This window comes from Phycobacter azelaicus, assembly GCF_014884385.1.
Taxonomy (GTDB): domain Bacteria; phylum Pseudomonadota; class Alphaproteobacteria; order Rhodobacterales; family Rhodobacteraceae; genus Phycobacter; species Phycobacter azelaicus.
The window spans coordinates 2,625,169-2,681,054 of record NZ_WKFH01000003.1 but is presented as its reverse complement, the minus strand read 5'-3'; the positions used below and the strand labels follow the sequence as shown (position 1 = coordinate 2,681,054).

Below are 55,886 nucleotides of genomic sequence, written 5' to 3'. Positions count from 1 at the left end.
TCCTCAGAAAGCCTGATCCATCTTGCGACCAAACTGGACCGCAGCGGGACACGCGGATAGGCGGGACCATATCCTGATGCCGGTTGGAGAGAGCCGGAAAAATAGTGCGCCCGGCCAACTTTGCAGTTTCCCGCATCAAAGTCCGGCCGGGCGGCTTAGTGAATTGCGGGAGGAGGGATGGGCCCGCTGTTCTCTTCATGAAGCAGAGTACCCGCCAGCCGTTAAGCCCGCGTTACCGGCCCGCCCGTTTCCCCTGCGCCGCCCCTGCCCCGCCTTCCCACTTTCCCTTTGCCGCCCCCTTCTGTAAGGGAGAGAGCGATCCGAAATGACACGCACGCAGGACCAAACCGATGGCGATGGAAAAGACATTCAACGCAGCCGAGGCGGAAAGCCGCCTTTATGACGCCTGGGAAAAGGCCGGTTGCTTCAAGGCCGGCGCAAATGCCAAGCCCGAGGCCTCCACCTATTGCATCATGATCCCGCCGCCCAATGTCACCGGCGTTCTGCACATGGGCCACGCCTTTAACAACACGCTGCAGGACATCCTGATCCGCTGGAAGCGCATGCAGGGCTTCGACACGCTGTGGCAGCCGGGGCAGGACCATGCCGGCATTGCCACCCAGATGGTGGTGGAACGCGAACTCGCCAAGACCCAGCAGCCTTCGCGCGCGGAACTCGGTCGGGAGGCCTTCCTCGAAAAGGTCTGGGAGTGGAAAAGCCAGTCCGGCGGCACCATCGTCAATCAGCTCAAACGCCTTGGCGCCTCCTGTGACTGGTCGCGCAACGCCTTCACCATGTCCGGCGCCCCCGGCGCGCCCGAGGGTGAAGAGGGCAATTTCCACGATGCCGTCATCAAGGTCTTCGTGGATATGTACAACAAGGGTCTGATCTATCGCGGCAAGCGGCTGGTGAACTGGGACCCGCATTTCCAGACCGCGATCTCCGACCTTGAGGTGGAGAATATCGAGGTCGCGGGCCACATGTGGCACTTCAAATACCCGCTCGCAGGCGGTGCGACCTATACCTACGTCGAAAAGGACGAGGACGGGAACGTCACTCTGGAGGAGACCCGCGATTACATCTCCATCGCCACCACCCGGCCCGAAACCATGCTGGGCGATGGCGCGGTTGCGGTGCACCCCGACGATGCGCGCTATGCCCCCATCGTGGGCAAGCTGGTGGAGATCCCAGTGGGCCCCAAGGAACACCGCCGCCTGATCCCGATCATCACCGACGAATACCCCGATCCCGACTTCGGCTCGGGCGCGGTGAAGATCACCGGCGCCCATGATTTCAACGACTACCAGGTCGCGAAACGCGGCGGCATCCCAATGTACCGCCTGATGGACACCAAAGGCGCGATGCGCGCAGACGGCGCCCCCTATGCCGAGGCCGCACCTTCAGCCATGGCCGTCGCCAAGGGCGAGCAGACCCTCTCTGAGGCCGAGGCAGACGCCATCAACCTGGTGCCCGAGGACCTGCGGGGCCTCGACCGGTTCGAGGCGCGCAAGAAGGTGGTGGAGCAGATCACCGCCGAGGGCCTTGCCGTGATGGTCAAGGAGACCACCAAGGACGAGGACGGCAACAAGGTTGAAACCCTGGTGCCGCTGGTCGAGAACAAACCGATCATGCAGCCCTTTGGCGACCGCTCCAAAGTGGTGATCGAGCCGATGCTGACAGACCAGTGGTTCGTGGACGCCGAAAAGGTTGTCGGCCCGGCGCTGGAGGCGGTGAAGGACGGCACCGTCAAGATCCTGCCGGAAAGCGGGGAAAAGACCTATTACCACTGGCTGGAAAACATCGAACCCTGGTGCATCTCACGCCAGCTGTGGTGGGGCCATCAGATTCCGGTCTGGTATGGCTTTGACTTGTCCGGCGAAGGGTTCACCGACGATGAAGGCGACGGCGCCCTTGATCTGGTCGAAAGCCTGCGCCTGATGTGGGAACAGAAGCTGTTGATCGGTGAGGAGCCGCGCCATTGCGCCGCCGATTTCGACAGCGTCAAATCGCAGTTCGACGACATTCTTGTCGGCCTGCCCGCGCCGCTGAACCACGCACAGGTGGTCGAGGTCGAAACTCGCGCCGAGGCGGTCAAAGCCTTTGCCGCCGCGCTGGCCGAATATGAAACCACGCAGGATCCCACCAAGCTGGTCTACCCGGTCTGGCGCGACCCGGATGTGCTCGACACCTGGTTCTCTTCCGGTCTGTGGCCCATCGGTACGCTCGGCTGGCCCGAAGATACTGAGGAGCTGAAGAAATACTTCCCGACGTCGACGCTCGTTACCGGGCAGGACATCCTGTTCTTCTGGGTCGCCCGCATGATGATGATGCAGCTCGCTGTCGTGGATCAGATCCCGTTCGACACAGTTTACCTCCATGGCCTTGTGCGCGATGCCAAGGGCAAGAAGATGTCGAAATCCACCGGCAATGTCATCGACCCGCTGGATATCATTGATGAGTACGGCGCCGATGCGCTGCGGTTCACCAATGCGGCGATGGCCTCGCTTGGCGGGGTGCTGAAGCTGGATATGCAGCGCATCGCTGGCTACCGGAACTTTGGCACCAAACTGTGGAACGCCGTGCGTTTTGCCGAGATGAACGAGGTCTTCACAGATGCTGTGCCGCAGAAATCCGTCGCGGATCTGAACCCCGCGCAGGCTGTCAACGCCTGGATCATCGGCGAGACCGCCCGCGTGCGCGAAGAGGTGGATGCCGCAATGGAGGCCTTCCGCTTCAACGACGCAGCGCAGGCGCTTTATGCCTTTGTCTGGGGCAAGGTCTGCGACTGGTATGTGGAGCTGTCCAAGCCGCTTTTGCAGGGGGATGACGCAGACGCTCAGGCCGAGACCCGCGAGACAATGCGCTGGGTGATGGATCAATGTCTGATCCTGCTGCACCCCATCATGCCCTTCATTACCGAAGAGCTGTGGGGCCAGACCGGCACCCGCGCCAAGATGCTGGTGCACGCCGATTGGCCCGCCTACACCGCCGCCGATCTGGTCAATGCCGAGGCTGACCGGGAAATCAACTGGGTCATTTCGGTGATCGAGAACACCCGCTCCGCCCGCGCGCAGATGCATGTGCCGGCGGGCCTCAAGGTGGCCATGCTGGTGACCGAGATCGACGCCGCCGCCCAAACCGCATGGGACCGCAATGAGGCGCTAATCAAACGCCTTGCGCGCATCGACAGCCTGACCAAGGTCGATGCCCTGCCCAAGGGCTGCGTTTCGATCTCGGCGCCCGGTGCCTCCTTTGGCCTACCGCTCGCCGATATCATCGACATAGACGCGGAAAAGGCGCGTCTGGAGAAGACCCTCGGCAAGCTGGCCAAGGAACTGGGGGGGCTGCGTGGTCGGCTTAACAACCCGAAATTCGTCGCCTCCGCCCCCGAGGAGGTGGTGGAAGAGGCCCGCGAGAACCTGGCCGCGCGGGAAGAGGAAGAGACCAAGATCAAAGAGGCGCTCGCCCGCCTTGCCGAACTTGGATAAGACACAAAGAGCAAAGCCGCCCCGCCCCTGCGCGGGCGGCTTTCTTTGAATTTACTTGCTTTTTCTGACGTATTCTTGAGATTTTGAGATAGGAAACGGGGAAATTCAGCCAAAGCTGGCCATTGTCTTTGCGCGCCACCTGTTTCAGCTTGGCGAAAAGAAGAAAAAGGATTCCGTATGCCAAAAGGATATTGGGTAGCCCATGTCGATGTGGACGACATGGAGCGGTACAAGGACTATGTGGCCGCGAATGCAGCACCTTTTGCGGAATATGGTGCAAAATTCCTGGTCCGAGGTGGCCCCAAGGAAGTGCGTGAAGGCCAGATGCGCGCTCGCACCGTCGTTATCGAGTTCAAGGATTTCGAAACCGCCAAGGCCTGCTATGACTCCGTCGCCTATCAGGATGCCAAGGCCCTGCGCGATCCGGTCTCGACCGGTGACATGGAGATCATCGAAGGCTATGACGGCTGATCGCCGTTGGCCGCCATTCATCTGCAGGATCATCTGACCTCATGCTGAAAAAGTTTTTTCAAGCCTTCCGCCCGCCGCAGCCCCCGGCCCTGCCGGACCCGGATGCAGAGCTGGCGCTCGGCGCGCTTATGGTGCGCGTCGCGCAATCCGATCGCGAATATCAGCTGGAAGAAATCAGCCTGATCGACAGGATCCTGGCACGGCTCTACCAGCACAACGCCATAGAGGCCGCGAAGGTGCGTGCCAACTGCGAAAAGCTGCATGCTGCCGCGCCTGAGACCGATACATTCGGCCGTCTGATCCGCGAGACCACAGGCCTTGAGGAACGTCTGGCAGCGCTGGATGCTCTGTGGGAAGTGGTTCTGGCTGACGGCAACGAACATGAAGGCGAGGTCAAGATCGTCGAGGATGCGCGCAAGGCCATGGGCCTGTCTTATGCCGACAATGAGGCCGCTCGTGACCGCGCCCGCCGCAAGCTGGCTGGGACCACGGAGGATGCCACTTGATGTTCCGAGATCTGCTCAATCGCCTGCTCTCTCCGGTCGACACTCCACTGACTGACAAGGACGCACGCCTCGCTCTCTGCGCGCTTTTGGTGCGGGTGGCGCGGTCTGACCACAATTATTCCGACGTCGAAAAAGATCGGATCGACCGCATCAGCCAGTCCCGCTATGGGCTCGATATGGGCGGTGCGATCATCCTGCGCGAAGAGGCCGAGGCAATGGAGGCCGAAGCCCCCGACACGGTTCGCTTCACCCGGGCGATCAAGGATGCGGTGCGCTATGAAGACCGGATCGGCGTGATTGAAGCCCTATGGCAGGTAGTTCTCGCGGACGGAAAGCGCGATGCCAGCGAGGACAGCCTGCTGCGCCTTTCTGCCAGTCTGCTGGGGGTCAATGACCGGGACAGCGCCTTGGCGCGACAACGAGCGGAGGCTGCGCTATGATCGCCTATCTGGGAATGTACGACCGCCCCGAAACCGCTGCCGCCAACGACCAATTTTGGGCGGCCATTCGTACAGGTCTTATGGGCACCTATGATGACCTCCCTGAGGCGCTGGATCGCAAGACCGACGCCTGGAGCGCATGGGGGGCAAAAGACCTTGTTCTGGGCCAGACCTGTGGCTGCCCCCTGCGCACACGCCTTTACGGCGAGGTCCAACTGGTCGGAACACCCGATTACGGCCATCAAGGTTGCCCGCCCGGGCACTATTACAGTGTGTTTGTTGCACGCAAGGGCAGCGACGTCGGCCTTCACGGGTTTGACGGAAAAGCCTTTGCCTATAACGACAGTCTGTCCCAATCCGGCTGGGCAGGACCGCTCATCCACATGCAGGATGCCGGGCTATTACCAGGACGGCTTGTTGAATCCGGCAGTCACCGGGAATCGGCCCAGGCGGTTGCCGAGGGCAGTGCGGATTTTGCCAGCATCGATATCCTGTCCTGGGAGATGATCCAGAAGTACGACGCCTTTGCTGCGGATCTGGACGTGATTGATCGCACCGCAAGCACACCCGGATTGCCCTTCATCACCGCCCTTGGCAATGATCCTGCACCCTTGTTCGCTGCCATTGAAACTGCCATTGCAACCCTTGATGCAGATGCGGCAGAGACGCTGCATCTGAAAGGTTTGGTCGCGATACCCATGTCAGACTATCTGGCCGTATCGACACCGCCCGGCCCCATTCTGACGGAGCAGAGAATCCGGGGGCGCGCGAACGCCTGAACCGGCGTCCGTTTTGGCGGCACCACTGACCGTTTCGCGCGGATCGGGACAGGATCTGGCGGTTTGCACATTGCATTCCGCCTTTTTTTGGGTCCAATAAGACAGAATTTTATCAATCGGACGATGCACACCTTGACCGCCACCATGACCGACACATCGCAAGCCTCAGAGACCGCACCAGTCCTAGAGATCCGCGGGCTGCACAAATCCTACGGCGATCTGGAGGTCATCAAGGGCGTCGACATCACCGCCCCGCGTGGCTCGGTTGTTTCGCTGATTGGCTCGTCCGGGTCCGGTAAGTCCACCCTTCTTCGCTGCTGCAACCTTTTGGAGGACAGTCAGCAGGGTGAGATCCTCTTCAAGGGCGAACCGATCAAATGGACGGGAACAGGCCAAAGCCGCCGTCCGGCTGACCCCAATCAGGTTCTGCGCATCCGTACCAACCTGTCCATGGTATTTCAGCAGTTCAATCTGTGGTCACATATGACCATCTTGCAGAATGTCATGGAAGCCCCGCTGACGGTTCTGAAACGGGATCGAACCGAGGTCGAGGCCGCGGCGCGCAAGTATCTCGACAAGGTCGGCATCGGCGACAAATGCGATGCTTATCCGGCACAGCTTTCAGGCGGGCAGCAACAACGCGCCGCCATCGCCCGCGCCCTCTGCATGGAACCCGAAGCGCTCCTGTTCGATGAACCGACCTCGGCGCTTGACCCGGAGCTTGAACAGGAAGTCGTAAAGGTTATCAAGGATTTGGCCTCAGAAGGGCGCACCATGATGATCGTGACACATGACATGAACATGGCCGCCGATGTTTCGGACCATGTCGTCTTTCTCCATCAAGGTCTGATCGAAGAACAGGGGGCGCCGGAAGAGGTGTTTGGCGATACCCGATCTGAACGTCTGCGCGGTTTCCTGTCTTCGACCAAACGCTGATAGCAACAACCAACAAACCAACCAAACGGGAGTAAACTCATGAAATCCATTCTTCTCGGCACAGCTGCCCTTGCCCTGACCGCAGGCGTCGCAATGGCTGATACCGTGCGCCTTGGCACCGAGGGCGCCTACCCTCCCTACAACTTCATCAACGACAAAGGTGAAGTGGATGGCTTTGAACGCGAGCTGGGCGACGAGCTGTGCAAACGTGCCGAGCTGACCTGTGAGTGGGTGACCAACGACTGGGATTCGATCATCCCGAACCTGACCTCGGGCAACTACGACGCGATCATCGCGGGCATGTCGATCACCGAAGAACGCGAGGAAGTTGTCGACTTTACGCAAGGTTACACTCCGCCGTCGCCCTCTGCTTATGCAGCGATGTCCGACGGTGTGGATCTGACCGGCGGCATCATCGCCGCGCAGACTGCAACCATCCAGGCCAACCATGTGGTCGACACGGGCGCGACCCTGGTCGAATATCCCACTCCGGATGAAACCATCGCGGCCGTGAAATCCGGAGAAGCCGATGCGGTTCTGGCTGACAAAGATTTCCTTGAGCCGGAAGTTGAAGCCTCCGACCTGATCTTTGTGGGCGACGATGTGCCGCTGGGCGGTGGCATCGGCATGGCTTTCCGTGAAAGCGATGACGAGCTGCGCGCCAAGTTCGACGCCGCCATTACCTCCATGAAGGAAGATGGCAGCTTGAACGCGCTGATCACCAAATGGGAAGTGGGCGGAACCTGGTAAGCCACGCCTGCCCGATCCAACAGACCGGCAAAGGGGGGCGATGCTCCCCTTTGCTGCATTGTTCCCGTTGCGCGCATGATCGGCCCCTGCCGGGACAGATGCGGGTGACATAGACGACGAGGTCAGCCATCTTTTCCTATTGCTCAGACCCGGCCAGCCTGGAGGGGCTCCAGTGGCTGTCATGTTACCTGACCACCGGAAAGCACATGGGCTTTTATGTCGCTTTCGGCACGGTCTTGTTGCTGCTGGCCATCACCGCTCCACTTGCACTGTTGTTCGGCTTTGGCGGCGCCATCGCGGCCCGCGCCCACTTCCTGCCCCTGTCGTGGTTCGGTAAGGGCTATATCGCCATCGTGCGCGGCGTACCTGACATCGCCTTTTTCCTGTTCTTCGTCATCGCGCTGGATCAGGGCATTGAATGGGTGCGCCACAAGATCAAGTGCCCGGACTGGGATCAGCCGATCCGTCAGGGCAGCGACTTTCTCGTCTGTGACATTGCCAAGATGCCTCTTGGCACCTCACCGCAATGGATCCACGAAGTCTACGGCTTCTCATTGGCAGTGGTGACCTTTGCCATTGTCTTCGGCGCCTTTGCGGCAAACGTTCTCTATGGCGCCATGAGCGCGGTCCCGCGGGCGCAGGTCGAAACGGCCGAGGCCTATGGCATGACACGGCGGCAAGCGTTCTGGCGCATCACCGTACCGCAGATGTGGACTTATGCCCTGCCGGGGTTGTCGAACCTCTGGATGGTACTGATCAAGGCGACGCCGCTTCTGTTCCTCCTTGGCGTTGAGGATATCGTCTACTGGGCACGCGAACTGGGGGGCAGCAAGACTGCGAAATTTACCGACTATCCCCATGGCGACTGGCGCATGTGGTATTTCCTGGCTCTGCTGGTCTTCTACCTCGCCTTTACCAAGGTGTCCGAGGTGGTCTTGGCGCGGATCACAACCCGCCTGTCACATGGGCAGGCCACCCTGGGCGGTGAAGCGCAAAGGAAAGCGACATGAGCTGTCTTGAGACCATTCAGGCCTATGCCTTTCGCTCGCTTGGCTACGGGGAACGCCTGCTGCCGCGCAGTGATTTCACGTTATGCGAACATTTCACCCTGATCGGTTCGGGGATGATCTGGAACATCTATTTCGGCACCCTTGCCGTCATCAGCGGGTTCTTCTTTGCAAACCTCCTGGCGGTGGCAAAGAACTCGTCCTCCGCCATGTGGCGAAAACCGGCAGAGTGGTTCATCTTTGTCTTTCGGGGCTCACCGCTCTTCATCCAGTTCTTCTTTGCATACTTCCTTTTCCTTGAACTGAAGGGCTTCTCGCCCATCCTCGACGCCTTCTCGTCGGCCTGGCTGGGCGCTTTGGTGGTTCTGTTCTTCAACACCTCCGCCTATAGCGCCGAGATCTTCTATGGCGCGCTGCGCTCCATTCCCAAGGGCGACATCGAAGCGGCAGATGCCTATGGCCTTTCGGGCTGGCACCGTTTCCGGCGGATCATGTGGCCCACGATGATGCGTCTGGCCTGGCCGTCCTATACGAACGAGGCGATCTTTCTCTTCCATGCGACGACGCTGGTGTTCTTTTCAGGCTTTCCGGCCTGGCGGCAGCAGGGCGATGCGCTGTACTACGCCAACTATTTTGCGGATAAGACCTTCAACCCCTTCGTGCCCTACCCGATTCTGGCGCTCTACTTCATCATGCTGACGCTTTTGATCATAGGTCTGTTTGGACTTGTGAACAAAAGACTGAACCGTCACATCCCGCAGGAGCGCCGGACAAAAATGAGGCTGAGGCCGAACCTGATCCGCTGATTTCGCACCTTGCGCAGCAAAAAAATATGGCTCCTTCGGGGGCCATTTTTTGTGCGCAGATCCGGCTGGAGCAATTTTTGATCAAATTTTGATTGCGTCTTTCATTGGCTCGGGTAGAACTATGAACACCAACAATGGAGCCCCTCATGGACCTCTCAGGCCTCAGAACCGTCCGCATTGCCGCCTGCGACATGAACGGGCAGATGCGCGGAAAGCGTATGCCCGCGAGTCTTGCCTGCAATTTGGAGGACGGCACCGCCCGCATGCCCGTCTCCGTGCTCAACGTGGATATCTGGGGCCGTGATATCGAGGACAGCCCGCTGGTGTTTGAGACCGGCGATGCTGATGGCGTTCTGTTTCCAACCGACCGGGGTGCGATTCCCATGCCCTGGCTCAGCACGCCTTCGGCGCTTATTCCAATGACCATGGTGCTCGAGGACGGCACGCCCTTCCTTGGCGACCCCCGACAGGTTCTGGCAGAGGTTCTGGGCCGATACGCCGCGCGCGGCTGGCATGTGGTCGCTGCCACCGAAATGGAGTTCAATCTTGTCGACGACAGCGGCGCCCAGCCGGGGCCGCCCATCGATCCGCTCACCGGGCGTGAATTGGATCAGCAATCGGTTTTGTCAGTGGCGGAGCTTGACGCCTTCGATGCCTTTTTCTCAGATGTCTACGAGGGCGCCGAGGCGATGGGTATACCGGCAAAGGATGCCATTTCCGAAGCCGGACTAGGCCAGTTCGAGATCAACCTCGACCATCAGGACGCCATGCGCTGCGCCGATGATGCCTGGCTGTTCAAGGCCTTGGTCAAGGGTTTGGCGCGCAAGCACGGCTTCGCCGCCACCTTTATGGCGAAACCCTATGCCGATGAGGCCGGCAATGGCATGCATGTGCATTTTTCTGTGGTCGATGATGAGGGCGACAACGTCTTTGACGATGGCACCGAAAAAGGATCTGACCTGCTGCTGAACGCCGTTGCCGGATGTATCGCGGCGATGCCCGCCAGCACGCTGATCTTTGCGCCCCATGGCAACTCCTACGACAGGCTCATTCCCGGCGCCCATGCGCCCACAAGCGCCGCCTGGGCCTATGAGAACCGCACAGCCGCCATCCGCATTCCCGGCGGCAGCCCCAAAGCACGGCGGATCGAGCACCGCGCGGCGGGCGGCGACATCAACCCCTACCTGATGCTGGCCACCGTTCTGGGTGCGGCCCTTGTCGGGATCGAGGACGCGATGCAGCCCCCTGCCCCCTCCAGCGGCAATGTCTATGACATCGAGGGGCTGCCGCAGCTTGCCCCCACCTGGGCCGAAGCGATTGACCTGTTCGAAAGCGATCCGCTGATTGCCCGGATCCTGCCAAAGATGGCAATCCGCAACCTGGTGATGACAAAACGGCAGGAACTGGCCGAATTCGCAACCCGCCCGAAGGAAGGCCACTGGCTGTCTTGGCTGGAGGCCGTATGATCCCTTGTCCGAGCGCTCCGCATCCGCTACGGTAAATTTGATCAAATTGGTGACCTATGAAAATCGGCATTCTGCAAACCGGCCATGCCCCCGAAGACCTCATCGAAAGCTCGGGCGACTATGATGAAATGTTCCGCAGCCTTTTGGGCGGGAACGGGTTTGACTTTGAAACCTGGGCGGTGGTCGATGGTATCTTCCCGGACGGGCCCGAAGACGCAGACGCCTGGCTGATCACCGGCTCAAAACACGGCGCCTATGAGCCCCATGACTGGATCCCCCCGCTTGAGGATCTGATCCGTCAAATCGATGAGCGCAAACAGCCCATGGCCGGGATTTGCTTTGGCCATCAAATCATCGCGCAGGCTCTTGGCGGTACCGTCGCCAAGTATGAGGGCGGCTGGGCCGTGGGTCACGTGACATACCAGCAAGGCGGCAAAGCGCTGACCCTCAACGCCTGGCATCAGGATCAGGTGATCCAGCGCCCCGAAGGCGCCCGCGTTCTGGCAGGCAATGATTTCTGCGAGAACGGTATCCTGGCCTATGGCGACCACATCTGGACCGTGCAGCCGCACCCAGAGTTTTCGAATGGTTTTGTCCAAGGGCTGATCGAGAAGCGCGGTCGCGGCGTGGTGCCAGATCCTATCCTCGACAGCGCCGCCAAAGATCTGAAAACCCCCGTAGATAACCCTGAAATCGCAAACTTCCTGACCGAGTTTTTCAAGAAAGAGAGAACCTGATGTCCGCCTGGCTCGACGCCCTTCCTGACGCCGCAAAATCCTATCTGGAGGGCCGTCGTCTTGACGAGGTTGAATGCATCATCTCGGACCTGCCGGGCATCGCCCGGGGCAAGGCGGTGCCGGCCAGCAAGTTTGCCAAGCAGGACTATTTCCACCTGCCCGACAGCATCTTTTACCAGACCATCACCGGGGATTGGGGCGAAGCCGCCGATGAGGACGGCTTCATCGAAAAGGACATGACGCTTTATCCCGACATGTCCACCGCCACGGCGGCCCCATGGACGGGCGACTGGACGCTGCAGGTGATCCACGACGCCTTTGACCGTGATGGCAACCCTGTGGCCTGCTCACCGCGCAATGTGTTGAAGCGTGTGGTGCAGCTCTATCGCGACAAGGGCTGGGAGCCGGTCGTCGCCCCCGAGATGGAGTTCTTCCTCGTGGCCCGCAACGTGGACCCCGCCCATGAGATCAAGCCGATGATGGGCCGCTCGGGCCGTCCTGCGGCTGCACGGCAGGCTTATTCTATGACCGCAGTCGATGAGTTCGGCCCGGTCATAGACGACATCTACGACTTTGCCGAGGCGCAAGGTTTCGAGATCGACGGTATTACCCAGGAAGGCGGCGCAGGACAGCTTGAGATCAATCTGCGTCACGGCGATCCGGTGAAACTGGCGGACGAGGTCTTCTATTTCAAACGCCTGATCCGCGAGGCAGCCTTACGCCACGATTGTTTTGCCACCTTCATGGCAAAGCCCATCGCGGATGAACCCGGTTCGGCCATGCATATCCATCACTCCATCATCGACATGGAAACCGGCGAGAACATCTTTTCCGGTCCGCAAGGGGGTGAAACGGACGCCTTTTACCACTTTATCGCGGGCCTTCAGACCCACCTGCCAGCCGGGATTGCAGTGATGGCGCCTTACGTGAACTCCTACCGGCGCTACGTGAAAGACCACGCTGCGCCCATCAATCTGGAATGGGGCCGTGACAACCGAACCACGGGCATCCGCGTACCACTGTCTGGCCCCTCTGCACGCCGCGTGGAGAACCGTCTGGCCGGGATGGACTGCAATCCCTATCTGGGCATCGCCGTGTCCCTGGCCTGCGGATACCTCGGCCTGATCGAAGAGGAACGCCCCCGCCGCCAGTTCAAGGGAGATGCCTATGAAGGCGAAGGCGACATTCCCCAGGTCATGGGACAGGCTTTGGATCTCTTCGACGAAGCAACCAAGCTGCACGAAGTGCTCGGCACCGAGTTTGCCCGCGTTTATGGCATCGTCAAACGCACCGAATACGAGGAATTCCTGCAGGTCATCTCCCCTTGGGAGCGCGAGCACCTGCTGCTGAACGTCTGACCCTCGCCCCAAGCCGCCCGCGCGGCAAAATGCCCAAACACCCGCGCCGCATCTCTCGGCGCGCCCCGTCTGCATGAGGTGACCCCATGGCCTTGAATCTGCTCTATACCAACGACCGCAAGGGTCAATACCCCACCAGCTGGTATGCTGCGACCGCAGCCGAAACGGCCCCCTTCGCCGCGCTGCAAGGCGACACCCGCGCCGACGTCTGCATTGTCGGTGGAGGATACACCGGCCTTTCCGCCGCGCTGCATCTGGCCGAGGCGGGGATGGAGGTGGTCCTGCTGGATGCTCACCGGGTCGGCTTTGGGGCCTCGGGCCGAAATGGCGGCCAGCTCGGCAGTGGCCAGCGGATGGATCAGGAAGACCTCGAAGATCTCATGGGCGAAACCGAGGCGCAAAAACTCTGGCAGCTGGGCGAAGAGGCCAAGGATCTGGTCAAATCCCTGATCACGCGCCATGACATCGACTGCCACCTGAAACCCGGTGTCGCCTGGACAGGGTCTTCGCGCGGGGATGTGAGCCATCTGCATGATTATGCCCACCACCTTCAGGATCGTTATGGCTACGATCAACTAGAGGTGCTGGATCGCGATGCCTGCCACGCCATGTGCCCGTCGCCCGACTACCAGGGCGGTTTCCTGGACCACGGCGCCGCGCATCTGCACCCGCTGAACTACGCCCTGGGCCTGGCCCGCGCCGCGCATCAGCTCGGCGCCAAAATCCACGAGCAAACAGAGGCGCTTGAAATTACCGAAGGCGCCGAGATCAAGGTCCGCACAGCGACGGGGACCGTCACGGCGGACCACCTGATCCTAGCCTGCAACGGCTACCTTGGTGGGCTCAACCGCAAGGTCGCCGCCCGCGTGATGCCGATCAACAACTTCATCGTCGCGACCGAGCCGCTGGGGGACCGCGCCGCCGAAGTTCTGACCCGCGATGTGGCTGTGGCCGACAGCAAATTCGTAGTCAATTATTTCCGCCTCAGTCACGACAAGCGGCTGCTGTTCGGCGGCGGCGAAAGCTACGGTTACCGTTTCCCCGCCGATATTGAGGCCGTGGTCCGTAAGCCGATGCATCAGATTTTCCCCCATCTGCGGGATGTGCGCGTTGACTATGCCTGGGGCGGCACGCTCGGGATCACCATGAAGCGAATGCCCTATCTGGCGCGGCTGTCTGCGAATACCTTGTCCGCCTCGGGATACTCAGGTCATGGCGTTGGCACCGCAACACATGCAGGTCAGCTGATGGCACGGGCAATCAAAGGTCAGGCGGAGGGCTTTGATACCCTGTCCCGCGTTCCCGCCCCTGCTTTCCCAGGTGGGCCGCGGATGCGCTCCCCGCTTTTGGTGTTGGCCATGACTTGGTTCGCCCTGCGGGATCGGCTCGGCTTCTGAGGCCCGTTCCGGCGCGCAAGAGCGCTGGCCCTATCGGAAACACAACAGTTCTGTGAAATTTTGGAGCGTTGACGTCGCAGTCAGCGCATTCAACTTGGCTTTGTGCGATCGTTGTTTTAGAATATTGAAATGGTAAATTTGGGAAATTGAAATATGACGCTGCCCCCCAACGTTCACGACGCCGAACCGATCCCCGCAGCCGCGCGCGAGGCGATAGAAGCCCTGATGCAATCGGGCGACCTCTTCCGCTACACGGCGCCTCAGGATGCACCGGTTGCCCTGCTGGAGCAGGAATTCGCGGATCTGATCGGCTGCAAATATGCGCTTGCGGTGTCGTCCTGTTCTGCAGCTCTGTTTCTGTCCTTGAAGGCGCTCGGCCTGCCCCGCGACGCCCGCGTATTGATCCCCGGTTTCACTTTCGCGGCCGTCCCATCCTCGGTCGTTCATGCCGACTGTGTGCCAGTTCTGTGCGAGGTGGGTGAAAACTACCGCATCGACATGGCGGACTTCGAGGCACGGATAGATCAGGATATCTCTGCTGTCATCATCAGCCACATGCGCGGTCATACCTCCGATATGGATGCAATCATGGCCTTGTGTGACGCACGCGGCATCCCCGTGATCGAGGACGCCGCCCATTCGCTTGGCACGACCTGGAACGGCGAAAACATCGGCACCATTGGTCGCGTCGGCTGCTTCTCCTTCCAGTCCTACAAGATGATAAACGCAGGCGAAGGTGGTATCCTTGTCACCAATGATGCGGATCTCGTGGCGCGCGCAGTGATCATGTCCGGTGCCTATGAACACAACTGGCAAAAGCACAAAGGCCCGCGCGGTGAGAACACTCCGGATCTGGCCGAGGCCTTTGCCAAATGGCAGAATCAGCTGCCGCTCTATAACCTCCGGATGAGCAATCTTTCCGCCGCTGTGATCCGCCCGCAGCTACCGGAACTGGCGCGCCGGGTGCGGGACGGGCTGAAGAACCACGATTACGTGGCGGACCGCCTGAATGCCTCCCCATATTTCGATGTGCCTGCCCCGCTTGCACCTGAACGGCGTGCCCCGGATTCGATCCAGTTCAATCTGGTTGGCATGAGCGAGGAAGAGATCAAAGCCTTCGCCACCTCCGCCGCGGAAAAAGGCGTCAAGGTTCAGGTCTTTGGCCTGTCCACGGACAATGCCCGCGCGTTCTGGAACTGGCAGTTCCTCTCTGATCTGCCCGAATTGCCCCAGACCCGCGCAATGCTGATGAAGGCCTGCGATGTGCGCTTGCCGGTGCGCCTGACCAAAGCAGAGCTGGATGTGATCTGTGAAATCCTACTCGCAGCTGTCAGCGAAACGATGGACAGGGCCGCAGCCTGACCCAAAGCCTGCCGACGTATAGGCAGCAAAACAGGCCACAAAATGGCGTGGTCGCGCCGCGCGAATGGACGGCACCCTGCCCGACGGATCCCAGGCAACCCACAGGGGCTGTTTCGGGGATCGGGCGGGCGCCGATACCTCGCTTCACGCACCGCATAAGATACAAAAAACCCGGCACTGCCGGGTTTCTTTGCGCGGTGAGCGCCAGGTCACAATCACATTGCGTGATTACTTGATCTTGGACAGCTTGTCCTGAAGCTCGCTCAGCTGGCGCTTTATCGCATCCAGATCTTCTTGCTCGCCGTCATCGGCCGCCCCGTTGTCCGGCTCAGGACCGCTGGATCCGCCAGTCCAACTGCCGGACAACCCACCGGTCATTGCCTTGAGGAAAGCTTCCTGCTGCGCCTTCATCGCCTCAAAGCCGGGAATACTCGCCATCGGGTTCATGGCGTTCATATTCTCCATCATCTTTGACTGGCTGTCGCGCAACATATCGAACGAGGCCTGCAGGAATTGCGGCATCACACCGCCCCCCGGCACCATGTAGCTGCGCACAAGATCGTTGAGCACGTTCACGGGCAGAACATTCTCACCACGGCTTTCGTGCTCGGCGATGATCTGCAACAGGTACTGACGCGTTAGATCATCGCCTGTCTTCAAATCAACGATCTGAACCTCGCGGCCATCCCGGATGAACCCGGCAATATCTTCCAGTGTCACGTAATCACTGGTTTCGGTGTTGTACAGGCGCCGACTTGCGTAGCGTTTTATCAACAGGGGCTTGTCCTGTTCCGCCATGTCATACCTCCCCAGACATGATGCACTGCAGAAAACCCTATGCGAGCGCAGAACAAAAGAAAAGCCTCGCGCGTGCTTAGCTTTTGTCAGGCACCAGCCTATCAACGAGCCACCAATAGCCCTTGACCTAAAGCATACTTGAACTTTTACACAGTCCTCCTCGCACTGGGTAGGATAGAGGAAAAGCGCATGCGCGTATTGATTTTGGGCGCAACCGGGTCGATCGGAACCGCAATCACCCGGGAGTTGGTGCGGAATGGGCATACCGCCATCGGCCTTGCTCGTTCTTTCGCAAGCGAGGAAAAGATCAGGGCGCTGGGAGCCGAGCCTCTCGCCGGTGACCTGCGACACCCCCGGGAATGGTCTGCTGCCCTTGCTAAAATGGATGCGGTCATCCACGCCGCGGCGACTTTCGAAGCCGACATGGCGGAAACGGACCGAAAGGTGGTCATGGAAATTCTGAGCCACGCCGCAGGGCGCACTTCACCGCTGCGCTTTCTCTACACAGGCGGCTGTTGGCTGTACGGTGTGACGGGTGCGAAAACTGCTGATGAGACATCGACAAAACGCCCGCTTCAGAGCTTTAAATGGATGCTGGAACAGGGAGCCAGCGTTCTGCAAGCACCCGGAGTTTCCGCGGCCGTCGTACATCCGGCTCTTGTTTATCATGAGGAAGGCGGCGCCTTCGCCCGCTACCTAGCCGCGGCCAAAGCTGGTGAGCCGATTGAGGTTTGGGGCAGCCTGCGAACACGCTGGCCCCTTGTCCACCGGGACGATCTGGCACGGGCTTATCTCACTCTGCTGGAGCGCCCTGAGCTCATTGGAGAGTTTAATGTCTGCGGGCAAACCGGTGTGCCCGTTTCCGAGATCATCGCCGAAGTCGCACGCAGATCTGACCATACGTCTGGCTACGTGGTGCGCACGCTGAAATATGTCCTGTGCAAATACGGGGCGTGGGCCGAGGGACCGACAATGGACCAACAGATCAGCGCCGAGAAGATCCAGAGCCTGAGCGACTGGCAGCCAAAGCACACCTGCTTTCGGTCTTCAGCCTTCTAGCGCCGCACTACGGGGGACCCTCCCCTTGGAACGCAAAAAGGGCAGGCCCCGCGTGGCCTGCCCTTTCTTCACATTCCGGCACCGATTGGGAGGAGAGCGGGTGCCTTCATGTGGACGTTCTTATTTCGCGGCCGCTTTTTTGGCAGCGGTGGTCACCTCTTCGGTGGCCTTTTTGACCGCAGCGGTCGCTTCTTCGCTCATGTCCTTGCCAGCCGCCATCAGCAGCTCAACGGTTTCGGTTTGAGCTTTCTTTGCAATCTCAGCGAAGGCAGCCATGTTTTCAGCGGCAACTTCGGCAGAGGCACTAGCGAAATCGGTCGCGGCCTTGGCGTAATCGGCAGGCTCGGACTGAACTTTGGACATCGCGCCCAGTTTGGACAGGGTGTCTTTGGTCCACTTGGTGGAGATATCCGCAGACTGCTCAGCTGCGCCCAGCGCAACTGCTGCCAGCTTCTCGTTCAGAGCCGCAGAGTTCTTGAATGCGTCTTCCATGGCTTTGGTGTCCATGGGGAATGCGCCCATCATGTCTTTCATCATCGCGGTAAAATCTTGGGTCTTAGCCATTGTACTGGTTCCTTTCGCTGCAGGAGCCGGGACAACCCCGCCTGCCCTTGTCTGCAACCAATATGCTTTCTGCATCGCAGCATTTCAAGAAATTTCTTGCTGCGTTGCAGAAATTTTCCGCAAAGGCTTTATTTTCAAGATCTTGCAACCTTGCGCACATAGTCCCCCGGCGCCGCAGCCAGGGGTGGATGCTGCGAATCGCCGGGTTCGCGGGCCGGAACCTGCTTGCCGGAACGTTTTTTGAGCCAAGCCTCCCAACGGGGCCACCAGGAGCCTTCATTGAACTTGGCCCCCTCCATCCAGGCTTCCGCATCGCCCTTCAGATCATCATTGGTGTAATGCCCGTACTTGTTGCGCGAGGGTGGGTTCACGATGCCCGCGATATGACCCGATTGTGAAACGATGAACGTCTTACTGCGCGATCCCATCTGCTGCACGCCGCGATAACAATCCTTCCAGCGGGCGATGTGATCCGTCTCGCAGGTCACCGCCATCAAAGGTACATCCACATCCCGCACATGCAGCTTGTGGCCGAGGATTTCGAACCCATCATTCACAAAATCATTGCTCTGGCACAGGCCGCGCAAATACTGGATCGCCATCTTGCCAGGCAGGTTGGCGCCATCTCCGTTCCAGTACAGCAGATCAAACGCGGGGGGCGTCTCCCCCATCATGTAGCTGCGGATGGCAGGCCCGTAGACCAGGTCGTTGGCCCGCAGGAACGAGAAGGTCCGCGCCATGATGTAGGAGGGCAGCATTCCATCGTCGCCAATCTGCTCTTCAATGGCATCGACGAAATCATTCTGCAAAAAGGGTGTGAATTCGCCCTGATCGCCGAAATCTGTCAACGCAGTGAAGAAGGTCGCCGATTTCACCGATTTGTCGCCGCGCTGTTTCATCAGCGACAACGTCAGGCTCAGCGTGGTGCCAGCAATGCAATAGCCGACCGCGTTGACCTGCTTCACCTGGCACATCTTCTTGACCTCATCAATGGCGGTCAAAAAACCCTCTTCGATGTAATCCTCAAGCCCCACTTCGGAATAAGAAGCATCCGGATTGACCCAGGACACTACAAACAGCGTATAGCCCTGTTCCGTTACCCATTTGATCAGGCTGTTCTGTGCCTTCAAATCAAGGATGTAGAATTTGTTGATCCACGGCGGGAATAGAACGATCGGTGTTTCATGGACCGTATCCGTGGTCGGTCGGTACTGGATCAACTCCATCATGCGGTTGCGATAGACGACCTCACCGGGGGTTGTGGCAAGGTTGCGCCCGATCTCGAAGGCCGTGTCATCGGCCAGTCGCACGACCAGTTCCCCATCATTGGCCTCAAGATCGGCCACGAGGTTTTCCAGCCCCTGAATAAGCGACTGCCCCTCGGTCTCCAGCGCGCGTTCCAGCGCGTCAGGATTGGTTGGCAGGAAATTCGTAGGCGCCATCATGTGGATGATCTGATCGGCAAAATAGGTCAGTCGCTGCTTGTCGACCGGGTTGAGATCGCCCGCCTCCTCTACAGCATCCCGAATGGCCTCCGCATTCGTCAGGTACTGCTGCTTGATAAACTTGAAATATGGATTCTTTTCCCACATCGGGTTCGAGAAACGGCGATCCCTTGAAGCGTCCTCTTCATCTTCTCCTGCATGCCCGGCAAGCACCTGCTGAGCCTCGGCGAAATTCAGCACGGATTTTCCCCAATACTCGATCTGATGTTCCAGAAGTTTGGCTGGGTTTTCCAGCATCGAGGCCCAGTATGAGGTTGCTGCACGTGCGAACAGTTCGTGATTCGGAGCGTCTAATCCCGGATGATGAGGCTTCTTTGTAGCCATCACCTCAACCAGACGCTTAGAGAGCTGCTCCACTTTCTCCAGATTTTCCTTAAGCCTCTCAAGGTGTTCAGGCGAAGTTTCAGCTTCCAGCACGTCGCTTGTTGTCATCTTAAGGATTCCCCCCTACTCTTTCTGCTGTGCAGAATTCTTACCGTTATAGTCTACGGTAAAGTGACAGGATGTTCGAATCTCTGCGCGCCAACCGCCTATAATTTATGCAACAGGTTGCAGGGCGGACACCGAAAAGGAGCCAATCATGCGCTATATGATGTCCTACGACCTTATGGAAACTACCCGGAACATGAATCAATGGCTGGGGGCGACCGCATTGTCGATGGCATCCTATCCGGCGTTCTCTGCGATCCCGAACCCCGCGCTCAGTTGGCTGGCCGCCTGGGGCGAAGTGACAGAGCGCACTTTTCAGCGTATGGTGGCCCGCCCAGACTGGGGTATCGGCACCTTCACCTGCGAAGATGGCAAGGATCACACGGTCGAAATCGACACCGTGGTGGAAAAACCCTTCGGCGATTTGATCCACTTCCGCGTCGTTGGGCGCGAGGTTCAGCCGCGAAAGGTTCTTTTGGTAGCCCCTATGTCTGGCCACTACGCGACGCTTTTGCGCTCCACCGTGAAGAGCCTTGTTGAGAACTGCGAGGTCTACGTCACAGACTGGCACAATGCCCGCGACATTCCGGTGTCCGCTGGCAAGTTCGACATCGAAGACTACACGCTGTACTTGGTGGACTTCATGCGTGAGCTGGGGCCTGAAACCCATGTGATCGCTGTTTGCCAGCCTGCGCCGCTGACATTGGCGGCCACGGCGTACCTTGCTGAACAGGATCCCGATGCGCAGCCCTCTTCCCTGACGCTTATCGGCGGTCCCGTTGACCCTGACGCCACCCCGACCGAAGTAACCGACTTCGGCCGCCGCGTTACCATGGGCCAGCTGGAAGAAACCATGATCCAGCGCGTCGGCTTCAAATATGCAGGCGTCGGGCGCAAGGTCTATCCCGGCCTTTTGCAGCTGTCCTCCTTCATGTCGATGAACATGGACCGTCACTCCAAGGCGTTCATGGACCAGATCCTGAAGGTCAGCCGCGGCGAGGCCTCAGACCATGACGCGCACAACCGGTTCTACGATGAGTATCTCGCCGTTATGGATATGACGGCCGAGTTTTATCTCTCAACGGTCGAGCGCATCTTCAAAAATGGCGAGATTGCCAAGAACGAATTCATCGTGGATGGCCACAAGGTGGATATCGGCAAGATCACCGATGTGGCCGTGAAAACGGTAGAGGGCGCCAATGACGACATTTCGGCCCCCGGTCAGTGTATCGCCGCTCTGGATCTGTGCACCGGTCTGCCGGAGTCCAAAAAGGCCAGCCATGTAGAGCCCGGTGCAGGTCACTATGGTATCTTTGCCGGCCGCAGCTGGCGAAACAACATCCGCCCGCTGGTCATCGATTTTATGAATGCCAACAGCCGAGCCAGCGCGCCCAAGTCAAAGCGGACCAAGCCCAAGATCGCCGCGGTCTGAAGTCATGCCAGCGGCCCCTGACCCATCCGCCTGCCGGTTTTCCTGCAGCTGCGGGTCGTTGCATGGGCACATTGCCCCTGAGGCGCTGAAGACGGGCACGCACGTGGCCTGCTACTGCGCCGATTGCCGCGCCAATGAGATCTACCACAACCGCCCTGATCCGGCGCCGGGCCCGGTTGACCTGTTCCAGCTCTCTCCGGATACCATCCACATCACCAAGGGCGCCGAACATCTCAAACTCTTGCGACTAAGCCCCAAGGGGCTGTTTCGCTGGTATGCGGGCTGCTGCGGCATGCCATTTGCCAACACACTGATGAAACCGGGTCTGCCTTTTGCCGGGATGCGCACCAACCTGTTCGAAAACCCCGAGATCTTTGGCAAGGTCACCACAAGTGCCTTCATGTCCCGCCCCGGAAAACCGCCAAGAACCAAAGGGGCCTTACCCATGGTCTATGCGCTGTTCACACGGATGATGGCTGCGCGCCTGTCAGGGCGGTGGAAGGAAACCCCGTTCTTTGACATCGCCACGGGCCGTCCGGTGAGCGAGCCTCTGGTGCTCAGCAAGGCAGAGCGGGACGCAGTCACAAAATCCTAAGAAGGGTGCTGCTGTTCGGCAGGAGCCGCAAGCCAGGACATCATGGCGCGTGTAACGAGCTCTGGCTGTTCAAGCGACGGCAGGTGGCCAGCGCCCGAGATGACCTCAAAAGTGGCCTGCGGGATCAGGCTGGCCAAAAGCTCGTGGCGTTTTACGGGGGTCAGACGATCAAATTCGCCGCACAGGATCAGGGCTGGGACATGACAACGGCGCGCCGCCGCCTGCTGATCCATGCGCCGCTGTAGGGCGCGGTTCTGGTTCACGAAGACATCGCTTCCAAAGGCCTGCCCCATCTGTTGCACCTTGTTCAGAATTTCGGCGCGTCCTGCGCCCGGCGCGAGGCATTCTGCAGGGAGCGCCTTTTCCAGCATCTCACCCAAGCGACCGGTCCGCGCACCAATGATCAGTGGTTCCCGCTCGGCGGCCTGCGCCGGTGTTTCTGCCAAAGGCGTCGTCGCCATGAGACACAGCCGCGACACGCGACCCGGAGCACGGCGCAGGATCTCCATCGCAATGATGCCGCCCATCGACAGCCCGGCCAAGGCGAAACGTTCCGGCAACATGTTCAGAATATGCGCGGCAATTGCCTCGATCCGATCTCCGCCCAGGAGTGGGGCAACCGTGATTGGCACATGTGCCGACAAGGCTTCAATCTGGGGGGTAAAGATCCTGGCATCGCACATCATGCCGGGAAGGAGGACCAGCGGCTCGGCTCCAAAGTTCCCATGAGTTTCAACCGCTTTTGAAAATTCCATCTGAAATGCCCCGTCTAATATGCAGCCTGCTGCCCCGCAACTCAGCGGCGAGTCGCCCTATGCCTGAAACAGTGAGGAGAGTCGTCAGGAAGCGCAAGGAGATTGATCTCAGGACGGTACCGGAAAGCCATTCCAGCGGAAGGCACCGTTCTCCGCAAGCGGGGAGAACGGATTGTGAGCGATTTCCCAGACATGACCATCCGGCGCGCGGAAATAGCCAATGTAGCCGCCCCAGAACACATCGCCTGCAGGACGCAGGATCTCCGCGCCCGCGGCCTCTGCCGCGGTTAGCAAGGCGTCCACCTCCTCCGGCGAGCGGGTGTTATGACTTAGTGTCATGGCACCGGTCCCCAGCTCGTCCGGCGGCAGACCAATATCCTCGGCCAGTTTTTCAAGCGGATAAAGCCCGAGTGTCTGCGAAATCAGGTCAAAGGCGATAACACCATCTGGACTTTGGGCGCGTTGCCAGCCCAAAGCCTCGTAAAAGGCTGCGGACCGCTCCATGTCCGGCACGCCAAGAGTGATCAGGCTTACCCGCTGTTCCATCACTGGATCTCCAATTGCCTTAGCCATTTCAAAATATCTTCCACGGCAACATCCGTCTGTCCCGGGGACATGACATCGCCCGCCATAACATGCGCGTAAGGGTCGTCCTCAGGGCCGGGGTTGCGATTGACAATGTGCGTTTGCCCACCCCAGCGTGCCGCAACATCTGCCGTCAGATCCGGGCGCACCACCTTGTCGTGCTTTGAGAACCAGAACAAGGCCGGGAGGCGGACCTCTTCGACCTTGAGCCGCATCACCGCCTTGACCAGCGCCGCCATGGGCAGGACTGCGACCGAGGGGTAGGACGTGGTCCAGTATCTCTCGTGGTCCGCACTACGGACCGGGAAGGACCGCTCTTTGCCTGCAATGAGGGGCAGCCAGACCCTGGCAGCCGGCCAAGTCAGCAGAGGCGCCATCGGATGATTAACCCCGTAATTCGGAGATACCAGGACCAAAGCGGCCACATCGCGCGACAGGTCGTCATCAAGGGCGGCCGCCGTCATCAGGGTCGCCCCGGTCGAGGTCGCAATAACCACCACACGATCGCCGACCGCCCGCGCCGCAGCCAGGGCTTCGGCCAGATCCTGCATCCAATCCTGCACCGTAACTTCGGCCATGGCTGCCCCGGGCCGCCCGTGACCTGCGAGCCGCGTGAAGACAAGGTTTGCGCCCAGAGCCTGCGCGACGCGGTCGGGAACGGGGCGGATTTCCTCGGACGTGGCTGAAAACCCGTGCAAATAAAGGACCGAAACCTTGGTTCGCGTTTCCGATTGCCCAGCCCAGACGATGCGCTTTTCCGTGCCCGGCGTTATGTCGGAATAGGCGCTTTCGACAGTTTCGAAATAGTTGCCTACACCTTTTCCAAAACGGCGCACATCAAAAGAGGCCCTTAAATCCACAGGCTCATTCGGACCAAAGGCCCAAAGGCCCGCTCCGATGGCACCAAGCCCAAGAATGGACCGCCCCAGCCCCGTCAGGAGCTGCCGCATCAGGACATCCCCAAAACCTCCTGCAGCGCCTCTTCGATGAGGCGCAGGCAGGCAGCGTCAGAGAACCTGTGGTCAGCATCCTTGACCAAGGTCAAACGCATATCCACGCAATCCGCATGATCGAGCAGCCTAAGAGCGGTTTCGGTCGAAACAGCCGTATCAGCGGTGCCTTGCAGGCAGCGCACTGGGAACGGCAAGGACAGCGGCGCGCGCAGAACCAGACGCTGGCGCCCATCTTCGATCATGCGCTTGGAGATCCGGTAGGGTTCCATGTAGTCGCTTGGCAGTTCCACATATCCTTGCGCCTCAAGCTCAGCCTTTTGAGCTTCGGAGAAACTGGCCCAGTAGCCGTCCTCGGTGAAATCCGGCGCAGCGGCGATCGTGACCATACCGGCAATCCGTTCGGGCCGGGCCTTTGCCAGAAGCAGAGCCTGCCAGCCCCCCATGGAAGAGCCGACGGGAAGGATCGGACCTTCTGTCAGCGCGTCAACAGCGGCCAACGTGTCCTCCTGCCAATCGCCGATGCAACCCTCCTCAAAGGTACCGGAGCTTTCGCCGTGGCCGGAATAGTCAAACCGCAGGAAAGCGCGCCCCTGCGCCTTGGCCCAGGCCTCCAGATGCACGGCCTTGGTGCCTTCCATGTCAGACTTCAGGCCGCCGAGGAAAACAATTGCGGGGCCCGGTCCCTCCGTTACGTGGTAGGCAATCCGTCGTCCGTTCGCGCATTCCAGATACTGTGTTTGGCCCATATCGTATCCTGCCCTTGTCTCTAGGATAGCGCTGCAGCGCTTTTTTTGCCGTTTGGCTGCACCCTGCCTCAAATGGCCCGCCAAGGTAAAGACCGGAGCGTCTTACTCTGCCTCGGTCAGGCCGTGGGCCAGAACGGCAGCGACAAGCGACAAAGCTCCAAACAGTACAAGCACCGCTTCGGGACCAAGGAAGGACAACACCCCCCCCAAAGCCCCAACAGCAAGCAGTAATACCCCGATCACAGTGTTTGCGACCGCTGTCCAATTGGCCCGCTCAGCCTCAGGTGCAATATCAACAAGGTAGGTTGACCGTCCCTGGCGTACGCCGTAGTAGGCGATCATCACCGAAAGCAGCACCAAAGGCATCGACCAGACGCCTTGTGCGAATCCCGCCGCAGACAGCGCAACCGCGCTCGGCATCGCAAAGGCGCCCATGAGGCCAGAGCGCATCAGAACCTGCCGGGATGATTTATCAGCCGCCCGTCCCCATATCCAGGAGCTGACAAGGGAGGCAAAAGCCGACGCAAGGACCAAGGCGCCGAGCTGGCCAAACTGCCCGTCCTGACCGCTCAGGATCACGAGATACGGCGGTGCCAATGCCAACGATACCAAAAGCCCTCGCACCGCAACGAAGCGTGCCAAGTTGGGGTTACGCCTCAGGATCGACAGATCGACCGCGCGCGTTTCCGCAGAGGGGTCACTGCTGTCTTCCTCTATGGATGTGAAGATTGCAGCCGCGACCATCCACAAAATAGCGGCCAGGGCCACCGCTATGAGAACGATAGGCTGACTGCGTCCGCCGCCAAACATCAGGGTGCCCGCAAAGATCAAAACGCCGATGGCCGCGACCGAGGCAGCCGCACCGGTCACCGCACCGCGTCGGTTCTTGCCGACGGTTTTTCCCAGGATGTCCTTGTAGGACACCGAACAGGCCGAACGCGCCACAGCAAGCAGCGCCACCAAGGCGCAGATCATGACGCCCGCCGTCCAACCAGAAAACCGCAGGGCGACAAGGCAAATCCCTGCCGCAGCCAAGCCCTGCACTGCTGACCCAGCCGCCCAGACCCACTTTCTTTGGGGCAGGCCTGACACCCGCGGCGCCAGAAACACTTGCGGCAGCAAGGCCCCCGCTTCACGGATCGGGACCAGCGCACCAATCAGCACAGCCGGGGCGCCCAAAACGGTCAGCAGCCAGCTGAGTACGAGTTTGGGATCAATCAGCCCATCCGCGACCTTTGTCATGCTGAGGCTCAGCAAATGACGCAGACCATTGCGGGCTTCGCTGGCGGATGGCGCCTTCTCAGCTCCTGTCAGGGTCTGAAAAGCACGTTTTTCCATCAGCTTGTTCCGCTCTTTGCTTGACACATTTTCCATCCCGTTCCACATAGCGCAGACATTTCAACCCGCAACCGGGCGTTCAGTGGGCGCCAAACCGACGAGGAGCTGCCAATATGGCCCAGATTTCTCTCACCCTTCCCGATGGCAATGCGCGCAGCTATGAAGCTGGCGTCACACCTGCTCAGGTGGCTGCCGATATTTCCACCTCGCTGGCCAAAAAGGCGATTTCCGCCACCGTCGATGGACAGCACTGGGATCTGCAATGGCCGATCAATGCGGATGCCTCCATTGCCCTTCACACCATGAAGGACGAAGACCAGGCGAACGAGCTGATCCGCCATGACCTTGCCCATATAATGGCCCGCGCCGTACAGGAGATCTGGCCCGATACCAAGGTCACCATCGGCCCGGTGATTGAGAACGGCTGGTACTACGACTTTGACCGCGCAGAGCCCTTTACTCCCGAGGATCTTGGCGCGATCGAAAAGAAGATGAAGGAAATCATCAACAAGCGCGAGCCCGTGACCACCGAGGTCTGGGACCGGGAACGTGCGGTGAAATTCTATGAGGCCAATAACGAACCTTACAAGGTGGAGCTGATCGACGCCATTCCGGGTGACGAGCCGCTGCGCATGTATTGGCACGGCCATTGGCAGGATCTGTGCCGGGGTCCGCACCTGCAGCACACAGGCCAGGTGCCGGGCGATTCCTTCAAGCTGATGTCCATCGCGGGCGCCTATTGGCGCGGTGACAGCTCGCGCCAGATGCTGCAGCGGATCTATGGCGTTGCCTTCACCGGCAAGGAAAAGCTGAAGGCTCACCTGCACATGCTGGAGGAAGCCGCCAAGCGCGACCACCGCAAGCTGGGCCGCGAGATGAACCTTTTCCACATGCAGGAAGAGGCCCCCGGTCAGGTGTTCTGGCACCCCAATGGCTGGAAAGTCTACACCACCCTGCAGGACTACATGCGCCGCCAGCAGGAACGCGGCGGCTATGTCGAAGTAAACACGCCGCAGGTGGTGGATCGCAAGCTATGGGAGGCCTCCGGCCACTGGGACAAATACCAGGAAAACATGTTCATCGTCGAAGTGGACGAAGAACACGCCCGCGAAAAGGCCGTGAATGCGCTCAAGCCAATGAACTGCCCCTGCCATGTGCAGGTGTTCAATCAGGGTCTCAAATCCTACCGCGACCTGCCCCTGCGCATGGCCGAGTTCGGCTCTTGCGCGCGCTATGAACCCTCGGGCGCCTTGCACGGCATCATGCGGGTGCGGGGCTTTACTCAGGACGATGGCCATATCTTCTGCACCGAAGATCAGATCGAAAGCGAAACCGCGCGGTTCATCGAATTCCTGTCGAAGATCTACGCCGACCTTGGCTTCCACGACTGGACCATCAAGCTGTCGACACGTCCGGAAAAGCGGATTGGATCTGATGAAAGCTGGGATTTTGTGGAAAAGGCGCTGGGGGATGCCTGCAAGGCTGCGGGCTATGACTATGAAATCCTCGAAGGCGAAGGCGCCTTTTATGGTCCCAAGCTTGAGTTCACCCTGACCGACGCCATCGGGCGGAACTGGCAGTGCGGCACCCTGCAGGTGGACCCCAACCTGCCGGAACGGCTTGATGCGACCTATATCGGGCAGGACGGCAACAAGCACCGTCCCTTCATGCTGCACCGGGCAACACTGGGATCCTTCGAACGCTTCATCGGCATCCTGATCGAAGAGCACGCGGGCAAGCTGCCCTTCTGGCTGGCGCCGCGTCAGGTTGTTGTCGCCTCCATCACCTCGGAGGCGGACGATTACGTCAATGAAGTCGTGCAGACCCTGCGCGATGCGGGCGTGCGCGCCGAGGCGGATATCCGCAACGAGAAGATCAACTACAAGGTCCGCGAACACTCAGTCGGCAAGGTTCCGGTGATCTTGGCCGTGGGGCACCGCGAGGTGGAAGAACGCACCGTTTCCGTGCGCCGCCTTGGCGAAAAACAGACCAAAGTGGAAAGCCTTGCGGATGTAACAAACGCCCTTTCGCGCGAAGCAACCCCGCCGGATCTGTTGTAACAATTCCTCCTATCAGGCAGATTTTTCCGGCTCCCTTTTGGGGGCCGGTTTTCGTTTATGCGGCAATTCCCCTTGAAATACTGGCCTTTGCATGAACCCTGACTGTCACGATGTCTGACGCACGCGTGAGGCACAGGCTCGTGAATTCAAAGCCCATCAAAGCTCGTCTAGAGTGATTTTGCACCCAAAGCGGATCACGTAGATCCCACCCAACGTTTTCGAGGAGGACACTTTCATGTCAAAGCACACCAAATCCCTTGCCGTCGCCAGCGCCGTTGCAGCCGCCCTGACGGCAGCTACCACCATGCCCGCCGCCGCTCAGAGCAAAGAGAAATGCTATGGCGTTTCGCTGGCTGGCAAGAACGACTGCGCAGCCGGCCCCGGCACCACTTGCGCAGGCTCTTCGGTCGTTGATTATCAAGGCAACGCCTGGACCCTAGTGGACGCGGGCACCTGCCTTGATATCGAGCTGCCCGCAATGGCCGATGGCACCGAACGCAAGGGCTCGCTTGATCCGCTGGAGCGTGATCTGCCCGCGTAAGCCCACACGTCCGAAGGGGGCCTCGTCCCCCTTCGAACTTTCTCTGCCTTGATTAGATCACACGTCAGGACACGCCATGTTGGACAGCACCAGATTTGACCGGCTGCCTGCCACCCCCGGCGTTGGCTACAAGCCGCAGCATTTCGAAGCCCTGATACGCCCCACGGAGTCGGCCGACGGCCCAGGTCCGGTGCGCTGGCTCGAAATCCATGCGGAAAACTACATGGGCGATGGCGGTCGCCCCCTCGCACAACTGCGCCACCTTTCCGAGCGCTTTGCCATCTCCGTGCACGGCGTGGGCCTTTCCATCGGAGGTGAAGGGCAGCTGGACAAGGATCACCTTGCCCGCCTCAAAAAGCTGATCGGCTGGCTGAACCCTGCAAGCTTTTCCGAACATCTGGCCTGGTCCACCCACGACAGCCATTTCCTCAATGACCTGCTGCCCCTGCCCTACACCGATGGCACGCTGGCGCGCGTATGCGACCACATCGAGCAACTGCAAGACACCATCGCCAGACCCATGCTGCTGGAGAACCCGTCAAGCTATCTCGCCTTTGCAGAAAGCGACTGGTCCGAACCGGAGTTCCTCGCTGAAATCAGCCGTCGCACCGGCTGCGGGTTGCTTCTGGATGTGAACAACGTCTTTGTCTCCGCCACCAACCTTGGCTTTTCACCGACCGGGTATATCGACGCCTTCGCACTGGACAAGGTCGGAGAGATCCATCTTGGCGGCCATGACGAGGATGAGGATGACCACGGCGCGCCACTTTTGATCGACAGTCATGGCCGCGAAGTGGTGGATCCGGTCTGGTCGCTGCTGGACTACACTCTGCGCCAATCCGGGCGTAAACCTGTGCTGATCGAATGGGACACCGATGTTCCCGAGTGGCCTGTCCTGCGGGATGAGGCGGCGCGGGCAGACACTGCACTTGCGAAAGTCGCTCCTGCCCCGGTGGCGCCATGAGCCTGACACAAGCAGACTTCACCCGTGCGCTGCTGGCGCCGGAGGCCCGGATACCCGAAGGCCTGCAAGATGCGGCGGGGCGACCCGCAGGGCGCCGGTTCGCGGTCTATCGCAACAACGTTGCTGCCTCTTTGACCGAAGCCCTGCACGAGGGGTTTCCGGCCGTTGCCAGCCTTGTTGGCAAGGAGAATATGGATGGGCTGGCAGGCATCTATCTGCGGCAGCACCCGCCAGCCTCTCCGCTGATGATGCATTTCGGCGCCGAATTTCCCGCGTTCCTGGCCGACATGAAGCAACTGTCGCACATCGCATATCTACCAGATGTCGCCCGGCTGGAGTTGGCTCTGCGACGATCCTATCATGCAGCGGACGCCCCTGCCCTTGCCGCAGAACGTCTGTCCAACCTTTCGCCATACGACGTGATGGCCGCGCGGTTTGTGCTCGCGCCATCGGTTAAACTGGTCCGATCCGAATGGCCACTTTTTGACATATGGCGCTATGCCACCAAGCCGGGCGCACCCAAACCCCAATCAAGCGCGCAGGACGTGCTGGTGACGCGCCCTGAATTCGATCCGGTTCCACATGTGCTCCCCCCTGGATCTGCTGACTGGATCTCGGCGCTCATGGAGGGGCAGAGCGTCGGCGACGCCTATGACGCCGCCCTCAACGTCACACCCGATTTCGACTTATCCGCACCGCTTGCCCTACTGATTGAGGAGGGCGGTCTGACCGACCTCATGACATAAAGGAAATCCCTATGCGTACCCTTGTTTCGCTTCACAACGCGGTCTTCGAGACGATTGAGACCGCGGGGAACTGGATATTGCCAATAGCCGCGCGCTTTGTCTTTGCCGCAACCCTGCTGATGTACTTCTGGGTTTCAGGCCTGACCAAACTGGGCGAAGGTTTTCTTGGGCTTTTCTCGCCCTCGATCGGGGCCTACTCGCAGATCTTCCCCAAACAGCTTGAGGCGGTCGGCTATGACGTATCCCAGTTCGGCGTCTATCACTGGTTGGTGGTGGTCGCGGGCACCTGGGCAGAGTTCATTCTGCCACTGCTGTTGGTTATCGGGCTTTTCACACGCCTGGCCGCCCTTGGCATGATCGGCTTTGTCGTGGTGCAATCGCTGACGGATATCTACGGCCACAACGGCACCGACCTCAAGACGCTCGGGGCGTGGTTTGACCGCTTTCCCGATGGGGTGATCCTTGATCAGCGTCTGTTCTGGGTCTTTCTTTTGAGCCTTCTGGTGGCAAAAGGCGCAGGTGCCCTGTCCGTCGATGCCCTGCTGCGCAACAGGCAGCCCGTACACGCCCCGGCCTGAAGCCATCTGCCGGTACCGGCCCTCTGGCGCACAGACCAGAGGGCTATTTTTCCAAGTCTCTTCAGGAAACTCCAAGCGCAGCCTGAACGCTTTTGTCCCAACCAAGGAACAACTGGCCATCCTTTTCAATCAAAGGACGCTTCATCAAAACCGGATGAGTGTGCAGCAGTTCAAGCACAGGTGTGGCTCGTTCCTCTTCGCTCAGTCCACGCCAGGTTGTGGACCGCGTATTGACCAGCTTGTCACCAAAGTCAGAGAGCGCACGCTCTAGAACCTCTGTCGGCACGCCGTCAACACGTACATCCACAAGCTGCGCCTCAGGCAATTGTTTTAGGGCCTTACGGCATGTGTCACAGGCCTTCAGTCCATAAAGCTGCATAGTGTGCGTCCCTCCTCTCGGGCTGATTCTCGCAATTTACGGTAGAATTCGCATCAGATCCTTGATTTTCACTCTGTTCATGCAAGAGTTAACATTGCTTAACCTTTGTTAATGCGTGGTGTGTTGCCTTACACCGCGCCATTGATGCGTAGGTCAGGCGCAGATGAGTGCCCCGTCATTTTCGGGGGAGACTTTAAGGTAGAAGGAGACACGGGAAATGCCAAGTGGCACCGTGAAATGGTTCAACACCACAAAGGGTTACGGCTTTATCGAACCCGACACCGGCGGCAAAGACGTCTTTGTTCATATTTCTCAGGTTGAGCGGTCTGGCCTGAAGGGCCTCGCCGACAACATGAAGGTTGGCTATCAGCTCACCGAAGGCCGCGATGGCCGCGAAATGGCCGGAGAACTCGTGGAGCTCTGACTCGCTGCAGAGCTTTTCTAACAGGTACAGGCGACCTCGCACCGGTCAGACGGCGCGGCATTCACATCCGCACGTCACAGTCGGGTCCGGCAAACAGCAACTTGCGCCTCTTCACGTGTTGAGAGACCTCCAACCCCATGGGGTTGGCTGAGAGTGATCGAACATCCTCAATGCACCACTGCGTCACAGCAGTTGCTGAGCTATCTGCGCAGATACTCGATTAGGGTGCATGCTGGCTCTGCGGCGCGCAGAGCTGTTTGGCCGAGACTTTTCCACTCTCGCTCGCTGAACTCTGGGAAAAACGTGTCCGCGCCCGCAACTTCCAGGTCGACCTCGGTGATCAGCAACCGGTCTGCCCGCGCCATCATGGCCTGATAGATCCCTGCGCCCCCAATGCCATAGACGCGCCTGTATCCTTGCGCGTAGGCGAGGCTGACCGCCTCTTCGACAGAGGCGCAAACAGTATCGGCCACGTCTCGCCTCGAAGACACAACTATGTTTAGTCTGTTTTTCAATGGCTTGACCGGCAAGCTATCCCAGGTCAGGCGGCCCATGATGATGGCGCCGCCGAGCGTTTCGCGTTGAAACGACTTGAGATCCTCCGGTGCGTGCCAGGGGATCGTGTTGTCCTTGCCGATGGCTCCGCCATGGGCGCGGGCCGCAATCAAAGTAATCATCGCTGCTCCTGTGCGGTCAGACGGCGACCGGCGCCTTAATGGCAGGATCGGGGTCATAGCCGATGAATTCAAAGTCGTCGTACCGGAAGTCGAAAATCGAAGCGACATCGCGCTTGATCCGCAAGGTTGGCAGGGCCTTGGGCGTGCGCGACAGTTGCTCGTTCACCTGCTCCATATGGTTCGCATAGATGTGGGCATCCCCCATGGTGTGTACAAAATCTCCGACCTCGTAGCCCGTTACATGGGCCAGCATGGCCTGCAGCAGCGCGTATGAAGCGATGTTGAATGGCACGCCAAGGAACATATCGGCCGAGCGCTGGTAGAGCTGCAGATGCAGCTTGCCGCCCAGAATGCGCACTTGCCACAGGGTGTGGCAGGGCGGCAAAGCCATGTCTGGTACGTCGCCAGGGTTCCAGGCAGACACGATCAGACGGCGACTGTCAGGTGAGGTTTCGATCATACGGACAAGCTCTGCAATCTGATCGACGCTGCCCGCGCGGTACAGCGGCTCATCCCCTGTCGTGCCCGGCGCGAGCTCAAGCTTTGGAAAGCGGCGCCACTGATAACCATAGACGGGACCGAGATCGCCATTCTCATCGGCCCATTCGTCCCAGATAGAAACACCGTTTTCCTTGAGATACTTGATGTTGGTATCACCCGACAGGAACCACAAAAGCTCATGCACGATCGACCGCAGATGCAGCCTTTTCGTGGTCACCAGTGGGAATCCATCCGCCAGCGAATACCGCGCCTGCATGCCGAAACAGGACAGCGTCCCCGTCCCGGTGCGGTCACTGCTGCGCACCCCGTTCTCCAGAATGTGGCGCAATGCGTCATGGTACTGCTGCACGATAGCCTCTCCCTGGCTGCTGCCCGCGCGGCGGGCTGTTTCGCCATTGGTCTTATCCGCTCCCGACGGTCCCGCCAAGCCTTCGCGCCCTTCCTGGCGCCAGACAACTATTGCATTCCGGCCAGCCCCGGAATGCAATCTTCACGGCAAGACCCAAATCCGTTGACATTTTGACAACTGGGGCGAATTCTAAACAAAAAACGCCCAGAGTTTCGAGCAGAGGCAGTCACATCATGAACAAGATTACAGGCGCATTCATTGCGGCGCTTGCGCTGTCGGCGTGCGGCAACGGCAATCCTTTTACCGAAGAGACCACCGATACAGGTGCAGATACCGGCACGGATACCGGATCAGGCATCGACGGCGACGGCCGCCCGCCGGGTACGGCTTCTCCTTCTGCAACCGTCGCCATCTTTCGGCGTGAAGGCACCAGCACCGAGGAAGCCTATCGCGGCAATGGCTATGCCACAGATATCAGCTATAACAGCACCAACGACACGTTCTCTGTAGATAACCTGGCATTTGACGGCGATGGCACCTACGCGCGCGGAACGGCCGTCAGCAGCCTTGGCCCCTTTGCCGTATACGAAGCGGACGCACAGTATACGGATATCAACGACAGCGAGCCGATCAACCAGTTCACCCACCGGGCCATCTATGGCGTCAGCACCTCTGGCAACACCCAGTTCGCAATCGTGCGCACAGGCGCCTATGCCGACTACGGGTTTGGTGGCTTCATCTACCAGCGCGACAATGGCGTGACACTGCCCTCTGCCGGGCAGGCCCAGTATAACGGCGCTCTTGCCGGGATTCGTGACTTCAATGGCGCTGGCGGTATCGAATACACAACCGCAGATGTGCAGATTGCCATCGATTTTGACGATTTCAACCCAACCACAGGCGGGCGCGGCGACGCGGTATCAGGCTCTCTAACGAACCGCACCATCTACGATACCAATGGGACGGACATCACCAACGACGTGATAAACCGGATCAATACTGACAACAATCTGACCCTGTCCAGCATTCCGGTGGCTACTTTCAACGTGGGTCCTGGCAATCTGGACGACAACGGTGAAATCATCGGCACGCTTACAAGCAGGTATACCGATGCCAATGGCGAATCGCAGGTCTATGAGTCCGGCAATTACTATGCCATCGTTTCCGGCGACAACGCGGAAGAGATCGTCGGCGTTGTTGTGCTGGAGAATACGATCGATCCAGTAGCCAGCACCGTGCGTGAAACCGGTGGCTTCATCGTCTACAACAACGTTCCCTAATGCAGCGCGCCAAGCGCATAGGACAAAAGGCAAACCGGGGAGCCGCGCTGATGCTTTGCGCGCTGCTCCCTTGCCTTGGTACGGGCACGGCCAGTGCCACCTCCGACGAGAAGGCCGTGCTGACGCCATCACAAATGCGCACGGCCGCCGCAGATCTGCTGCGCCTGCGAAATCCCCAACAGGCAATGGCGCTGGCGGATGCTCTGATCGCACGAGATCCGCACGACCGTTCTGCCCTGTTGATCAGATCACGCGCCGCGCGCGACCTTGGCAACTACACGCTGGCGCGCAAGGCGGCGAAACGCGCTTGGTCCCTTTCGGAAACGGATGAAGAGAAATACGCAGCCGCCCTCATCACGGCTCAGGCGCTTTCCTCGGGCGGTCAGCGTACCCTGGCCCAGTTCTGGCTGCGCCGCGCGGTCGAACATGCGCCGGACGAGCGGCTTGAGCGCCGCGCTGTACGGGATTTTCGCTATCTCAGAGCAACCAGCCCCTGGCTTCACCGGTTTTCGTTTTCCGTGTCACCGGAATCCAATATCAACAACGGATCCTCGGAGCGTTCTTCATTTCTGAACTACCGAATGTCGGAACTTCTGCTCGGCCAACCTGTCGAATATCAACTGGGCGGTACACAACAAGCCCTGTCCGGGATCGAGTACGAATTGGGCATCCGATCCAGATATCGCTTTCACCAAACGGAAACGCGCGCTCATGATCTGGCCTTCTCGCTGACTTCGCGCACCTACACGCTGTCATCTGATGCCAAAGCACAGGCGCCTGGCGCAGAAGGAAACGATTTCGCCTTTACCTCCTACCAGGTCGGCTATGGGCTCAAAGGGATCAACCTGGACCGGCATGGTGAATTCCGCGTTGCAGTGGATCTTGGGCAAAGCTGGTATGGCGGCGAAGAATATGCTCGGTTCCTGCGTCTGTCTGCCGGGCAAAGCTACAAACTGGAACGTGGCCGACGAATAAACGCGCGCCTGTCACACGAAATTCAGGATGGCGTGGCAACCAGCGACCAGAACACATCACGCGGGGATCTTTCCTACAGCTTCAAGCTGGCGTCGGGCGCAACGCTCTGGACCAACCTGTCGCTGGCCGGAGCTACTTCGAACAGAGCCTCGGATGAATTCCAGGAAATCGGCCTTCGAACCCAGCTGACCCTCGGAAAGCCGGTTTTCGGTGCTGTTGCACGCTTTGGTCTTTGGGGACGGGTGAGGGACTACGATGTCTCCCCACACAGCCCCGACGGCCGACACGATGATTACTATCAAGCGGACATCTCTCTGACCTTCAAGAAGATCGACTACTACGGCTTCAATCCGACGCTCAGCATGACGGCGGCAAAAGTCGACAGTAATATCGGCCTGTTCGAATCCAATCGTTTCGGTGTGAACTTCGGTATTCAGTCCGCTTTTTGACCATAGCCCCTCGACTTTTCGAAACGCACGCTTAGTCTCCTTTCAAGACATGATCAAAGCAGGGAAAGCCACATGCCCCTTACCTATTTGCACACCATGGTCCGCGTGAAAGATCTGGAGAAATCCATGGCCTTCTACAAGCTGCTGGGCCTTGAAGAGACCCGTCGCTATGACAGTGAAGAGGGGCGGTTTTCGCTTATCTTCATGGCGCCGCCGGGCCAACCGGAAGCTCCGATCGAACTGACATATAACTGGGACGGCGACGAGGGTCTGCCCAGCGACAGCCGACACTTTGGCCACCTCGCCTATGGCGTCGACAACATCTATGAGGTGTGTCAGCACCTGATGGACAACGGCATCACCATCAACCGTCCGCCGCGCGACGGCCGCATGGCTTTCATCCGCTCCCCCGACAACATCTCGGTCGAACTGCTGCAAAACGGTGATGCGCTCGCGCCCGCCGAGCCCTGGGCCAGCATGGAAAGCACCGGTCACTGGTGATATCAACGTCACCGCACTGGCTTGGGCATAGCTCTCAACAAAGAAGCGGCTCCCATTGGGGGCCGCATTTTTGATGTGAATGCTGCAACCGCACCGATACGCTGGAGCTTTCCGCGCAAAGTCACGCCAACGCCCACGGGCCAACTGCGCGTCAGCCATGATGCGGTCCTTGCAAGGTTGATTTTTCGGGAAGAGGCATTCTTGCCGGTGTCAGAACGCCTGCACGGTCTTGTTGTCCACGCGCGATGCAGTTCTGGATCTTGAATTCTTCAAGTCGGAACGAAAGGCTTCTGGTTTCGTGGGCGTTCCGATCCCAAACGCTTTTGAGCAGACCTTGCAGCAATTCTTGCTGCAGCCGGGCATTCTGCCGTACAGGCCTGTGATAACTTGTCAGTAGATATAGCGGATCTGGTCAGACCAGTACCGTTCCACGCGTTTCAGCGCAGTGGTGATGTCTTCGATCCCCTGTCCACTGATCACGCCCTTGCCTTCAAGGCCTTCGGCATGACGAGAGAACAGCCCGGCCACGATATCCCGGATTTCCCGGCCTCGCGGTGTCAGGCGTACGCGAACCGACCGGCGGTCGATCTCGCAGCGCTGGTGGTGCATGTAACCCATGTCGACCAGCTTTTTCAGGTTGTAGCTTACATTGCTGCCCTGGTAGTAACCACGCGTTTTCAGTTCCCCAGCGGTGACTTCGTTGTCGCCGATGTTAAACAGAAGCAGTGCCTGCACGGCATTGATTTCCAGAACGCCAACGCGTTCGAATTCATCCTTGATAACATCCAGCAACAGGCGATGCAGACGCTCCACCAAAGCCAGGGCTTCAAGGTAGCCAGTCATGAACCCTTTACGGTCCTGCTGGCCAATAGGCATTTCCATACTCATTCGCATCTCCGACTCGAATTTGCTGAGACACAGAATGCCGACAATTCCCGAAAAATCAGTTAAGCTGAATTTTTATGATTATTGGTAGGTTTGTGCGATGTCGTGTATAAGCTCCGCGAACGGATCCGGCGCAGCAACTTGCCCCGTAACCCATTGATATAAGTCCTGATCATTCTCGTGAAGCAGGCGGTCATACAGATCGATCCTGGCCTCGTCCATGCTGTCCAGGTTGGCGTCCGCAAAAGCAGAGAGCAGAATGTCCATCTCTTTGATACCCCGCCGCATGGATCGCATCCGAAGCCGTTTTAGACGGTTTTCACGGGTTTCGAGGCTGTTCGTGCGTTCGTTCATGAGAATCGCTTCACCTTATTGAGCAGCGTTTTGCAACAGCGTGCGGAGCTTTTTCTCAAGCCGCGCGGCCCGCTCGGAGCTGGCACGCAAGTCAGCGCGCAGGTCGCGCAACTCGCTCAGCACAGAAGAAAAATCACCCGTTTCCAATTCCAGATCGCCCGGTTCGGGCATGCCGTCGCCCTCACCGGTCAGAAGCCAGCTCATCGAGACGTTGAGCAAGCCCGCCATCATCGACAGCTTGTTCGCCCTCGGCTCCGAGAGGTCCTGTTCCCAGCCCATGAGCGTGCTTTTCTTCACGCCAAGACGCCGTGCCAGCTGGCTTTGGTTCATACCCGCAGCCTCCCGCGCGGCAGCGACCCTGTCGCCAAATGTGGCGGCTTCCGGACCAAACCAGTCTGTTGTTTCATCGGCCATTTTGGCTCTCCCTTGAATGATCGGGGCGTTGCCGCTTGATCGCGAATTGGCCGCACCCTATGACAGTTCTCAACAACATTCAAACCGAGGCTCTTTCGCCATGTCTTTCCTGTCAGCAACGCTTTCTCGTGTAAAACCGTCACCCTCGATCGCAATTAGCACGCTAGCGGCAGAGCTGAAGGCGCAGGGCCGCGACGTGATCGGTCTGAGTGCCGGGGAGCCGGATTTCGACACCCCTCAGAACATCAAGGACGCCGCCGTCGCGGCCATCGCAGCAGGCAAGACAAAATACACAGCTCCTGACGGGATCACCGAGTTGAAAGAAGCTATCTGCGCCAAGATGAAGCGCGATCACGGGCTGACCTATACCCCCAAGCAGGTCTCGGTCGGCACCGGTGGCAAGCAGACGCTTTACAACGCACTGATGGCAACCCTCAACCCCGGCGACGAGGTCATCATCCCCGCGCCCTATTGGGTCAGCTACCCGGACATGGTTCTTCTGGCGGGTGGCACCCCGGCTGCAGTCGAAGCTACACTTGAGAACAACTTCAAACTGACGCCGGAGCAGCTTGAAGCCGCAATTACGCCCAAGACGAAGTGGTTCATCTTCAACTCTCCCTCGAACCCGAGCGGCGCCGGATACAGCCGTGCCGAACTCAAAGCGTTGACCGATGTGCTTATGCGTCATTCCCATGTCTGGGTGATGACCGATGATATGTACGAACATCTGGTCTTTGACGGTTTCGAATTCTGCACCCCTGCCGAGGTTGAACCCGGCCTATATGGGCGCACGCTCACCTGTAATGGTGTCTCCAAAGCCTATGCCATGACCGGCTGGCGTATCGGGTACGCCGCAGGCCCGGAGCAGCTCATTGCCGCCATGCGCAAGGTGCAGTCGCAGTCCACCTCCAACCCCTGCTCGATCAGCCAGTGGGCGGCGGTTGAGGCGCTGAACGGCACGCAGGATTTCATTGCCGAAAACAACGTGGCCTTCAAACGGCGCCGCGATCTGGTGGTTGCTGCCCTGAATGATATCGACGGGATCACCTGCCCCACACCCGAAGGCGCCTTTTACGTCTATCCGTCCATCGCGGGGCTGATCGGCAAGACCACGCCCAAGGGCACCGTCATCAGCGATGACGAAGCCTTTGCCACAGCGCTGCTGGAAGAGCAGGATGTCGCGGTGGTCTTTGGCGCCGCCTTTGGCCTGTCGCCGAATTTCCGCATCAGCTACGCCACCTCGGACGAAGCCTTGACCGAAGCATGCCACCGGATCAAGAGCTTCTGCGACAGCCTGACCTGAACTGAGAGACCTCTACCATGTCCGTAGCGCTGCCAGAGTATTACTTCCGCGTTCGCGAAAACGGTGCCTTCGTGTTCCGGGTGGACACGGAAAACCGCCAACGTCGGATCGATATGGATCAGATCGCCGTCGTCAACATCCGCAACGGAGAGATCCGCGCCCACGGCGACAGGGAACTCAGCCCCCGTGATCTAGCAGAGATCAAAGACTGGATGGAACAGCGTACAAAGGTGCTGGCGCAGCGCGACATCGACGACATCCATAGGGCAGTGGACCATCTGAACCTCACCGCCCACTGGGTGCAAAGCCGCGCAAGCGAAGAGCAACTCGAAGAAGTGACAGATGCGCTTTTGATGGCCATGCACGATCTGCGCAGCGTGCTAGTGCGCAAAAAGGCCGACCGGCTGACAAAGAACCGCAAGGTCTAGAACGGAAAGCCTTATGAGGCGGCAGGCGTCAATTTGCGAACAGATCTCCGCCAAAACCTCATCAGCAAAAAGAAACCAGCACAGCTCAGCCCCAAGGCAAGCCCGTACCAGACTCCCGCGCCTCCCCAGCCAAATGTAAAACCAAACAGGTAGGACGCTGGGATCCCCACCGCCCAATAGCTGAGGGCTGCAATGACCATTGGCACGCCTGTATCCTGAACGCCGCGCAACAGGCCCAGCGCCACGACCTGCATCCCGTCCATCAGCTGAAACAGGGCCGCCGCCGCCAAAAGCGCGGCGCCGATGATCAGAATTTGTGGCTTGTCAGGGTCATCCGGCGCTAGGAACAGGGAAATCAGCGGACCCGGCGCTGCAAGGAACAGCACGATCGTGAGAACTGCCATGATCAGTGAAAGCGCAATGACAACCTTGGCTCCGCTTTCCAGATGCGTTCTGTCATTGCGACCGAAAGCATTGCCCGCCCGGATCGTCGCCGCATTGGACAGGCCCAAATGCACCATAAAGGTCAGCCCCGACAGTGTAATGGCAATACCGTGGGCCGCCAGCGTCGCCGTGCCCAGCCACCCCATCATCATCGCCGAGGCGGTGAACAGGCTGATCTCGCTGAGATTGGTCAGACCAATTGGCAGACCAAGGCGGAACACCTCCCGCAGCATCTCCCAATCGGGGCGATGGAAATTGCGCAACAGCTCATGCTGGGCAAGCGCCCGCAGCGCGTATATCAGCACCGCAACCAGCGAAATGCTCTGGGTCAGGATCGAGGCCAGCGCCGCCCCTTTGATCCCCATCTCGGGCGCACCGAAATTGCCAAAGATAAGTGCATAATTGACCACCGCGTTTATGACTGCGGCCAGAACCGTGACCCACAGCACAACCTGCGTGCGCTCCAGCGCGGCAAGGTACGACTTGAGGACCATAACCAGAAGGGCCGGAAACAATCCCCACCCCGCAAGACGCAAATAGACCGAGGCATCCAATGCCACGCCCGGTTTCTGTCCCAGCATCAACAGTATCGGCTCTGAATACCACAAGGCAGGTAGCGCAATCACACCGTAGGCCAGCGATAGCCACAGCCCCATGCGAGTCGAACGGCGAATCTGGCGCTCTTCGCGCGCACCGGCCGCTGCTGCCACCAATGGCATGACCGCAAAGGCAAACCCGGCACCCAGCATAAAGAACACAAAGAAATAAGAACTTGCCAGCGTGACCGCTGCAAGCTCTTCCGCACCGTACCAGCCCAGCATGATGGTGTCTGTCATGCTGATCGCAAACTGGGCCACATGCCCCCCGATAAGTGGTAGCCCCAGCACAGCGACGGCTCGAGCGTGCTCACGATATGTCATCATGGTCTCCATGGATCCGCCTTAGGCCCGGCGGGCTAGTCTGGCAATAGGCCACGTTCCAAAATTGGATCGCTCCTCGCCCAGCTCCCGGCCTCCGGGCGTTTGCACGGAATGACGCAGTGTCACCAAGAATTCGCACAAGATTCACTACACAAGCGGCGCGTAGCGGCTACCGTTGCTTCATTGATTGGAGAGGAGAACATTCATGCGCGAACAGATTGCATTGGTGGGCCTTGCCGCCTCCGTGGCCGCTGGCTCGGCAGTAGCGGAAAATCGGATCGACCGCATTCGCCCAGACGCACCGGAACTGGCGGCCTTTGGCACCTACCCCATCGGCGTTCAAACGCTGGAGTTCGTGAACCCCGGTCAGAACGATATTCTGAACACCACAAACGAAAGTCAGCCGCTGTATGATCGCCCGATCACGGTCGAGGTCTGGTATCCTGCGGCCCCTGGCACCCCTGAGGGCGGCACTTATGAAACTGTGCTGCGCGATGGCAGCACCCCGACAACTCTGCACGGCCGTGCAGCCCGTGCAGCCGATCCGGCCACTGGAGAGCGCTTTCCCCTGGTGGTGATCTCGCACGGCTATCCCGGCAACCGTTTCCTGATGTCACACCTGGGCGAGAATCTGGCCTCCAAGGGCTACGTCACAGTCTCCATCGACCACACCGACAGCACCTATTCGGATCAGGGTGCCTTTGGATCAACCCTTCTGAACCGCCCCTTGGATCAGAAGTTCGTCATTGACCAGATGGCGGCGCTCGAGGGCCCCCTGGGCGAGATCACAGACACCTCTCAAACCGGGGTGATCGGGTATTCCATGGGCGGCTATGGCGCGCTGGTTTTTGCCGGCGCCGGAGTGACCGAAGCCTCCACAGAGTACAGCTGGGGCACGCCTGCGGGTCTGCTGAAGCGCAACATGGCCGGGACCGAAAGCCACGCAGCGCTGATGGATGACCGTGTCAAGGCGGTGATTTCGATCGGTCCCTGGGGCATGAACACAGGTTTCTGGGATGCAGCCGGTCTCGCGGGCGTTGAAAAACCCGTCCTGATGATGGCAGGCAGCGTGGACGATGTGTCGAAATATCCGGCCATGCGTCAAATATTTGAAGGGATGGTCAACACCAACCGTCACCTTTTGACCTTTGAAGCGGCCAATCACAATGCCGCCGCCCCGATGCCCGCCCCGATCGAGAGCTGGGCACCATCGGATACGCTCGATTTCATACCCTTCGAACACTACGCGGATCCGGTCTGGGACACCAACAGGATGAACAATATCACCCAGCATTTCGCCTCCGCCTATATGGATCTGCACCTCAAGGGCGATGCCGAAAAGGCTGCCTATCTTGATCTCATTGAGCGCGCTGCCGATGGCGTCATCGACGTGAACGATGAAGGCAAGGAACAGGCCGGTCACAGCTACTGGAAAGGCTTTGCACCGCGTACAGCGCAGGGGCTCACCTTTGAGACGCTGAGCAAAGGCGAATAACCGCAGCGAAACCCTGCCGCGGCTTTTGCATCAGCCGACGGCGGGGTTCATCTCATAGCGCGCGCAGCATGATCTGCAGCGCCAGCGCAGCAATCACGCCCCCTGCGAGCAGCTCAAGCCCCGCCGCAAGTGCGAGCGCACCGCGCCCCTCCATCCTCTGCAATGCACCTTCGCGCAAAAAGACCGAGGCGACGGCGACAGCAACCGTCACGCTTGCCGTGCCCAGCCCCATGGCAAAGGCTCCGGCGATGCCGGCAGGCAGAACATCCATCCGCCAGGTTACCAACAGCAGGAAGACAGCCCCGGTGCAGGGACGCATGGCAACGGCGCCAATGATGGCCAGCGCGTCGCGCAGCCCGTGCACCTGAGCGGCCTCTTCAAGCGTCGGCCCATGGCGGTGCCCACAGGTCGGACAGGCGCCATCCTCGTTGTGATGGTGATCATGGTGATGGTGGTCATGCGAATGGCTGTGGTCGCAGCCTGAGTGATCTGCCTGCCCGGTTTGCGTGCTGGCTGACTGACGCAAGGAGACGAGCCGCCGCCCGCCGCGCCAGACCAGATAAAGGCCCAGGCAGGCGATCAGACCGTACGACAGGGGCGCCAGCACCTCTTCGGCGACATTCGTCATGCGCTCCCGGCTCCAGTCCAATAGAACCAGGCCACCGGCCACCAGCACCACAGCCGTAGCCGCCTGTGCCAGAGAAGAGGCCACTGCCAGCCCCGCAAGACGCACGAGGGCAACCGGCCTGCCGATCCCATATCCGCCGATCACCAACTTGCCATGACCCGGCCCCGCAGCGTGAAAGAAACCGTAGGCAAAGCACAGGGACAGGAGCGAAAGCAAAGCGCCCGGTTGCCCCGACTTTAGCGCTCTGAGGCCGCGCGCCAGAGCGTTCTGCGCCTCACGCTGCCCTTCGGCAGCCCAGCGCGCCACATCCTGTGCCCCGCCAAAGCCCCAAAGCCAGATCGCCACTGCGATAACGATAAGGGCTAGCCCCGCTGTCAGGTTCCGCATCTCAGCTCCCGCAGATCACATGGACCGTATCGGCAAAGGCGGCGCCGACCTCGGGATAGGCCTCTTCGGCCTGATCAGCAGGCATGGCATAAAGCAGCTCTTCCACCAGGGTGTAGGCCCGGTCAAGGTCCGGCGGGGTGATGTCGACATCGCAGCCGCCTCCGGCAGTCACGCCTTGATTGACGGTGTAGGCCGTATAGTAGGTCGGATCATAGGCCTTGATCACCACACCATCCGCGCTGACTGGACCCGCCAGCGGTCGACGGTGGCGCGTGATGATCCGCCCGTCGACAACCTCGGTCGAGATATGCTCGGGAGGAAGCAGGGAGATCGGAGTATCGCCACGGCGCAGGTAGATATCACCCTCAAAGCCGACCACCCAGTTGAGATCGAAGCCCTTGAGCAATCCCAACTCCGCGGTGTTCAGCAGCCCGTCCATATCATTATCAAGGCCCAGATCCTCGAACACAAGGAGCGAGTAGAAATCATCATAGGCCCAAGTAACCTCGACAGCTTCAAGCCGCCCCTGCGCATCAATGCTGAGTGCCAGACCGGTATCGACGAACACATGCGGATGCGCCTGCACATTCACAGGCGCACCGGCCAAAAGGGCAAGCCCTGCCAGGAAGGCAATGCGGTTCATCATGAAAAAGGGTGTAGCCCCACTCGTGCCGCGCGGCAAGTGCGCGGCCGGTGTCTACCGTGTCCAGACGGCGAAAGTCAGCGCACGCGGGCATCCGGGTGCAGGGCTTTGCCGAGGATATGATCCGAGCGATGGATCACATGATGGGCCTGACCGATGATCAGTGGATCCGGCTCCTTCGCGATCTCAAGGTCTTTGCCAGGATAGTCCAGCGTGCTCAGGAAATGCCGCATGCAGTTCAGGCGGGCACGTTTCTTGCAATTTGACTTCACCACCGTCCAAGGTGCATCGGCCGTGTCAGTGTAGAAAAACATCGCCTCCTTGGCCTCGGTGTAGTCATCCCATTTGTCCAGTGACGCCTTATCGATCGGCGAGAGCTTCCACTGCTTCAGCGGATCTGTCTCACGCGATTTGAAACGAGCCAGTTGCTCATCCTGCGTCACCGAGAACCAGTATTTGTAGAGCCGGATACCCGAGCGCACCAGCATCTGCTCCAGATCCGGTGTCTGGCGCATGAATTCCAGGTATTCGCTGGGCTCGCAAAATCCCATTACCCGCTCCACCCCGGCGCGGTTGTACCAGGAGCGGTCATAAAGCACGATCTCACCACTGGTGGGCAGGTGCTGTAAATAGCGCTGAAAGTACCACTGGCCGCGTTCTTCGTCTGTTGGCTTGTTCAAAGCCACCACACGCGCATGCCTTGGGTTCAGGTGCTCGGTAAAGCGCTTGATCGTCCCGCCTTTGCCCGCCGCGTCGCGCCCTTCGAACAACATCACGAACTTCTCGCCCGTCTCAAGTGCCCAGTGCTGCACCTTCAGGAGCTCCGCCTGCAGCTTGGCTTTCTCTGCTTCATAAGCTTTACGGGCCATTTTGCGGGCATAGGGGTACTTCCCGCTTTCAAAGGCACGCCGAATCTCTTCTGGGCCAGGCGTTTTGGGTGCGGTCCCTGCCGCGGGGCTGTGCTGTCCGTTGATGGTCGCTTGAGGCTCGGGGGCGGATGTCGACATGGGCTACTCCAATCAGAAAAACTGAAAAGTAGGGTATCAGGTTTCCCGCCCTGCCGCGCTGACCTGTATCAAGCTCGGCCGATATCCCCAAGTGACGCTGCGAAGCACTTGCCTGCAAACAACAGCATGAACAGCATGGAGCAAAGCAGGGAGGAACGCAGCATGCAGGCCGGTTTTATCACGCTGAACGGCAAGCCGTTCTTCATCAGGCGCTGGGGAGATCCTGCCCTGCCGCCCTTGCTCATGCTACACGGATTTCCCGAATATGGCGGCGCCTGGGAAGAATTGGCAAAGCACTTGTGTGATCATTTCCATTGCATTGCACCCGACCAGCGGGGCTACGGCCAAAGCTGGGCGCCGCCGAAGGTGGGCGACTACGCTGCCTCGAAACTTGTGGCCGACATGGCGGCCCTTATCGCCGAAAGCAAGGCGCCCGTGACCGTACTGGGCCACGATTGGGGCGCGGCGGTGGCCTATGGGCTGGCGATGTTCCGTCCGGAATTGGTCTCTCGGCTGATCATCGCAAACGGAGTGCATCCGGTGCCGTTTCAACGCGCATTGGCGTCGGGCGGCGCTCAAGCGGCGGCCTCTCAGTATATTCTTGCACTTCGCGAAGAGGGCAGCGAAGCGGGCCTGAAGAAAGATGAGTTCGCGGGCCTGCGCGCCCTGTTTTCCACAAACATGGATCTGGGCTGGCTCAGGGGGGATCGGCTGGCCCGGTATCAGGCCGAATGGTCCCGCCCGGGTCGGCTGCGCGGCATGGTGAATTGGTATCGCGCATCGCCCCTGCAGATCGCGGCTCCGGGCGCGCCGATCCCGATGCCGGACCTGCCGCTCCAGCGGTTGCATGTGCCACAACCGCACCTGCTGGTTTGGGGCGCAAATGACACGGCCCTTCTGCTGGAAGCAACCGAAGGGCTGGAAGAGTTTGCACCACAGCTGACCCGCACCGAGATCCAGGGATGCGATCACTGGCTGCATCATCAAAAGCCGCAGGCACTGGCAGAAGTCATCTTGCGCTGGACGGCTCAAACGGTGTGAGGGACGCCCACCGGCAGCGGGTCTTTACCTGTGCCCCCAATCCTCAGGATCTTCTGAGTTGTTAGGACTGAGCCCCAGGATATCTCCCTTCGTGGAGCAGCCAAGCCCTAGGACCGTTCGGTTGGCGTAGGAGAAATAGGCTGTGACCTGGTTTATCTCGAGGATCTCGCCATCATCGAAACCGGCATTACGCAGGGCCTGCACATCGGCTTGCTCCACACCGGCTGGCACCAGTGTAAGCTTCCGGGCATAGGCCATCGCCACCTTCTGCGCCGCATCGAGCGGAGCGGCATCAGGATCGCGCGCCTCGATGGCCGCTCTTATCTCAAGCCCGCGCGCCTCATCACCCAGCAAACGCTGCAGCCCGGCGAAATGATGCTCGACACAATAGGCGCAGTCGTTCAGCGAAGAGACCCAGACCCCCAACACCTCCAGGAACCACTTTGGCACTGCATTGCCGGTGTGGTGCAGTACGTTCTTGTAGATCGCCATATGGCCCTCCATGGAATGTGGACGCAGGCTGTGGACCATCATGATGTTGTCGACATTGCCGTCCGGGCCGGTGACGCGATCATAGAGCTTCTTGAGCTTGCCGGTGGCTTCGGCAAAAGGAATGGTTTCGATCCAGGCCATGTATGTCCTCCCATGGTTTCGACGCAGCTTAAACAGGATCCCCGCCAGCGCCAGAGCCTTCGGCTCCAGATCAGATCAAATTGACGGCAGGGCAGCCATCCGGGCCACCGCATCGACGGCCGCAACAATGTCTTCCTGTCGCGTGCGATGGTTGGTTATGGCGGCCCGCAACATCGTCACGGCACCCACGCGCGTAGTGGAAAACACCGCCTCGCCGGTTTCCTGCAACCGTCGTGCAATCCGGCTGTTTAGCTGCGATTGTTCTTCTGGCAAAAGGTCTACACGCGCTGTGAAAACGCAGATATTTGAGACCACATCAGCGCCAAGGGCCATATTGGGATGTCTCTGAACCTCCTCCCCCATGACGCGGGCAAGTGCGCAATTGCCCGTGATCGCTGCGGCAAAGGCCGCCTCCCCGTAGGCCTCCAGCGCGCACCAGACCTTGAGCGCGCGATTGCCACGCGAGAGGTCAATCCCATAGTCGCAATACCAGGGATCGCCCCCGGCAAGGCCGCTTTCGGCCCCTTCCAGATAGGCCGGGCGCGCGGCAAAGGCGGCGCGGTGCGCTGCCTCATCCGCGATCAGAACAAGGCCACAGTCATAGCCCACATACATCCATTTATGGAAATCAAGCGCGATACTGTCGGCGCGATTGATCCCGTCACTCAAGGCCCGCCAAGGGTCATCCGCGATCCGCGTCCAGGCGCCAAAGGCCCCATCCACATGCAGCCACAGTCCGTGATCTGCAGCGAGATCCGCAAGCGCATTCAGGTCATCAAAGAGACCCAGATCAACAGACCCCGCAGTTCCCACCAACAGGAAAGGCACGCCCCCCGAAGCCCGGTCAGCCGCGATCATCCGGGACAGTGCCTCCGCATCCATCTGCCCGTTAATCAGCGGCACTTGACGCAGGTTGTCGGCCCCGACACCGATCAACTCCAACGCCTTGCGGGTCGCATTATGCACCCCCACACCGGCATAGGCCGTCAGCTGCACAGCCCCCTGCCCGGTCTTGCGCACATCAGGCAGCGCCCGCACTCGCGCTGCCTGAAAGGCGATCACCGTCGCCTGCGAGGTCCCCGTGGTCAGAACACCACTCGCTCCTTCGGGCATGCCCATCTTGCCTCGGGTCCAGTCGATCACCGCGCGCTCCATGTAGACCGCACCATGATCCCGCCCGCCAACATTTGCGTTGATCACAGCGCCCGCCATGCCCGCGATCAGATCAGAGGCCAGCCCGGAGCCCTGCACCCAGCCCCAGAAGCGCGGATGGATATTGCCGCCGTGGTGAGGCAGCACATCCCGCTCGATACGGCCAACCAGATCACCACCCTGCCCGATCAGGTATCGCTCCGGCAGATCATCCGGCACAGGCTGCCAGGGACGATCCCGAACCTCCTGAAGCTGATCGAGCGAGGCCTCCAGCATGCGATGCGCCGCGGCCCGGAAAGCCGCCCAATCCTGTGGATCCAGATCGTTCCCTTTTGTCATTCGCGCGCCTCTCCCATCGCCTGTTGCAGACTACATGGCACATCGGCGCAGGCTTATCCACAAGACCTCTCCCCCTCTTCCCCGCGGCGCTGACACCTGCCATAATGCCCCTTAACCAAAAGCAACCAAGAGCAGCCCGACAAAGATGGCCAACGATCTTCTGAGCACGCCTGACGCCGAAACCTATGACGCCTCCTCGATCGAGGTGCTGGAGGGGCTGGAACCCGTCCGTCAGCGCCCCGGCATGTATATCGGCGGCACGGACGAACGCGCGCTGCATCACATGGTCGCCGAGATCCTCGACAACTCCATGGACGAGGCGGTCGCTGGCCATGCCAATCGGATCGAGGTGGAGCTGCACGAAGACTACTCGGTCACCATCCGCGACAACGGACGCGGCATTCCGATCGACCCACACCCCAAGTTCCCGGATAAATCCGCACTCGAAGTCATTCTGTGTACCCTGCACGCAGGCGGCAAATTCTCCGGCAAGGCCTACCAGACCTCGGGCGGTCTGCATGGGGTTGGTTCGTCCGTTGTGAACGCCCTGTCGGATTCGATGGTGGTTCAAGTCGCCAAGAACAAAGAGCTGTTCGAACAACGGTTCTCGCGCGGCATCCCGCAGGGGCCGGTCGAAAAGGTCGGCGCGGCCCCCAACCGCCGCGGCACATCGGTGACCTTCCACGCGGATGAAGAGATCTTTGGGCACCACCGTTTCAAGCCCAAGCGCCTGTTCACCCTTGTGCGCTCCAAGGCCTATCTGTTCTCAGGGGTTGAGATCCGCTGGAAATCCGCGATTGATGACGGCGAAACCCCGCAGGAGGCCACATTCCACTTCCCCGGCGGCCTGAAGGACTACCTGTCCGAGGTGCTGGGCAAGGCCACCACCTATGCCGATGCGCCCTTTGCGGGCAAGGTCGAGTTCCGTGAGAAATTCGGCGAGCCGGGCTATGTGGAATGGGCGATCAACTGGACCCCCACCCGCGACGGCTTCATCCAAAGCTACTGTAACACCGTTCCCACGCCCGAGGGCGGCACCCATGTCGCTGGGTTCTGGGCCGCGATCCTGAAGGGCATCAAGGCCTATGGTGAGCTGGTCGGCAACAAGAAGGCAGGCCAGATTTCCCGCGATGATCTGTTGACCGGGGGCTGCGCGCTGGTGTCCTGCTTCATCGCCGATCCGGCCTTTGTGGGGCAGACCAAGGATCGCCTCTCGACCGAGGCCGCCAACCGCATGGTGGAAAACTCGGTCCGCGACCATTTCGACAACTGGCTGGCCGCCGACACAAAATCCGCAGGCGCCATTCTTGATTTCCTTGTTCTCCGCGCCGAAGAACGCCTGCGCCGCAAGCAGGAGAAGGAAACCCAGCGCAAAAGCGCCACCAAGAAGCTGCGCCTGCCGGGCAAGCTGACCGATTGTACCTCCAAAGACCGCACAGGCACCGAGCTGTTCATCGTGGAGGGCGACTCGGCCGGTGGATCGGGCAAGGGCGCGCGCAACCGCGAATATCAGGCGCTGCTACCGCTCAAGGGCAAGATCCTGAACGTCCTTGGCGCGGCGTCGAACAAGCTGGGATCAAACCAGGAGATCAGCGATCTGTGCGAGGCGCTGGGGGTTGGCCTTGGCACCAAGTTCAACCTCGATGATCTGCGCTATGACAAGATCATCATCATGACCGATGCGGATGTGGACGGCGCGCATATCGCCTCGCTCTTGATGACCTTCTTCTTCACCCAGATGCGCCCGCTGATCGATGGCGGCCACCTGTACCTCGCCTGCCCGCCCCTGTTCCGCCTGACCCAAGGGGCAAAACGGGTCTATTGCCTTGACGAGGCAGAGCGCGATGCCTGGCTGGAAAAGGGCCTCGGCGGCAAGGGCAAGATTGACGTGAGCCGCTTCAAGGGTCTGGGCGAAATGGATGCGAAGGACCTGAAAGAAACTACCATGGACCCCAAGACCCGCAAGCTGATCCGGGTGACGATTGACGAGGACGAACCGGGCGAGACCGGCGACCTGGTCGAGCGTCTGATGGGTAAGAAACCCGAACTGCGGTTCCAGTATATTCAGGAGAACGCGAAGTTCGTGGAGGAGCTGGATGTTTGAGGGGGCAAAATGAGCAACTTTAGTATTACAAAGTTTGTTCCTCAATTTCTTAAGGAAAATCCAGAAGAGCGTTTTACAGCAAGGGAAATTGCTCATTGGATTGTGCGCACTTACCCAGACGAAACCGAGAAAAAGCGTTTGTCTAGCAACGCCAGAAAAGTCCCATTGAATACTCCAGAAGCAATGCTTCAACAGATTGTGGCGGAAATTGGGGCACAGCGTTCGCGATTGGAAAAAAGGCACGGTGTAAGGACGACCGAAGGCAGACCTCGAAAATACTTCTACTCTTCAAAAACTGAAGAAGAAGAGGTTTCAGGCAACCTCCTAAATCCGTCAGATAGCCCGAGTTCCAACGCGAACAGTGCGTTGAGTGAGCATGATCTCTACCCACTTTTCCGAAGGTACCTCAGAGATGAGCTAAGCGTTCTAAGCAAGCGAATAGACGAGCGTAAATCATGCAACAACAGGGGGATGTCTGGAAACAAGTGGCTATTTCCGGACTTAGTTGGCATGGAAGATCTAAGTCGGGCATGGGACAGAGAGGTCATTGATTGCGCCAAAGAGTACTCCGACAAGAAAACCAACCTTTGGTCATTTGAACTTAAACTGAAGATCAATGGAAGTAACCTTCGCGAGGCATTCTTTCAAACTGTTAGCAACTCTTCTTGGGCCAACTTTGGATATTTAGTGGCTGTAGAGTTTCATGGCGGTGATACGCTTAGCGAGTTACGCCTTCTCTCCGGACTACACGGAATCGGAGTCATTAAGTTTGACCCAGAAGACTTTTCGTCCAGCGAAATACTCCTGCCTGCTAGAGCAAGGACTGACGTCGATTGGGGAACAGTAAACAGAATAGTTCAGCAAAACAAAGACTTTAAAGATTATATTCGACTAATCCGTCAATTCTATCAAACTGGCGATCACCTTAGCTCGGTATGGCATCACGACCTGGACAGAAGGCCCGCGCCTGACCTTGGGAAGGCGTGAAGCACCTTCGTCATGCTGAAAGCATGCCTCCGGCATGACGGGAAGGTCAGGCGCGGGCCGTGCGGCTAACGCCTCACGACCCAAGAGGCCACCTTGCAAACCGTGCGTCTTGAAGCAGGTGTTTCACGCAGGTCACAATTGCCCGTTTCCATTGCCTCTACCTACCGCTAACCTCGCCCAAAACAGGGAGACGTCCATGACCCCACAGGATTTGCAGTCCGTTCTGGCCGAAGGCTTTGCCGATTGGGTGCAGGCGCTGGATCTGACCGTGACCGAGGCAAGCCCAGAGGAAACAACCCTGCGCATGCCGCTGACACCGAACCTTGCGCGCATGGGCGGCATCGTCTCAGGCCAAGCCTTGGCGGCGCTGGCCGATACCTCGATGGTGCTGGCGGCCTTTGCCCACAACGGAGCCGTGCGGGCGCTGGCGACAACGGATCTGCACACGCAATTCCTGCGCCCCGGTGTGGGCAGCGCGATCCTCTGCCGCGCCATGGTGGTGCGGGCCGGGAAATCGCTGGTCTTTGCCCGCGCCGAGATGAGCGAAGAGGACAGCGGCAAGCTGGTCGCCACCGCCACCGCAAGTTTCTATGCCGCGTAACACCGCTATGCAGCCCGCGCCTGCTGCGCTAGCGTGATGCCATGATCCTGCGCCTTGTCCTGATTGCCCTGATCCTCACCTCCTGCGGGCGCGAATTGACCCCGCAGGAACGCGCCTTCCTGTCGGATATCCACGGGGAAGATGTGCAGATGGAGAAAGTGCGCATCGTGGATGGCGCCCCGGTTCCGACCCGCACCTTTTATCGCAAAGCGCGCCCGCGTATCGCCTGCCGCGAACGCATCCTGCCGCCGGTGAAGGAAGGACGCGTCACCTCCTCCCCGGCGGCGATGACCGTCTTCAACCGGATCCTGTTCATCAGCGACTGGTACACAGAGGATTACCTGCCCGCCTACCCGGAGCGGCTCTATCTGGTGGAGGCGATGCTGCTGGCCCATGAGATGACCCATGTCTGGCAATGGCAGAACCGCACGCGTACCGGCTATACGCCGCTGCTCGCCGCCGCCGAGCACAGCGGCAACCCCGATCCCTATCTGTTCGAATTGGATCAAAGTCCCGATTTCCTCAGCTACGGCTACGAACAGCAAGGCGCCATTGTCGAGGAATACGTCTGCTGCCGCGCATTGGCGCCGCAGGGCGCGCGCACCAAGCGGCTGCATGCCATGCTGAAAGAGGTGATGCCGGTCTCGGATCTGCCCAAGCGCCGTCAAAGCGATGTCTACCTGCCCTGGAAGGACGCCGACCTGCGCGGGATCTGCGGCTAGCCTTTGCCTTCGGCTTGAATGCTCTCAAGGTAGGTCATCAGCGCTGCCAGCGGGCGTGGTGTGGGAGTCAGGGTGCCGTTTACCTCGACCGGGATCAGCTCCCCTTCAAGAAGCGTTCCGAACTCGGGCATTCTATCGGCGCCGACCTTGCCGCGCCCGTATCCGTCAATCTGCGACATCACCTTGGCGCGCGGGAATTCCCCGCCATGGCGGGCCGTGATCCGGCGCAAATCAGGCGCCTTGATCGAGGTATCACGGGCCGCAATATCGGCATTGCTGCCGTGGCAGAGCGCGCAGTTTCGATCAAAAATCGCCTGCCCTTCTTCAGGCGTCGGCATGCTGTTCACAACTTCAGTGCAGGCAACTGCGAGCCCGGCAACAAGGGGAAGGGCAACGAGGGTTCGGGTGATATTCATAAGGCTCGCTCCTGCCGGTTTGATCGGTTAATTCGCATCTTTTCCGTCAAGTCTATCCACCTCTTCCGGAAGCGTAAACCGCCCGCATGGGTAAAGGTCAGACGGGATCGGCCTGAGTGACGACGCCGTTTTCCAGGCGCAGCACACGGTCCATCCGGGCCGCAAGCTCAAGGTTGTGGGTGGCAATCAGGGCCGCAAGATTTGAGCTGCGCACGAGATTCATCAAAACCTCGAACACCTGATCCGATGTACCCGGATCCAGATTGCCCGTGGGCTCATCCGCCAGCAAAATACTGGGCTGGTTGGCGAGCGCCCGGCAGAAGGCAACACGCTGCTGTTCGCCGCCCGAAAGCTCTGCTGGACGGTGGGCCGAGCGTGCGGACAGGCCGACAAGCTCCAGTAGTTCTTTGGCGCGAACCATTGCCTGTTTCTGGCTGGCCCCATTGGCGAGTTGCGGCAAGATGATGTTTTCAGCGGCAGAGAATTCCGGCAACAGATGATGGAACTGATAGACAAAGCCGATATCCCGGCGGCGGAGGCAAGTTCGGCTGCCCTCACCAAGTCCTATTACCTCCTGCCCCGCGATCGACAGGCTGCCTGCATCCGGTGTGTCCAGAAGGCCTGCGATATGCAGAAGGGTCGACTTCCCCGCGCCCGAGGGGGCCACCAGCGCCACCACCTCACCCGGGTTCAAAGACAGGTCCAAGCCGCGCAACACATCCACCTGGGATGCACTGCCACGATTGTAGGCTTTGGAAATCCCTTTCAGCTCCAGCGCTGCAGGTGTCTCAGTCTTATCCTCACTCATAGCGCAGCGCCTCGACCGGGTTCAGGCGCGCGGCCCGCCGCGCCGGAAAGATCGTCACCACAAAAGAAAGGCCCAGCGACAGCGCCACGGCAGACAGGACATCGGGCAGGTTCAACTCGGCCGGCAGAGCATAGATCCCCCGGATCGAGGGATCCCAGACGCCGCCGCCCATGACATAATTCACGAACGAGAAAATCGGATCGATATAAATCGCAAACAGACACCCCAAGATCACACCGAAGACCGTGCCGATAACCCCGGTAAAGGCACCGCAGATAAAGAACACCCGCATCACGGATCCTTCGCTGAGGCCAATGGTCCGCAGGATGCCGATATCGCGTCCCTTGTTCTTGACCAGCATGATCAGGCCCGAAACGATGTTCATGGTGGCGATAAGGACGAGGATGGACAGGATGATGAACATCACATTGTCCTCGACCTCAAGTGCACGCAGAAACCCGCCCGAGGTATCGCGCCAGGTCCAGACGCCAATCCCCTGCCCCGCCGCCTGCAACAGTGGCACCACCATGCGATCCACGGCTTCGGGATCCTGCACCATGACCTCGATCTCATCCGCCGCACCTTCGCGGTTGAAGAACGCCTGTGCATCGGCGAAGGGCATGTAGAGACGCGTGCGGTCGATGTCATAGCGGCCAGCGGTGAAAATATAGACCACCTCATAGGCATTGACGCGCGGGCTGGTGCCAAACGGAGTTTTCACGCCATTTGGAGAAATCAGCTTGATCCTTTCACCGACCCCCACACCCAGTTCGCGAGCCACACCCGATCCTATGGCGACCCCCTCTTCAAAGCGGGCCAGATCGCCCGAGAAAGCCTCACTTTGCGCGACTCCGGGAATGGCCTGCAGGTCTGCCGCTGAGATCCCAAACACCTCGACGCCCGCATTGCGCTGGCGCAGGTTGGCCATGACCTGCCCCTTGATCAGAGGCGCAGCCCGGATCACGCCGGGGACCTGGCCTGCACGGGCGGCCATGTCGGTGAAATCCTCGATCTTGCGGTCTAGACGCCCGTCCTCGGTCACTTCCCCATAGGAGTAAAGCGTCACATGGGCGTTCGCGCCCAGGATGGTGCCCACAAATTCGGAACGAAAGCCCGAGCGCACGGCCAGAGTGGCGATCAGTGCAAATACCGCAAGGGTGATGCCAATCAGGCTGATCCATGTCATAACGCTGACACCGCCCTCAGCCCGACGCGCGCGCAGGTAGCGCCAGGCGATCATCCATTCGAAACGCGAAAACGGTGGCGGTGTATGGGCCATTGCTACTCCGGTCTTTGCCGCCTCAATTCAGCCGGACCCTATGACCGCCGGTGAAAAGGGTCAAGCAAGCGCTACCGAAGTCGACCAGAACGCCCAGAAGGCGCCGATTGAAACCTTGATGCAGCAGAAACGGCTAGTCGTCGTAGGCAGGGCAGGATTTGGGACGCTTTTCGCCGATCACGTCCGGGGCCGTGCCCGCGAATTGGCCAT

General features: G+C 59.5%; 59 protein-coding genes (2 of these 59 only partly in view). 35 read left to right on the top strand and 24 right to left on the bottom strand.

All coding sequences use genetic code 11. The annotated features are described in order from the left end of the window. The 15 genes from INS80_RS14015 to INS80_RS13945 form a co-directional block, all read left to right on the top strand. On the top strand, nt 1-60 hold the final stretch of the coding sequence (locus INS80_RS14015) for an Lrp/AsnC family transcriptional regulator (protein ID WP_192966227.1). 384 nt of this gene lie to the left of the window's left edge; only the last 60 of its 444 coding nucleotides appear in the window; its start codon lies beyond the left edge, outside the window; it ends in the stop codon at nt 58-60. A 290-nt stretch (nt 61-350) separates the two neighbouring features. Then, complete coding sequence (locus tag INS80_RS14010) at nt 351-3,488, top strand: valine--tRNA ligase (RefSeq protein WP_192966226.1); 3,138 nt, start codon at nt 351-353, stop codon at nt 3,486-3,488. Nucleotides 3,489-3,665: 177 nt separating this feature from the next. Then, nucleotides 3,666-3,959, top strand: a complete 294-nt coding sequence (locus INS80_RS14005; RefSeq protein WP_192966225.1) for a DUF1330 domain-containing protein — start codon at nt 3,666-3,668, stop codon at nt 3,957-3,959. A gap of 41 nt (nt 3,960-4,000) precedes the next feature. Further along, nucleotides 4,001-4,465, top strand: a complete 465-nt coding sequence (locus tag INS80_RS14000; RefSeq protein ID WP_192966224.1) for a tellurite resistance TerB family protein — start codon at nt 4,001-4,003, stop codon at nt 4,463-4,465. Then, nucleotides 4,465-4,905: a tellurite resistance TerB family protein gene (locus INS80_RS13995; RefSeq protein WP_192966223.1), complete on the top strand. Its 441-nt coding sequence runs from the start codon at nt 4,465-4,467 to the stop codon at nt 4,903-4,905. The genes INS80_RS14000 and INS80_RS13995 overlap by 1 nt, the downstream gene beginning before the upstream one ends. After that, entirely contained in the window at nt 4,902-5,684 is a 783-nt protein-coding gene (locus tag INS80_RS13990; RefSeq protein WP_192966222.1) for a phosphate/phosphite/phosphonate ABC transporter substrate-binding protein, read from the top strand. The genes INS80_RS13995 and INS80_RS13990 overlap by 4 nt, the downstream gene beginning before the upstream one ends. A 123-nt stretch (nt 5,685-5,807) precedes the next feature. Then, on the top strand, nt 5,808-6,620 hold the full coding sequence (locus INS80_RS13985) for an ABC transporter ATP-binding protein (RefSeq protein WP_304622244.1): 813 nt from the start codon (nt 5,808-5,810) through the stop codon (nt 6,618-6,620). A gap of 39 nt (nt 6,621-6,659) precedes the next feature. Next, nucleotides 6,660-7,370 carry a transporter substrate-binding domain-containing protein gene (locus INS80_RS13980; RefSeq protein WP_192966221.1) on the top strand — a complete coding sequence of 237 codons (711 nt, stop codon included), beginning with the start codon at nt 6,660-6,662 and terminating at the stop codon, nt 7,368-7,370. 128 nt (nt 7,371-7,498) lie between these two features. Continuing rightward, nucleotides 7,499-8,380 (top strand): ABC transporter permease, encoded by an 882-nt coding sequence (locus INS80_RS13975; RefSeq protein WP_192967285.1) that lies wholly within the window; start codon nt 7,499-7,501, stop codon nt 8,378-8,380. Then, entirely contained in the window at nt 8,377-9,183 is an 807-nt protein-coding gene (locus tag INS80_RS13970; RefSeq protein WP_192966220.1) for an ABC transporter permease, read from the top strand. Before INS80_RS13975 ends, INS80_RS13970 begins: the two co-directional genes overlap by 4 nt. 146 nt (nt 9,184-9,329) lie before the next feature. Then, nucleotides 9,330-10,649 carry a glutamine synthetase family protein gene (locus tag INS80_RS13965; RefSeq protein ID WP_192966219.1) on the top strand — a complete coding sequence of 440 codons (1,320 nt, stop codon included), beginning with the start codon at nt 9,330-9,332 and terminating at the stop codon, nt 10,647-10,649. A 56-nt stretch (nt 10,650-10,705) separates the two neighbouring features. After that, entirely contained in the window at nt 10,706-11,386 is a 681-nt protein-coding gene (locus INS80_RS13960; RefSeq protein ID WP_192966218.1) for a type 1 glutamine amidotransferase, read from the top strand. Continuing rightward, a complete protein-coding gene (locus INS80_RS13955) occupies nt 11,386-12,744 on the top strand; it encodes a glutamine synthetase family protein (RefSeq protein WP_192966217.1) in 1,359 nt (452 codons plus the stop codon). The genes INS80_RS13960 and INS80_RS13955 overlap by 1 nt, the downstream gene beginning before the upstream one ends. Nucleotides 12,745-12,830: 86 nt before the next feature. Then, complete coding sequence (locus INS80_RS13950; protein ID WP_192966216.1) at nt 12,831-14,141, top strand: NAD(P)/FAD-dependent oxidoreductase; 1,311 nt, start codon at nt 12,831-12,833, stop codon at nt 14,139-14,141. A gap of 153 nt (nt 14,142-14,294) precedes the next feature. Then, nucleotides 14,295-15,503, top strand: a complete 1,209-nt coding sequence (locus INS80_RS13945; RefSeq protein ID WP_192966215.1) for a DegT/DnrJ/EryC1/StrS family aminotransferase — start codon at nt 14,295-14,297, stop codon at nt 15,501-15,503. A 228-nt stretch (nt 15,504-15,731) separates the two neighbouring features. On the opposite strand, the gene phaR is transcribed toward INS80_RS13945, so the two are convergent. Beyond that, nucleotides 15,732-16,301: a polyhydroxyalkanoate synthesis repressor PhaR gene (gene phaR / locus INS80_RS13940; protein WP_192966214.1), complete on the bottom strand. Its 570-nt coding sequence runs from the start codon at nt 16,299-16,301 to the stop codon at nt 15,732-15,734. Nucleotides 16,302-16,490: 189 nt separating this feature from the next. Here phaR and INS80_RS13935 point away from each other — a divergent pair, with 189 nt between their 5' ends. Continuing rightward, the gene (locus tag INS80_RS13935) at nt 16,491-17,360 is read left to right on the top strand and encodes an NAD-dependent epimerase/dehydratase family protein (RefSeq protein ID WP_192966213.1); all 870 of its coding nucleotides are present in this window, start codon (nt 16,491-16,493) and stop codon (nt 17,358-17,360) included. 120 nt (nt 17,361-17,480) lie between these two features. Here INS80_RS13935 and INS80_RS13930 read toward each other — a convergent pair whose 3' ends face one another. Both INS80_RS13930 and INS80_RS13925 read right to left on the bottom strand, forming a co-directional pair. Continuing rightward, nucleotides 17,481-17,924 (bottom strand): phasin family protein, encoded by a 444-nt coding sequence (locus INS80_RS13930; protein WP_192966212.1) that lies wholly within the window; start codon nt 17,922-17,924, stop codon nt 17,481-17,483. Nucleotides 17,925-18,058: 134 nt separating this feature from the next. Continuing rightward, entirely contained in the window at nt 18,059-19,861 is a 1,803-nt protein-coding gene (locus INS80_RS13925) for a PHA/PHB synthase family protein (protein ID WP_192966211.1), read from the bottom strand. Nucleotides 19,862-20,009: 148 nt separating this feature from the next. On the opposite strand from INS80_RS13925, the gene phaZ reads away from it, so the two are divergent. Beyond that, complete coding sequence (phaZ, locus tag INS80_RS13920) at nt 20,010-21,290, top strand: polyhydroxyalkanoate depolymerase (protein WP_192966210.1); 1,281 nt, start codon at nt 20,010-20,012, stop codon at nt 21,288-21,290. Between the two features lie 4 nt (nt 21,291-21,294). Further along, on the top strand, nt 21,295-21,885 hold the full coding sequence (locus INS80_RS13915) for a DUF6151 family protein (RefSeq protein ID WP_192966209.1): 591 nt from the start codon (nt 21,295-21,297) through the stop codon (nt 21,883-21,885). On the opposite strand, the gene INS80_RS13910 is transcribed toward INS80_RS13915, so the two are convergent. The 5 genes from INS80_RS13910 to INS80_RS13890 form a co-directional block, all read right to left on the bottom strand. Beyond that, nucleotides 21,882-22,640, bottom strand: a complete 759-nt coding sequence (locus INS80_RS13910) for an alpha/beta fold hydrolase (RefSeq protein WP_192966208.1) — start codon at nt 22,638-22,640, stop codon at nt 21,882-21,884. The genes INS80_RS13915 and INS80_RS13910 overlap by 4 nt on opposite strands. Before the next feature lie 108 nt (nt 22,641-22,748). Then, the gene (locus INS80_RS13905; protein WP_192966207.1) at nt 22,749-23,186 is read right to left on the bottom strand and encodes a VOC family protein; all 438 of its coding nucleotides are present in this window, start codon (nt 23,184-23,186) and stop codon (nt 22,749-22,751) included. Continuing rightward, a complete protein-coding gene (locus INS80_RS13900; RefSeq protein ID WP_192966206.1) occupies nt 23,186-24,175 on the bottom strand; it encodes an alpha/beta hydrolase in 990 nt (329 codons plus the stop codon). Before INS80_RS13900 ends, INS80_RS13905 begins: the two co-directional genes overlap by 1 nt. Then, a complete protein-coding gene (locus INS80_RS13895) occupies nt 24,175-24,924 on the bottom strand; it encodes an alpha/beta hydrolase family protein (RefSeq protein ID WP_192966205.1) in 750 nt (249 codons plus the stop codon). The genes INS80_RS13900 and INS80_RS13895 overlap by 1 nt, the downstream gene beginning before the upstream one ends. A 102-nt stretch (nt 24,925-25,026) precedes the next feature. After that, nucleotides 25,027-26,262, bottom strand: coding sequence for an MFS transporter (locus INS80_RS13890; RefSeq protein WP_192966204.1), 1,236 nt, complete (start codon nt 26,260-26,262; stop codon nt 25,027-25,029). Nucleotides 26,263-26,375: 113 nt separating this feature from the next. On the opposite strand from INS80_RS13890, the gene thrS reads away from it, so the two are divergent. From thrS to INS80_RS13865, 5 genes are all read left to right on the top strand, one after another. Then, nucleotides 26,376-28,322 carry a threonine--tRNA ligase gene (gene thrS / locus INS80_RS13885; protein WP_192966203.1) on the top strand — a complete coding sequence of 649 codons (1,947 nt, stop codon included), beginning with the start codon at nt 26,376-26,378 and terminating at the stop codon, nt 28,320-28,322. Between the two features lie 235 nt (nt 28,323-28,557). Then, nucleotides 28,558-28,863, top strand: coding sequence for a BufA1 family periplasmic bufferin-type metallophore (locus INS80_RS13880; RefSeq protein WP_192966202.1), 306 nt, complete (start codon nt 28,558-28,560; stop codon nt 28,861-28,863). A gap of 76 nt (nt 28,864-28,939) precedes the next feature. Next, on the top strand, nt 28,940-29,827 hold the full coding sequence (gene bufB / locus INS80_RS13875) for an MNIO family bufferin maturase (RefSeq protein WP_192966201.1): 888 nt from the start codon (nt 28,940-28,942) through the stop codon (nt 29,825-29,827). Then, nucleotides 29,824-30,573, top strand: coding sequence for an HvfC/BufC N-terminal domain-containing protein (locus INS80_RS13870; protein WP_192966200.1), 750 nt, complete (start codon nt 29,824-29,826; stop codon nt 30,571-30,573). Before bufB ends, INS80_RS13870 begins: the two co-directional genes overlap by 4 nt. An 11-nt stretch (nt 30,574-30,584) precedes the next feature. Then, complete coding sequence (locus INS80_RS13865; RefSeq protein WP_192966199.1) at nt 30,585-31,151, top strand: DoxX family protein; 567 nt, start codon at nt 30,585-30,587, stop codon at nt 31,149-31,151. A gap of 61 nt (nt 31,152-31,212) precedes the next feature. On the opposite strand, the gene INS80_RS13860 is transcribed toward INS80_RS13865, so the two are convergent. After that, nucleotides 31,213-31,530 (bottom strand): arsenate reductase family protein, encoded by a 318-nt coding sequence (locus tag INS80_RS13860; RefSeq protein ID WP_192966198.1) that lies wholly within the window; start codon nt 31,528-31,530, stop codon nt 31,213-31,215. A 217-nt stretch (nt 31,531-31,747) separates the two neighbouring features. On the opposite strand from INS80_RS13860, the gene INS80_RS13855 reads away from it, so the two are divergent. Next, nucleotides 31,748-31,954, top strand: a complete 207-nt coding sequence (locus INS80_RS13855) for a cold-shock protein (protein WP_192966197.1) — start codon at nt 31,748-31,750, stop codon at nt 31,952-31,954. A gap of 200 nt (nt 31,955-32,154) precedes the next feature. On the opposite strand, the gene INS80_RS13850 is transcribed toward INS80_RS13855, so the two are convergent. Beyond that, the gene (locus INS80_RS13850) at nt 32,155-32,631 is read right to left on the bottom strand and encodes a dihydrofolate reductase (protein ID WP_192966196.1); all 477 of its coding nucleotides are present in this window, start codon (nt 32,629-32,631) and stop codon (nt 32,155-32,157) included. Nucleotides 32,632-32,647: 16 nt separating this feature from the next. After that, nucleotides 32,648-33,481 carry a thymidylate synthase gene (locus INS80_RS13845; protein WP_192967284.1) on the bottom strand — a complete coding sequence of 278 codons (834 nt, stop codon included), beginning with the start codon at nt 33,479-33,481 and terminating at the stop codon, nt 32,648-32,650. Nucleotides 33,482-33,714: 233 nt separating this feature from the next. Here INS80_RS13845 and INS80_RS13840 point away from each other — a divergent pair, with 233 nt between their 5' ends. The 3 genes from INS80_RS13840 to INS80_RS13830 all read left to right on the top strand — a co-directional run bounded on the left by INS80_RS13840 (nt 33,715) and on the right by INS80_RS13830 (nt 36,686). Beyond that, nucleotides 33,715-34,761 (top strand): hypothetical protein, encoded by a 1,047-nt coding sequence (locus tag INS80_RS13840; RefSeq protein WP_192966195.1) that lies wholly within the window; start codon nt 33,715-33,717, stop codon nt 34,759-34,761. Between the two features lie 50 nt (nt 34,762-34,811). After that, on the top strand, nt 34,812-36,185 hold the full coding sequence (locus INS80_RS13835; protein WP_192966194.1) for a tetratricopeptide repeat protein: 1,374 nt from the start codon (nt 34,812-34,814) through the stop codon (nt 36,183-36,185). Nucleotides 36,186-36,257: 72 nt separating this feature from the next. After that, nucleotides 36,258-36,686, top strand: coding sequence for a VOC family protein (locus tag INS80_RS13830; protein WP_192966193.1), 429 nt, complete (start codon nt 36,258-36,260; stop codon nt 36,684-36,686). 390 nt (nt 36,687-37,076) lie between these two features. Here the strand turns inward: INS80_RS13830 and INS80_RS13825 are convergent, their stop codons facing one another. The 3 genes from INS80_RS13825 to INS80_RS13815 all read right to left on the bottom strand — a co-directional run bounded on the left by INS80_RS13825 (nt 37,077) and on the right by INS80_RS13815 (nt 38,339). Further along, nucleotides 37,077-37,574, bottom strand: coding sequence for a MarR family winged helix-turn-helix transcriptional regulator (locus INS80_RS13825; RefSeq protein ID WP_192966192.1), 498 nt, complete (start codon nt 37,572-37,574; stop codon nt 37,077-37,079). Nucleotides 37,575-37,652: 78 nt separating this feature from the next. After that, on the bottom strand, nt 37,653-37,925 hold the full coding sequence (locus tag INS80_RS13820) for a succinate dehydrogenase assembly factor 2 (protein WP_192966191.1): 273 nt from the start codon (nt 37,923-37,925) through the stop codon (nt 37,653-37,655). 15 nt (nt 37,926-37,940) lie between these two features. After that, complete coding sequence (locus INS80_RS13815; protein WP_192966190.1) at nt 37,941-38,339, bottom strand: helix-turn-helix domain-containing protein; 399 nt, start codon at nt 38,337-38,339, stop codon at nt 37,941-37,943. A 100-nt stretch (nt 38,340-38,439) separates the two neighbouring features. Between INS80_RS13815 and INS80_RS13810 the strand changes: the two genes are divergently transcribed. Then, nucleotides 38,440-39,642 carry a pyridoxal phosphate-dependent aminotransferase gene (locus INS80_RS13810; protein WP_192966189.1) on the top strand — a complete coding sequence of 401 codons (1,203 nt, stop codon included), beginning with the start codon at nt 38,440-38,442 and terminating at the stop codon, nt 39,640-39,642. A 17-nt stretch (nt 39,643-39,659) separates the two neighbouring features. Further along, nucleotides 39,660-40,070, top strand: a complete 411-nt coding sequence (locus INS80_RS13805) for a hypothetical protein (RefSeq protein WP_192966188.1) — start codon at nt 39,660-39,662, stop codon at nt 40,068-40,070. Between the two features lie 11 nt (nt 40,071-40,081). Here INS80_RS13805 and INS80_RS13800 read toward each other — a convergent pair whose 3' ends face one another. Further along, a complete protein-coding gene (locus tag INS80_RS13800; RefSeq protein WP_192966187.1) occupies nt 40,082-41,434 on the bottom strand; it encodes an MATE family efflux transporter in 1,353 nt (450 codons plus the stop codon). A gap of 205 nt (nt 41,435-41,639) precedes the next feature. On the opposite strand from INS80_RS13800, the gene INS80_RS13795 reads away from it, so the two are divergent. Beyond that, nucleotides 41,640-42,929 carry an alpha/beta hydrolase family protein gene (locus INS80_RS13795; protein WP_192966186.1) on the top strand — a complete coding sequence of 430 codons (1,290 nt, stop codon included), beginning with the start codon at nt 41,640-41,642 and terminating at the stop codon, nt 42,927-42,929. Between the two features lie 52 nt (nt 42,930-42,981). Here INS80_RS13795 and INS80_RS13790 read toward each other — a convergent pair whose 3' ends face one another. The 3 genes from INS80_RS13790 to ppk2 form a co-directional block, all read right to left on the bottom strand. Then, on the bottom strand, nt 42,982-43,944 hold the full coding sequence (locus INS80_RS13790; protein WP_192966185.1) for a nickel/cobalt transporter: 963 nt from the start codon (nt 43,942-43,944) through the stop codon (nt 42,982-42,984). Nucleotide 43,945: 1 nt separating this feature from the next. Further along, entirely contained in the window at nt 43,946-44,590 is a 645-nt protein-coding gene (locus INS80_RS13785) for a DUF1007 family protein (protein WP_192966184.1), read from the bottom strand. 74 nt (nt 44,591-44,664) lie between these two features. Continuing rightward, complete coding sequence (ppk2, locus tag INS80_RS13780) at nt 44,665-45,594, bottom strand: polyphosphate kinase 2 (protein ID WP_192966183.1); 930 nt, start codon at nt 45,592-45,594, stop codon at nt 44,665-44,667. Nucleotides 45,595-45,729: 135 nt separating this feature from the next. Here ppk2 and INS80_RS13775 point away from each other — a divergent pair, with 135 nt between their 5' ends. Further along, on the top strand, nt 45,730-46,635 hold the full coding sequence (locus tag INS80_RS13775; protein WP_439650944.1) for an alpha/beta fold hydrolase: 906 nt from the start codon (nt 45,730-45,732) through the stop codon (nt 46,633-46,635). A gap of 24 nt (nt 46,636-46,659) precedes the next feature. Here INS80_RS13775 and INS80_RS13770 read toward each other — a convergent pair whose 3' ends face one another. Further along, nucleotides 46,660-47,268 (bottom strand): carboxymuconolactone decarboxylase family protein, encoded by a 609-nt coding sequence (locus INS80_RS13770; RefSeq protein ID WP_192966182.1) that lies wholly within the window; start codon nt 47,266-47,268, stop codon nt 46,660-46,662. A gap of 75 nt (nt 47,269-47,343) precedes the next feature. Continuing rightward, complete coding sequence (locus INS80_RS13765; protein ID WP_192966181.1) at nt 47,344-48,759, bottom strand: pyridoxal phosphate-dependent decarboxylase family protein; 1,416 nt, start codon at nt 48,757-48,759, stop codon at nt 47,344-47,346. A 145-nt stretch (nt 48,760-48,904) separates the two neighbouring features. Between INS80_RS13765 and parE the strand changes: the two genes are divergently transcribed. From parE to INS80_RS13745, 4 genes are all read left to right on the top strand, one after another. After that, nucleotides 48,905-50,863, top strand: a complete 1,959-nt coding sequence (parE, locus tag INS80_RS13760) for a DNA topoisomerase IV subunit B (protein WP_192966180.1) — start codon at nt 48,905-48,907, stop codon at nt 50,861-50,863. A gap of 9 nt (nt 50,864-50,872) precedes the next feature. Next, nucleotides 50,873-51,850, top strand: a complete 978-nt coding sequence (locus INS80_RS13755; RefSeq protein ID WP_192966179.1) for a COG2958 family protein — start codon at nt 50,873-50,875, stop codon at nt 51,848-51,850. A gap of 196 nt (nt 51,851-52,046) precedes the next feature. Continuing rightward, complete coding sequence (locus INS80_RS13750) at nt 52,047-52,451, top strand: PaaI family thioesterase (RefSeq protein WP_192966178.1); 405 nt, start codon at nt 52,047-52,049, stop codon at nt 52,449-52,451. A 41-nt stretch (nt 52,452-52,492) separates the two neighbouring features. Next, complete coding sequence (locus INS80_RS13745) at nt 52,493-53,173, top strand: hypothetical protein (protein ID WP_192966177.1); 681 nt, start codon at nt 52,493-52,495, stop codon at nt 53,171-53,173. On the opposite strand, the gene INS80_RS13740 is transcribed toward INS80_RS13745, so the two are convergent. The 4 genes from INS80_RS13740 to INS80_RS13725 form a co-directional block, all read right to left on the bottom strand. Then, nucleotides 53,170-53,589, bottom strand: a complete 420-nt coding sequence (locus INS80_RS13740) for a c-type cytochrome (protein WP_192966176.1) — start codon at nt 53,587-53,589, stop codon at nt 53,170-53,172. The genes INS80_RS13745 and INS80_RS13740 overlap by 4 nt on opposite strands. Nucleotides 53,590-53,686: 97 nt before the next feature. Next, the gene (locus tag INS80_RS13735; RefSeq protein ID WP_192966175.1) at nt 53,687-54,397 is read right to left on the bottom strand and encodes an ABC transporter ATP-binding protein; all 711 of its coding nucleotides are present in this window, start codon (nt 54,395-54,397) and stop codon (nt 53,687-53,689) included. Continuing rightward, nucleotides 54,390-55,676, bottom strand: a complete 1,287-nt coding sequence (locus tag INS80_RS13730) for a lipoprotein-releasing ABC transporter permease subunit (protein ID WP_192966174.1) — start codon at nt 55,674-55,676, stop codon at nt 54,390-54,392. The genes INS80_RS13735 and INS80_RS13730 overlap by 8 nt, the downstream gene beginning before the upstream one ends. Nucleotides 55,677-55,809: 133 nt before the next feature. Further along, on the bottom strand, nt 55,810-55,886 hold the 3' end of the coding sequence (locus tag INS80_RS13725; RefSeq protein WP_192966173.1) for a hypothetical protein. 715 nt of this gene lie beyond the right edge of the window; the window shows 77 of its 792 coding nt (coding positions 716-792); its start codon lies off the right edge, out of view — the gene reads right to left on this strand; it ends in the stop codon at nt 55,810-55,812.

Bases quoted from the DNA above. Each gene is read 5' to 3' on its own strand.
- INS80_RS14010 (WP_192966226.1), top strand. From the start codon at position 351: ATGGCGATGGAAAAGACATTCAACGCAGCCGAGGCGGAAAGCCGCCTT.
- INS80_RS14005 (WP_192966225.1), top strand. From the start codon at position 3,666: ATGCCAAAAGGATATTGGGTAGCCCATGTCGATGTGGACGACATGGAG.
- INS80_RS14000 (WP_192966224.1), top strand. From the start codon at position 4,001: ATGCTGAAAAAGTTTTTTCAAGCCTTCCGCCCGCCGCAGCCCCCGGCC.
- INS80_RS13995 (WP_192966223.1), top strand. From the start codon at position 4,465: ATGTTCCGAGATCTGCTCAATCGCCTGCTCTCTCCGGTCGACACTCCA.
- INS80_RS13990 (WP_192966222.1), top strand. From the start codon at position 4,902: ATGATCGCCTATCTGGGAATGTACGACCGCCCCGAAACCGCTGCCGCC.
- INS80_RS13985 (WP_304622244.1), top strand. From the start codon at position 5,808: ATGCACACCTTGACCGCCACCATGACCGACACATCGCAAGCCTCAGAG.
- INS80_RS13980 (WP_192966221.1), top strand. From the start codon at position 6,660: ATGAAATCCATTCTTCTCGGCACAGCTGCCCTTGCCCTGACCGCAGGC.
- INS80_RS13970 (WP_192966220.1), top strand. From the start codon at position 8,377: ATGAGCTGTCTTGAGACCATTCAGGCCTATGCCTTTCGCTCGCTTGGC.
- INS80_RS13965 (WP_192966219.1), top strand. From the start codon at position 9,330: ATGGACCTCTCAGGCCTCAGAACCGTCCGCATTGCCGCCTGCGACATG.
- INS80_RS13960 (WP_192966218.1), top strand. From the start codon at position 10,706: ATGAAAATCGGCATTCTGCAAACCGGCCATGCCCCCGAAGACCTCATC.
- INS80_RS13955 (WP_192966217.1), top strand. From the start codon at position 11,386: ATGTCCGCCTGGCTCGACGCCCTTCCTGACGCCGCAAAATCCTATCTG.
- INS80_RS13950 (WP_192966216.1), top strand. From the start codon at position 12,831: ATGGCCTTGAATCTGCTCTATACCAACGACCGCAAGGGTCAATACCCC.
- INS80_RS13945 (WP_192966215.1), top strand. From the start codon at position 14,295: ATGACGCTGCCCCCCAACGTTCACGACGCCGAACCGATCCCCGCAGCC.
- phaR (WP_192966214.1), bottom strand. From the start codon at position 16,301: ATGGCGGAACAGGACAAGCCCCTGTTGATAAAACGCTACGCAAGTCGG.
- INS80_RS13935 (WP_192966213.1), top strand. From the start codon at position 16,491: ATGCGCGTATTGATTTTGGGCGCAACCGGGTCGATCGGAACCGCAATC.
- INS80_RS13930 (WP_192966212.1), bottom strand. From the start codon at position 17,924: ATGGCTAAGACCCAAGATTTTACCGCGATGATGAAAGACATGATGGGC.
- INS80_RS13925 (WP_192966211.1), bottom strand. From the start codon at position 19,861: ATGACAACAAGCGACGTGCTGGAAGCTGAAACTTCGCCTGAACACCTT.
- phaZ (WP_192966210.1), top strand. From the start codon at position 20,010: ATGCGCTATATGATGTCCTACGACCTTATGGAAACTACCCGGAACATG.
- INS80_RS13915 (WP_192966209.1), top strand. From the start codon at position 21,295: ATGCCAGCGGCCCCTGACCCATCCGCCTGCCGGTTTTCCTGCAGCTGC.
- INS80_RS13910 (WP_192966208.1), bottom strand. From the start codon at position 22,640: ATGGAATTTTCAAAAGCGGTTGAAACTCATGGGAACTTTGGAGCCGAG.
- INS80_RS13905 (WP_192966207.1), bottom strand. From the start codon at position 23,186: ATGGAACAGCGGGTAAGCCTGATCACTCTTGGCGTGCCGGACATGGAG.
- INS80_RS13900 (WP_192966206.1), bottom strand. From the start codon at position 24,175: ATGCGGCAGCTCCTGACGGGGCTGGGGCGGTCCATTCTTGGGCTTGGT.
- INS80_RS13895 (WP_192966205.1), bottom strand. From the start codon at position 24,924: ATGGGCCAAACACAGTATCTGGAATGCGCGAACGGACGACGGATTGCC.
- INS80_RS13890 (WP_192966204.1), bottom strand. From the start codon at position 26,262: ATGGAAAAACGTGCTTTTCAGACCCTGACAGGAGCTGAGAAGGCGCCA.
- thrS (WP_192966203.1), top strand. From the start codon at position 26,376: ATGGCCCAGATTTCTCTCACCCTTCCCGATGGCAATGCGCGCAGCTAT.
- INS80_RS13880 (WP_192966202.1), top strand. From the start codon at position 28,558: ATGTCAAAGCACACCAAATCCCTTGCCGTCGCCAGCGCCGTTGCAGCC.
- bufB (WP_192966201.1), top strand. From the start codon at position 28,940: ATGTTGGACAGCACCAGATTTGACCGGCTGCCTGCCACCCCCGGCGTT.
- INS80_RS13870 (WP_192966200.1), top strand. From the start codon at position 29,824: ATGAGCCTGACACAAGCAGACTTCACCCGTGCGCTGCTGGCGCCGGAG.
- INS80_RS13865 (WP_192966199.1), top strand. From the start codon at position 30,585: ATGCGTACCCTTGTTTCGCTTCACAACGCGGTCTTCGAGACGATTGAG.
- INS80_RS13860 (WP_192966198.1), bottom strand. From the start codon at position 31,530: ATGCAGCTTTATGGACTGAAGGCCTGTGACACATGCCGTAAGGCCCTA.
- INS80_RS13855 (WP_192966197.1), top strand. From the start codon at position 31,748: ATGCCAAGTGGCACCGTGAAATGGTTCAACACCACAAAGGGTTACGGC.
- INS80_RS13850 (WP_192966196.1), bottom strand. From the start codon at position 32,631: ATGATTACTTTGATTGCGGCCCGCGCCCATGGCGGAGCCATCGGCAAG.
- INS80_RS13840 (WP_192966195.1), top strand. From the start codon at position 33,715: ATGAACAAGATTACAGGCGCATTCATTGCGGCGCTTGCGCTGTCGGCG.
- INS80_RS13835 (WP_192966194.1), top strand. From the start codon at position 34,812: ATGCTTTGCGCGCTGCTCCCTTGCCTTGGTACGGGCACGGCCAGTGCC.
- INS80_RS13830 (WP_192966193.1), top strand. From the start codon at position 36,258: ATGCCCCTTACCTATTTGCACACCATGGTCCGCGTGAAAGATCTGGAG.
- INS80_RS13825 (WP_192966192.1), bottom strand. From the start codon at position 37,574: ATGAGTATGGAAATGCCTATTGGCCAGCAGGACCGTAAAGGGTTCATG.
- INS80_RS13820 (WP_192966191.1), bottom strand. From the start codon at position 37,925: ATGAACGAACGCACGAACAGCCTCGAAACCCGTGAAAACCGTCTAAAA.
- INS80_RS13815 (WP_192966190.1), bottom strand. From the start codon at position 38,339: ATGGCCGATGAAACAACAGACTGGTTTGGTCCGGAAGCCGCCACATTT.
- INS80_RS13810 (WP_192966189.1), top strand. From the start codon at position 38,440: ATGTCTTTCCTGTCAGCAACGCTTTCTCGTGTAAAACCGTCACCCTCG.
- INS80_RS13805 (WP_192966188.1), top strand. From the start codon at position 39,660: ATGTCCGTAGCGCTGCCAGAGTATTACTTCCGCGTTCGCGAAAACGGT.
- INS80_RS13800 (WP_192966187.1), bottom strand. From the start codon at position 41,434: ATGACATATCGTGAGCACGCTCGAGCCGTCGCTGTGCTGGGGCTACCA.
- INS80_RS13795 (WP_192966186.1), top strand. From the start codon at position 41,640: ATGCGCGAACAGATTGCATTGGTGGGCCTTGCCGCCTCCGTGGCCGCT.
- INS80_RS13790 (WP_192966185.1), bottom strand. From the start codon at position 43,944: ATGCGGAACCTGACAGCGGGGCTAGCCCTTATCGTTATCGCAGTGGCG.
- INS80_RS13785 (WP_192966184.1), bottom strand. From the start codon at position 44,590: ATGATGAACCGCATTGCCTTCCTGGCAGGGCTTGCCCTTTTGGCCGGT.
- ppk2 (WP_192966183.1), bottom strand. From the start codon at position 45,594: ATGTCGACATCCGCCCCCGAGCCTCAAGCGACCATCAACGGACAGCAC.
- INS80_RS13775 (WP_439650944.1), top strand. From the start codon at position 45,730: ATGGAGCAAAGCAGGGAGGAACGCAGCATGCAGGCCGGTTTTATCACG.
- INS80_RS13770 (WP_192966182.1), bottom strand. From the start codon at position 47,268: ATGGCCTGGATCGAAACCATTCCTTTTGCCGAAGCCACCGGCAAGCTC.
- INS80_RS13765 (WP_192966181.1), bottom strand. From the start codon at position 48,759: ATGACAAAAGGGAACGATCTGGATCCACAGGATTGGGCGGCTTTCCGG.
- parE (WP_192966180.1), top strand. From the start codon at position 48,905: ATGGCCAACGATCTTCTGAGCACGCCTGACGCCGAAACCTATGACGCC.
- INS80_RS13755 (WP_192966179.1), top strand. From the start codon at position 50,873: ATGAGCAACTTTAGTATTACAAAGTTTGTTCCTCAATTTCTTAAGGAA.
- INS80_RS13750 (WP_192966178.1), top strand. From the start codon at position 52,047: ATGACCCCACAGGATTTGCAGTCCGTTCTGGCCGAAGGCTTTGCCGAT.
- INS80_RS13745 (WP_192966177.1), top strand. From the start codon at position 52,493: ATGATCCTGCGCCTTGTCCTGATTGCCCTGATCCTCACCTCCTGCGGG.
- INS80_RS13740 (WP_192966176.1), bottom strand. From the start codon at position 53,589: ATGAATATCACCCGAACCCTCGTTGCCCTTCCCCTTGTTGCCGGGCTC.
- INS80_RS13735 (WP_192966175.1), bottom strand. From the start codon at position 54,397: ATGAGTGAGGATAAGACTGAGACACCTGCAGCGCTGGAGCTGAAAGGG.
- INS80_RS13730 (WP_192966174.1), bottom strand. From the start codon at position 55,676: ATGGCCCATACACCGCCACCGTTTTCGCGTTTCGAATGGATGATCGCC.